Origin of the sequence: Candidatus Formimonas warabiya (assembly GCF_002777255.1) — a bacterium.
Lineage (GTDB): Bacteria > Bacillota > Dehalobacteriia > Dehalobacteriales > Dehalobacteriaceae > Formimonas > Formimonas warabiya.
Genome location: NZ_CP017634.1, coordinates 4,209,598 through 4,267,268 on the forward strand (window position 1 = coordinate 4,209,598; position 57,671 = coordinate 4,267,268).

A 57,671-nucleotide genomic window follows, 5' to 3' on the forward strand; every position below is an offset into this window, starting at 1 on the left:
TTGACGGCCCGTTGGCGGGAAAATCTGAGAAAGGCCGGCAGCGGCAAAGAAGACGGTGGGAGCAGGGAAGCGGCACTTACAGAAGCCGCTATAGGAGAAGTTGCCGCTTCAGGGGACCCCTGGCAGCGGGAGAATTATCACAGCCAGGCTCTCCGCTCCATCACGGAACTTTGGCAGGAAAAGAAACAGGCGGAAATAAACCGCCTGCAAAGAAAGAAAGACAACGACCGGCGGCTGATGGATCAGGCACTTTGCCGACTGACCGCCCTGAATCAGAAAGAGAAAGAGATTGGCCTGCAGGAAGAGAGCGGCGATCCCCTGCTGGATGCCTGCCGCTTGGTAGGGCAAAGTATGCAGATGGAAATTGTGCCGCCTGCTTCAAACAGCGAGGGAAGCAACGGCGATAACAGAAGCGCAGGCAGCGCTCCGGATCTTACCCTAGACGCGATTGCCCGTGCTTCCCGCATCCGGACCAGGGAAGTGGCTTTAACCGGAGAATGGTATAAAGAGGACAGCGGGCCGATCCTGGGGTTTATGGAAGAAGGCGGCAGACCGGTTGCCCTGATTCCGGTTTCACCTGCCGCCTATATTCTTCACGACCCTGTTTTACACAGCCGAAAAAAGGTGGACCGGGAAACGGCTGCTCAAATCAGTGGTTGGGGGTTTGTTTTCTTCCGTCCGTTCAGCCATAAAGAGATCAAGCTAGGCGATCTTCTGTCTTTTGGCCTCCAAAGCTGCTGGAAACAGGACTTGCTGGTGATTGTCCTCATGGGTGTTCTGGGGGGCCTTCTGGGTACGGCCGTTCCCCTGGCCACCGGCATCGTCTTCGACAGCATTATTCCGGAAGGGGAAAAGGGTGCGCTTCTGCAAATCGCTTTGATCCTGGGGGCCAGCGCCCTGGCCGCCATGCTTTTTCAATTGACCCGTTCTTTGGCGACCATGCGCCTGGAAGGAAAAATGGACGGTTCTCTGCAGGCGGCGGTCTGGGACCGCCTGCTCAGCCTGCCGGTGCCCTTTTTCAAACAGTTTTCGGCTGGGGAATTGGCTTTGCGGGCGATGGGGATCAGCCAGATCCGGACCATCCTTTCAGGAACGACGCTCAATACCATTCTCTCCGGTATTTTTTCGGTATTCACCTTTGTGCTGCTTTTTTATTATGATGTTCGGCTGGCCGGGGTGGCCGCCGTGCTGGTCATCCTGGCGGTCCTGGTGATGGGGTATCTGGGTTACCGCAAGGTAAGCTGGGAGCGCAAAGTCCTGGAGGTTTCCAACCATATCTTAGGCTTGATGCTGCAGTTGATTGGCGGGGTGGCCAAATTCCAGGTGGCCGGGGCGGAGAACAGGGCCTTTTACCGCTGGGCCCGGGAATTCGGCTGGCAGCGGGAACTGACTTTCCGCCGAGAAACGGTGGCCAACGCCTTGACGGCTTTTAATACTGTTTTCCCCGTTCTGTCCAGTGTGATTATTTTCTATGTCCTGACTTCCTCGGCGGCGCCGCTGCCGGCCGGTCAGTTTATCGGCTTTTATTCGGCTTTTACAACCTTTATGCTGTCCATGGTTTCCCTGTCGGACGCTTTGATCGGCGTCAACCTGGTGATTCCCCTGTACCAAAGGGCCAAACCCATCCTGGAGACCTTGCCCGAAGACGATGAGACCAAGATCAATCCCCGGGTTCTGACCGGTTCCATTGAAGTCAGCCACGTTTCTTTCCGCTACCAGGCGGACGGTCCCCTGGTCCTGCAGGATGTTTCTTTCCGGATCGAGGAGGGGGATTATGTCGCTTTGGTCGGCACTTCCGGCTGCGGCAAATCCACACTGTTTCGCATCCTGCTGGGTTTCGAAAAACCGGAGACCGGGAACATCTATTATGACGGCCAGGACCTTTCTAAAGTGGATATCCGGGCCGTGCGCAGGCAACTGGGCGTGGTGCTGCAAAACGGGCAGCTCATGACCGGCAACATCTTAAGCAATATTATCGGCGCCAATCCCCGCCTGACCATCGACGACGCCTGGGAAGCGGCCAGGATGGCCGGTATGGAAGAGGACATCCGGGAAATGCCCATGGGCATGCACACCATAATCAGCGAGGGAGCCGGCACCATCTCCGGCGGGCAAAAACAGCGCCTGATGATCGCCCGGGCCATCGTCAATAAACCGAGAATCATTTTCTTTGACGAGGCCACCAGCGCTCTGGACAACCGGACCCAGGCTATCGTCAGCCAAAGCCTGGATACGCTCCAGGCGACCCGGGTGGTGATTGCCCACCGGCTGAGCACCATTATGAACTGCAACAAGATTTTCGTGATGGATCAGGGGAGAATTGTGGAGCGGGGGACTTACCGGGAGCTGATGGAGAAGGAAGGAATTTTTGCCGACCTGGCCAGGAGACAGCTGGCTTAAACTGCACAAATAATTACCCGCATCATCGCGCCCCAAGGCATTGTGCGGTCCTTGTAAAGTATTATGAACTAAGGGAATCAGTTATATGGTTCCTTTTTGTTTTTGGCCTGTATATTTTCTCTCGATGGCAAAGATATTTTGAGGCAGATCGAGTGTATGCCTGCCAAGGACAGGTACACGACATAAGGAATTAATTTGATATAAAGACAGTTTTGTCAACGGACCTGTCTTTGCAGCGCCCGTGACAATGTTCCCGTGACAACGTGACAAACGAGTGATAAGAAGGCTAGCAAAGAAATAGCCGAAATGTAGGGTGGAGAGAAGTTATCAGGTTATAGCAATGTGTATGGTCCCTTAAACAAGGGGAGTAAACCGGGCTTACGGTATAATAAAGCAATAAAAAGGTAGATGAAAATATCTGCCTTTTTTTGGTTATCTGAGAGGAATTTATTGGTATTCTGTGGAATTAGGTGTTAAAAATAGGGTTATGTCTATTAGGCGAAATTATCAACCTTATGAATGTCTTTTAAAGAGGTGATTTGTTTGGATAAATTGATTGATAAGCTAAGCTTGTACGATTTTTTCGGTTACATAATTCCGGGGTTTTTAGGAACATGGGCATTGAATGTTTTTTTTGTGGAGACTCTACAAGTCAATTTTATTTTTAAACTTGATGTTGGCTTCATTAATTCTGTTCTTTTTGTGGCAATAAGTTATTATATTGGAGTTTTATTGCATGAATTAAGCGAATTGCTTCAAGAACATTTTTTTAAAAGGATCTGGAAAGGTCTTCCGTCAGAAAGATTTTTAGTTGATTCGGATAATAAATATTCGACCGAATTTAAAGCTTCTTTGAAAAAGATGATAGAAAGCAAATTTGGCCTAATTGTAGGGAATGACAATAAGAAGTCCCAGGAAGCTTTTAATCTTATTTATTCTGGACTTCAGGGAGCGGGTAAAGATGAAAAAGCTCAGCTGTTTAATTCTTTGTATGGAATGTACCGTAATTTCTTTGCTGGCACAGTTATGTGTCTATTAGTTTTTTTGATAAAAGGTTTTGTTTTAGTATGCAGAGAAAATTGGCAAAGTTTATTTGAAAGCTTTTTATATGCTTTTTTATTTTTGCTAGCTACATTAACATTGATGAGACGACTGAGAAGATTTGGTGAAAGGCTTGCTGATTATGTCATTCGTGATTACTACAATTATTATTTGGAACACAAAAGTGAGTGAGAAAAAAATGCTAAATATTTTTTTCTTTGATATTGGACAAGGTGACTGTACACTAATTAGATTTCCTTTGTATTAATATGGTAGTAAGAGTGTCAGCGGACGGGGTCGCTGACATGTTAATAAAGGGACATGGGGACAGGTAAATTAGGCAAAAGGGACCTGTCCCCATGTCCCTTTTGCCTCATAATCACTTATAAACTGGAATTTAGCAAAAGCCCATCGCTTCTTTTACTACCTGCATTTGCTCAGTAGATGTTAGCCGCTCTAGTAATTTGAAAGCAACTTCCGAGGCGGTTTCAGGGCAATATGACGTAATTACATTGTCATCGACTACAATGGGGCTGTTCACCACATTTACGCCGAATTGAGCCAATTGCTTTTGGCGATAACCTCCCCTTAAATGATACGTTGTTGCATTCCTGTCTTTTAAAATACCGCTTTTTCCCAGTGCCAATGCCGCAACGCAGATCGTGGCAATTGTTTTTCGCATTTTATCGAATTTACGAATTAAATCTAATAATTTTTCGTTGTAAGCCTCTTCATAAAATCCGAATTCTTCAAATCCTCCGGGAATTGCTAATGCATCGTAATCATCAACATTAATCCCATCAATTAGTCGATCCACTATGACTGGAACATTAAAAGTGCTGGAAACTGTTTTTGAAAATCCACACGTTATGACATCAATGTCATAGTGATAATCATTTCTTGCCCATCCAAGTATATCTACGAAAACACTAAATTCCATTGTTTCAAAACCCTTAGCCAGAAATAGCAACACTTTCATTTGAGCACCTCATTAAATTCCTATTTTCTGCGTTTGTATAAATAATCAAAATATCTACATGAAAATTATACCAGAAATATATAATAGATCTACTCAATTGTTTACCATGATTCAAAGATTCAAAAAGACCTTCGGGCCAAGTTAGCCCGAAGGGCATCCGTTAATCTTTTACCACAAGACGTGGGACGGTCTAGTGTCTAAATAATTACACTTAACTAAACTTCAGACAAACCGTCCCTATATCTCTGATCTCTATGTCTCTGGGAAAATTGTTTCCGTTTACCGGTTGGGATAAAGGGAATCATATTGACAATGGAACAAAAGAGCCGCTTTGGCGTCTATAGGTTAAGAAATAATTTTTGGAGGGAATAATGTGAAAAAATCATTTTTAGTTATATGTATTTTATTATTTAGTATTTCTTTGTTTGGTTGTATGAACACAGGAAAAGAGGATGGACAGGAAGGAGCGCCTCAGGAGAATGCCCAAGAAACCCATGATAGTGATGCAGCTGCAGTTGCAAATTTAGTGGAAGATTTCGGCAGAAAGCTTCAGGCAGTTTCACTTCAGGCACCAAAGGATACCTTGGAAAAGAGTATGCAGGAGAATTACGGTGCGTATGTCTCCCCGGCACTTCTGGAAAAATGGCTTAATGATCCGCTGAATGCTCCCGGAAGGCTGACGTCAAGTCCTTGGCCGGAGCGGATAGAGACGAAAAGTATAGAAAAGTTGTCGGAATCTGCATATGAAGTTCAAGGGGAAATCATTGAAGTGACAAGTGCAGAAGAGGAAATTGCGGAAAAGCGGCAAATTAAGCTTGGCGTAGAGAAAATAGATGGACGCTGGCTGATCAACAGCGCTCAAATTGGCGGGTATGAGGATAGCAGTGCAACCGTGTATCGGAATACCCAATATGGTTTTAGTTTTCCTTTGCCGGAAAGTTGGAAAGGTTATACCATCGTAACGGATGAATGGGAGGGCTTAGCTCTGGGAGGCGAAAAAGAGGGTGAAGTGATTGAAACCGGTCCGATCATCTCCATCAGACACCCTCAATGGACTTCGGAAGACCCGCGGCAGGATATCCCCATCATGGTATTTACCGTGGACCAATGGAAACTGCTTCAACAGGAAAAGTTTCATATCGGCGCGGCTCCAATGGGACCAAAGGAACTAGGCAAGAACAGCAAGTATGTTTTTGCGCTTCCCGCACGTTATAACTATGCATTTCCCACAGGATTTGAAGAAGTGGAAAAGATCTTAGAAGGCAATCCCCTTCAAGCAAATGAAAGTATCAATTAGCATAAGAATGAAATAAGAAATAAAATATGGATTTATGATGTTATTCTAAAAAAAGCAATAACCCCTTTTTAAGTTTTCAAGCAGCCTTGGTCCGAAATTCTTTCGAACTGAGGCTGCTTAATTATTTTGCTCAATTATTTATTGTATTCTAAAGCCTCCTTTAAAATGGCAATGAATTCACGGGCGACTTTGGTGATATACCGCCCGTCCCGGTAGGCTACGGCTAAACATCTGGTAATGTGCGGTTCTTTGAGTGAGAAATAAACAGGCGGCCTTTCCATCCGGTCAAACCGGGCTACCGACTCCCCGATAAAAGTCAGGCCCATGCCGGCTGCGACCAGGCGATGAAGCGTCACCACATTTTCCGCCTCACAAATAATTTTGGGCACGATGCCCGCCGTTTTGAATAAGTCGGTTACGGTTTGACGCAAACGGCTTCCCGGTTTTAACAAAACAAAAGACTCGCTGGCAATATCCTTAAACTCTATTTGGGGCGGATTCTCCAGGTTAATATTTTTGTCCGAAATTTTGGCGCACAAGGGGTGATCGGGCGGAATCGCCACCAGAATTTCTTCGGTTAACAGCGTCTCATAGGAGATGCCTTCTTTTTTTATGGGCAGGGTTAAAATGATCAAATCAGTGACCCCTTTTTCGGTGTATTCCTCCAATTCCCGGGATGACCCCTCCATGAGAATCAACTCTATCCCGGGAAATCTTTCATGAAACAGGGGCAGAACTGCCGGCAGCAGGAGAGAACCTCTGATCAGGCTAATGCCCACAGTTAAGCGGCCCTTCTTGCAATCCGCGATATCACCGATTTGCCGGTGCAGGGTGTCGTTTAAATCTAAAATGTTACGCGCGGTTTGCACAAATTTTTCTCCGGCATAGGTAAGCTCCAAACGGCTCGTGGTGCGGTCGAACAGTTGGGTGCCTAACTGTGCTTCAATACTCATGATATTTTGACTTAAGGAGGGCTGGGCAATAAATAGCTTTTTCGCGGCTTTGGAAAAGCTTCTTTCCTCGGCCACAGTCAAAACATATTCAAGTTGGCGGAAGTACATTTTTACACATCTCCTCTATAGGTGCAGCCTATAAATTTAATAGAAATGATATATTGGACCTATCACTATTTATAATAGTACAATATGCTTGTAATTTCTACCAGACTTTAAAAGATTAGATCCACTAATTTTAGCGAAACGGAGATGATAAAAATGACCAGAGAAGAAATCAGGGTTTTAACACCTTTGGGCATGCTGGGGTATGGGTTCCCGGTCAATTGGTTTAAAAAGGGATTGGATATGAACCCTGATATTATTACTGCCGACGCAGGCTCCACCGACAGCGGTCCCCAGAAGCTGGGACTCGGCTCCATGACCTGTTCTGAGGACGCCTATTATACCGATATGGCCGTTCTGCTGGAGGCCTGTCATGAAAAGAAGGTGCCTCTTTACATCAGTTCAGCCGGCGGAAACGGCACCAATCAACATGTGGATGATTTCATTTCCATTATAAAAGATATCGCGGGTGCCAAAGGATATCATTTCAATATGGCGGCGATCTATGCCGACATTGATAAGAACTATATTAAAAATAAAATCAGGGCCGGAAAAGTAACTCCCTGCGGTGCCGTGGAGCCGATCACCGAGCAGGAAGTGGATGAAGCCACGGTAGTGGTGGCCCAGATGGGTGTGGAGCCTTACCTGGACGCGCTCCGGGAGCGGGATAACCTGGACATCATCGTATCCGGCCGGGCTTATGATCCCGTACCCATCGCGGCGCTGGGCATTATGGAGGGGTTCGATCCGGGACTGTGCTGGCATATGGGAAAAATTATGGAATGCGGCGGCAAGTGCGCCGAGCCGGCTGTGCGCAGTATCTTCGGCATTCTCAGACGAGACTGCTTTATCCTGGAACCGTTAGATCCCGCATCCGCCTGTAAAACACATTCCGTAGCGTCCCATACTTTATACGAAAAATCACATCCTTATCTTCTGCCCGGACCAGGAGGCATGCTGGATTTATCCCAGACCAAGTTTGAGCAGCTTACTCCCCGCAGTGTCAAAGTGTCGGGCAGCAAATTCATGCCGTCGCCCGTCTATACGGTGAAACTGGAAGGGGCCAAAAAGGTGGGCTACCGGTCCATCTGTGTGGCCGGAATCAGGGATCCTTTTTTAATAAAACAAATAGAGATGATGCTGAAGGAAATCGAGACGAGCATCAAAGAGTCTTATGCTCAGGTCGGCCAGGATTATCAGCTGATCTTTCATGTGTACGGCAAAAATGGTGTGATGGGCGAATTGGAACCGGTGAAGGATGTTACCCCCCTGGAGCTGTGCGTCATTATTGAAACTGCCGCCCGGACCCAGGAGATAGCCACTTCCATCTGCAGCAGGGCTCGTGTGCTGATGCTGCACAACCACTATGAAGGGAAGATTGCCACCTCCGGCAATATCGCCCTGCCCTTTACCCCTTTGGAAATCCCTTTGGGGGAAGTCTGCAAGTTCAATATTTATCACCTGATGGAAGTCGATAGCCCCACGGAACTCTTCCCGATTAAGTTTCTGGAGGTATAATGAGATGGTACAGATGAAACCTTTGAAAGAAATTGCGGCTGTGATACGCAGTAAAAACGCCGGCCCCTTTGAAATTACCCTGGACATTATTTTTCGGAATGCCCAGGATTTCCAGAAAGTAAAAGAGACCGGTATCATTAATAAAGAAATTATCTCCCGTATTTACAACCTGCCGGTGGAAAAAATAATTACCTTTGTGGAGTTCGAAGCGGCCAACGCGATCAAGGTTACCATACCGCGGACCAGGGCACAGGGCAGCATCGGTGAAACAGACATGCATGCGACCCAGCAGCATGTGCCCTTAATGGATATTATGATTCCCTGGGATGTTTAACAGTTCTTTGGCCCGATCGCTTTTACCGGATGGTAAAGAGCAATCAGAGAAGGAAAGAAGGTGGCATGAAGAACATTACAGGTGTTTCTTTGGTAAAAGCCCTTTAATAGAGAGAGGAGGAGATTAGTATGAATTACAGGAAAATGGTCGTGCTTACAACGATTCTGAGTTTAGTGCTGGTATCGTCTTTATCTTTAGTTGGGTGTTCGGCTAAAAAGGACGCCTATCCCAATAAACCTATCGAGCTTGTGGTGCAGGCAGGTGCAGGCGGTGCCAGCGATGCCTTTTGCCGGATGGTCGCCGACATTCTGACCAAAGAAAAAATCATCAACGTGCCCATTTCCGTGGTGAACAAAACGGGCGGAGGCGGCGCCGTGGCCTTCAAATATTCTGCGGCGAAAAAAGGTGATCCCTATGTTCTGCAGAATGCGCCCTCCACATTTATCACCCTGCCCTTGCAAACAAAAGACTGCCCCAACTATACGGAATTTACGCCCATTGCCATGGTAGCCACCGAACCTCTGGCGATCATTGTGAAGGCCGATTCTCCTTACCAGAGTATTGAGGATCTGGTTGAAGCCGCTAAAACGAAACCGGAAGGTATTACCTGGACTTTTTCTTCCGTGGGCGGATTTGACCACTTATTGGGATTGCAGTTTGGCAAGATAGCCGGAGGGAAATTTGTCTATGTGCCCCAAACCTCCGACAACGAATCCATCGTGGCCATCCTGGGTGGTCACGTGGATGTAGCCAGTATGACCATGCGTCTGGCGGTGGGACAGGTTCAGGCCGGAAAAATGAAGATTCTGGGCATGGCCAGTCAGGAACGCGCGGAAAAACTGCCGGATGTTCCCACCTTAAAAGAACTGGGCTACGATATCGTCTTGGGTATTCCCAGAGCCATAGCGGCTCCCAAGGATATTCCGGAAGATGCCGAAACTTTCCTGGTGGATGCGTTCAAGAAGATGGGCGAAACAGAACGCTGGAAGAAATATGTGGAGGATGAGTGGCTGCTGCCCGAAGTGTATTACGGGGATGATTTCGGTGCCTACCTAAAGACGGAAACAGAAAAAGTTGAACCGCTGCTGAAAGATGCGGGATTGATCAAGTAGGATATTTTACCGGGGGAGGGCTCTCTCCCTCCCCTGCAATAATAATTTCAGTAAACTGGGAAAGGAGTCCTTATGGCAAAGAGAGATGCAATAGCAGGGCTCATCCTGTTGCTTGTTGGTTTAATCTTCGGAGGGATGTCCCTGCGCTATGATTACATGCAGGAATATGCGCCTGGCCCTGGTTTTTTTCCCTTATGGCTTTCCGTCATCCTGATCTGCCTTTCTCTTGCTCTCTATATCACTGCCCGCAGACGCAAGGGGGACGAAAAGGCAAAATTAATGTTTAAAAACCCCCAAGCGATTTTTAGTTCTTTGGGCGTTTTGCTGCTGGTGGCGATTTTCATTGAGCTGGTAGGCTTTGTCATTGCTGTCGGTTTGGCCGTGACCCTTTTTGTCAAACTGGTGAAGCCTGGGCATCCCTGGACCAGGTCCTTTATGATCGGGTTCGGTTCTACGGTCATCATCTATTTCTTCTTCAGTTATGCTCTGGGCATTGTGCTCCCAAGGGGGGTGTTACCGTTATGACCTTATTCAGCAACTTACTAATGGGATTCGGACAGGCTTTGAGTCCCTTCGTCCTGCTTTATACCTTTATCGGCACGGTGGTCGGCACCGCTATCGGCGTCTTGCCGGGACTGGGTCCTGCGGCCACGCTGGGGATCCTGCTGCCCATTACTTTTGGCATGGACCCTTTATGCGCTATGGCCATGCTTTGCGGCATCTATTACGGAGCCCAGTACGGGGGGTCCACCACCTCCATTCTCTTGAATATGCCGGGAGAATCGGCTTCTGTGGTCACCTGCCTGGATGGCCACGAAATGGCCAAACGGGGCCGGGGGGGAGCAGCCCTTGGCATATCGGCCATCGGCTCCTTTGTAGCGGGTACCATCGGCACTCTGCTGCTCTACCTGATTGGCGCGCCTATTTCCGAAGCCGCGCTGGCCTTTGGCCCGGCCGAGTACACCATATTGATGGCCCTGGGATTGAGCATGGCCACCAGCCTGGGCGGCAATCAGCTGAAATCGATGATTATGTGCATCCTGGGGCTCCTGGTCGGCACCATGGGCACCGACAGTTTAACCGGCCTCAATCGTTTTGCTTTTGGCATTACATCTCTGGAGCAGGGGTTTGAACTGGTGCCCATCCTCATGGGCCTCTTTGCCCTGGGTGAAATCCTTTCCGACATTGAAGACGGCATGGGCAGCAATCCTGAGATGCTCTCTGTGAGCACCCGCTTACGGGACCTTCTCCCCACCGGAAAGGATATGAAGAATTCTCTGGGCGCCATGCTGCGCGGAAGTATCGGCGGCTTTTTTATCAGTGTGCTGCCGGGCATAGGAGCGGCGACCTCCTCTTTTATTTCCTATGCGGTGGAGCGCAAGCTTTCCAAACATCCGGAAGAATTTGGCCAGGGCGCCATCGAGGGGGTAGCCGGACCGGAAAGCGCCAATAACGCCGGGTCAAGCGGGGCGATGGTGCCCCTGTTAACCCTGGGCATCCCGGGTACCACCACGGCTGCCATCCTGGCCGGAGGTTTGATGATGTACGGGCTGGTGCCCGGTCCCTTGCTTTTCCGGGATTATCCCCAGTTTGTCTACGGCCTGATTGCCACCATGTTTATCGGCAACATGCTGCTGGTGATTCTGAATCTGCCTTTAATCAGCCTGTGGATCAGAATGCTGAAAGTGCCCCTGCACATTCTCTATCCCGTGGTGATTGCCTTTATCATTATCGGCGGCTATTCCACCAGTCTGAATACCTTTGACTTGTTTGTGCTGGTCTTGTTCGGATTCTTTGGTTATCTGATCAATAAGAACAAATTTCCCGCCGCCCCTTTTATTTTGGGCTATTTTTTAGGGCCCCTGTTTGAGGCCAATTTGCGTAAAGCCCTGATCATTGGCCGGGGTAATCCCGGGATCTTTGTGGAACGTCCCATTTCCGGCGTCTTAATTGCCTTGATGGTGATGGTGCTCATCGGACCAGGGGTAATGAGCTTCGTAAAAAATCGGTTGAAACCGGCTGGATCCGGAAGTATAAAAGACTAAACAGGAGGGATCTCAATGAGGGAGGATAAAAAAGTACCCTGCGTGCTGATGCGGGGAGGTACCAGCAAAGGAGTTTTCTTTCATGACCGGGATTTGCCCGCAGATCCCCGGGAACGGGATGCCGTGATCCTGAGAGCCTTCGGCAGCCCGGACATCCGGCAGATCGACGGCCTGGGCGGCGGTAATCCCTGGACCAGTAAAGTTGCTGTGATCGGGCCAAGCAAGCGGCCGGACGCCGATATCGACTATACCTTTGGTCAGGTGAGCCAGGACCAGCCCTACATAGGGAAATCGGTAAACTGCGGCAATATCTCTGCCGCCATAGGCCCCTTCGCCATCGATGAAGGGCTGGTGAAGGCAGTGGAGCCCGTTACAGTAGTACGCATTTACAACACCAATACGGATAAGATGATCATTGCCCATGTTCCGGTGAACAATGGGAAGACAGTTTATCAGGGCGATTTTGAAATTCACGGTGTGCCGGGAACATCCGCCCAAATCGACCTGGAGTTCGTAGATCCGGGGGGAGCGGTGACGGGGAAGGTCCTGCCCACCGGGCAGCCCCAGCAAAAAATTACCGTGGATGAAAAAGAATATACGGTATCCATTGTGGACTCTGCCATGCCCCTGGTTTTTCTGAAACCGGAAGAGTTTGGCCTCACGGGAAGGGAAATGCCCTGGGAATATGAGCAAAGGCCGGATTATCAGGAACTTTCTGTTTTAGTGGAAAAAATCAGGGGCCAGGCGGCTTTTCTCATGGGGATCGTGGATGATCCGGCCAAAGCCGCCAAAGAAAGCCCGGAAAAACCCAAGATCGGTTTTTATTCTGGGCCGGCCCCCTATATCGATGCCGATAAACATCCAGTCCGGCCCGGCGAGATTGACCTGGTGGCCCGGCAAATTGCCATGGGCAAGATGATTTATGTCCTGATGGGGACCGGTTCCATCTGCATCGCCGCCGCGGCCAATATTAAAGGAACCATCATTCATGAAATCGTCAGTCCGGCCCTGGGCGATGAGGTGACAAAACTGCGCATCGGTCATCCCTTTGGCGTGATGACGGTCACGGCCAAGCCCGACGGCAACGGGGTAAAAAGCGGCACCATCGGCCGCACGGCCAGGAGAATCATGGACGGTTGGGTTTATGTCTAAGATGAAGGAGTGACATCAGTGGGTAAAACGATAGCGGAAAAAATATTAAGCAATAAAAGCGGGAAAGACGGATTCGCCAACGATTTTGTGGTAGCCGATATCGACTTCATGCTGTCCCAGGATGGGAACAGGCCCCAGGCGCTGGATGTTTTTTATGAAATGGGCGGCACCAAGGTTTTTGATCCGGCCAAAATCATTCCGGTTAATGATCATGCCCCGTCCAGCCCCACGGAAAGCACGGCGGAGATCCACAGAAAAATACGGAAGTTCGCCGAGGAGCAAAACTTAAAGTACTATGACATCGGTGCAGGCATCTGCCACCAGTTAATTCCCCAGGAAGGCCATGTGGCGCCGGGGGACCTGGTGATCGGCACCGATTCCCATACCGTCACGTATGGCGCCATTAATGTCTTTTCCACGGGAGTGGGGTCCAGCGACCTGGCCGCCGCGATGATTTGCGGCAAGTTATGGTTCTGTATCCCGGAAACAATCAAGTTTGTCTTAAAGGGCAAGCTTTCCCCCGGCGTTTATTCCAAGGATCTGATCCTGTACCTGATCGGCATGGTAGGGGCAGGAGGCGCCATCTACAAAGCGGTAGAGTTCACCGGTGAGGCCATTCACGACCTGAGTGTGGATGCCAGGTTCACCATCTCCAATATGGCGGTGGAAATGGGCGCGAAAGCCGGCTTGATGGAAGTGGATGAGAAAACGGAAGAATGGCTGAAGGGGCGGACCCGGAAGGAATGGCACCCGGTAAAAGCGGATGCCGACGCCGTCTATGCGAAGATTATTGAGGTGGACGTCACCAAGATCGCACCCCAGATCGCCAAACCCCATACCGTTGACAATACCTGTTCCATAGAAGAGATCGGCGACATTCCCATTCATGAAGCCATTTTGGGCACCTGCACCAATGCCCGTCTGGAAGACCTGCGCATCGCGGCCGGATTGTTAAAAGGCAAAAAGGTGCATCCTAAGGTCAGACTCTTTGTCTCAGCCGCTTCCAAAAGGATTTTTCAGGAGGCGCTGAAAGAAGGGTTGCTGGAGATATTCTCCGATGCCGGCGCGATTATCGGCATACCCGGGTGCAGCGGCTGTACGGGGGGATCCTATTTTGCCTGCGCCAGCAACGGCGAGAATATCATCACCACGGCCAACCGCAACTTTAAAGGCCGGATATCAAATCCCCAGGCCAATATCTATCTGGCGTCACCGGCAACCGTAATCGCCTCTGCTCTAAAGGGCAGGATCGCCGATTGCCGCAATTATCTGAAATAAGGCAGGTGAGATTGATGCAATTTAAAGGAAAAGCCCACAAATTCGGCAACGACATCAACACGGATTATATTATCGCCGCCAAACATAAATCGCGCATCCTGGATTTTGATGAACTGTGCAAACATGTGATGGAAGACGCCTCCCCTGGTTTTTACAACAAGATCACGCCCGGTGATTTTATCGTCGCCGGCGAGAATTTTGGCTGCGGTTCATCCCGGGAAACCGCGCCGGTGGTGATCAAGAGAGCAAAAATTGCGGCTGTAATCGCGAAATCCTTCGCGCGGATTTTTTACCGTAACGGCATTAACATTGGACTGCCCCTGATCGAATGCGACACAGACCAGATCAAAGACGAAGAAATTCTGGAGGTTAATGTCACAGCGGGTTTTATCAAAACCCCCACCAAGACCATCCCCATTAAGCCTCTTCCCGACGTAATGCTGAAGCTCTTATTGGAAGGTGGACTGATGGAACATTTCAAGAAACATCGCACCTTCGTCTTAGATTAAATGGCCCAAGGGATCGGTATCCTTTTTATCACCCTGGTTTTCCAGATCTCCGCCCAGATAAACAGGCCATTGGTGCCCCTTCTGGGGGAGCATCTGGGCCTTTCAGGGGTCACGATCGGGCTGGTCATTGCCATTCAGGCTTTTTTGCCCTTTTTTCTCTCCATCCCGGTTGGGCAGATGGTGGACACATGCGGTTGCCGCCGGGTGCTGCGCCTGGGAAGTTACCTCACCATTGGCACGGGGGTCCTTTATTTCTGTTCCCACGGAGTGTTCATGTTAATCCTGGCCCAGATCCTATCCGGCGTGGGACAGCTCCTGATCTGGCTTTCGGTGCAGACAGCGGCGACCCAGCTAAAAACAAGCGTCAGCGCCAGAGATAGTTATATTGGTTTTTTTGGTTCCTTCTCCGCCGTGGGACAATTTTTGGCCCCAATTATGGGTGGGGTTGCCGCCGATATCTGGGGTTACCGGATTGCCCTCTTCATGCTCAGCGGGCTGGGCATCTTCCTGCTGCTCGGAGCTGCTGCGGTACCTGAAACCAGGATTGACCGCCTATCTTCGCCCCGCCGGTCTACGATCCGGTCTTACCGGGAAGGCGGCTCCATCCTGATCAATAACAAGGGCGTCCAACTAACCGTGCTTGCCGGGTGCATTCCTGTGTTCGTGACCCAGATCCGTTCCTCTTTTTTGCCCCTGTACCTGCATAATTTAAGCTTCAGCAATACCTCCATCGGCATGATCGTCGGCTTGGGTTCTCTGGCAGCGATCTTTTGCCGGGCAATGATGGGGCCGATGATTATCTGGCTGGGCAGGCGTACGGTACTCTATATGAGCTTGTTTACAAGCTTTCTGCCCATGGCGGCAGTCCCTTTATTTCATGGCTTCTGGCCCCTGGCCTGTCTTTCCGCTATTTCCGGCTGGGGCGGAGGAATCAACGAGCCCATGACCATGAGCCTGCTGGCGGCCTATACCACCAAGTGTCAGCGCGGCGTGGCCATGGGACTGCGGCTGACAGGGAACCGGGCTTCTCAGTTTTTAGCCCCGCTGCTCTATACGGTATTTTACCGGTATCATGGATTGGCTGGGTCTTTTATTGATTTTGGGATCCTGCTTACATTCTGGGGTGTAGGATGCATTTCGTTTATTGCTTACTATGGCCTGGGCTCCGGCCTAGGCATTAGGGAGAATGTCAGGGGCGTCAAGGGACTGTCAGAGGACCGACTGTCAGGGGGACAGGTCCCTTGACATAAGAGAATGAATTGGCATAAGAAAATGGTCTATGTCAACGGACCTGTCCCCTTGACAGTCTGACATTTCCACAGTCTATGACATTTCAATTCTGCAGCTAAAAGAAAAATCCGGGTGAATTCTCCACCCGGATTTTTTGTTGGTCATGTTGTAAAGCGATGCTTGGCAGGCTATTTTTTTAAAGTTATTGTGCCGGAGTCAGAATCCCAGGTTATCGTGTAGCCTAATTTTTCAAATTCTTTTATGTAAACGTAAATAGATCCATCACGAATGGTACCGCTGAGATAAATTCTTTCTCCATTTTGCTCTACAAAGGCCTGCTGTTTTTTACTGTCCCATCCGATCTTTTCCTGAAAGGCTTCCGCAACCTGTCTTAAGGGAACAATGGTGCGATTGTTAATGATGGTTGTGTCAATTTCACCGGAATCTGTAGACAATCCCTGGGTCAATGTGTAATAACCGTACTCAGGCTCTATATCCATCTCCTTAGGTAACTTTGACATCCAATCCGTAAATGTCATGATATCTTCAGCAGCGGGTACCGGTACATCAAAGGTAGAAGATTTTGCCGTCCGGTCATTCATCTTAAAAGAGAAGGTAAAGGCACTATCCGGTTGTTCGGGAACCTGAAAATCCCAAAATGCGTCTATTTGGGTATCATATTTATTCGAACCGGATTTTTCCAAAATTACGGTTATTTTTGAATCTCCAAACATTTCGTGTATGGATTGGGCTGTCTCGTTTTGTGTCGCTTCAAATTGCGTGATTAGTTCGGGACCGGTCATTTTAATTTGCGTTGCGGTATCGTCAATAGTTTGGATATATACATCTCTTTCTTGAGGATCTAACCCTAACATCATCAGTTCTTCGTCATCTAAATCCTGGATGGTGGTTTTAATAGTGGTTGCTAATTTATCCACATTTTCTACGGAGTAAACCAGCAAGGGTTTGACTACGTCGACGATGTTATCGGCAGTTAGTGAGATGACGAATTTATTCCCCTGTTTTTTGACGATCCCTGTTTCATATTGGTCAAAAGCATTCATAAAGGCCGCCATTATTTTTTGATATAGTTCCTGTTGTTTTTTCATTTTTTCCACGTCCCAAATATTCTCCAGGGACTTGGTTTGGGCCAGGGAAGCATCATTTCCCAGCAAATTCAATAGTTCCTGCTCTGAAATGCTTAAATACTTTTTGTCTTCAAAAACGGTGAAATCCTGAGAGTCTTCTTCGATGCCTAGTGCTTTAAAGAACTGTAACAGGTGATCAATTTTTATGTATATCATGTGGTCCTTGCTGAAAATCGATAAAATTTCCTGAGGGGCCAAGTCATCGCCAAGCTTGAAATACACCGTGGCAGTCATCAGTTGTTTTTCTGTGTCCACTTTCACGGAATAAGGAAAGGTAAGGTGCTTTAACAACTGGGGAAGAATGGATGAGGCAGGATCCTCATTATCGATCAATTCCTGAGGAAGTTGATCCATTTGAAATTGAATTTCTCCGGTGCTTTCATAAATTTTTAGCTGGGACGATTCCTTTTGTATCTGATAAAATTCTTTTTCCGCGGGACTGCACCCGGTAAAAAGCGCGACAGCTACGAGTAGCATCAACAGCAGTACTAAAAGTTTTCCTTGTTTCATTCGACTTCTCCTTTTAAATCTATAAGTATTTTTGGCTACATCTTAGCCAGTATAGATGTTATTAAATTACTATTCTGTGGATTTCGGTTAATTCCTTTTAAATTTGTCATTTTGTGCTGAAAGTCATAAATTTACAGTCCCCCAGTAAATTCCGTATTTTCAAAAAACTATTTCAGAAATTGACGGGCTGTTTCCTCTATATTATAATAGTTCATAGGTGAACAGTTCTAAAATAAACTATTTATTTAAGGTGGAATGGTATATGGATTACCGTGATGACCGTGTCAAACAGGCAGAAGATGTCGTACAATCTTTTATAAACATTAGTAGGACTATCACAAAACTTACTCAGCAAAACGCGGCAAGCTTAGGTCTAACTTTAGCCCAAATGGGAATCTTAAATACGATTTCTTCTTTCCCGGGAATAACCCTTAAAGAGATAACTGCAAGGTTATGCCTTTCAAAAAGCACAGTAAGTGTCAGCATTGATGATCTTGTCAATAAAGGGTTAATTGAACGAACAACATCTGAAGAAGATCGGAGGGAAATTAATTTAAAAGTAACCTCAAGCGGTAAAGAATTATCAAGAAAATCCTGTGATAATGCCATATCTTATAAAGCTATGGTGTCGGTATTGGAAAAAATACCACAAACCGACATCCAATTTTTACTCGGAATACATAAGCAAATACTCACTCATCTGGACACTTTTTGTTAGTTTTCAATAGGCATGTCATAGGGACAGGTACACTGACATAAGAGAATAAATTGGTATGCAAGATGGACTTTGTCAAGGGACCTGTCCCCGTGACATGATGACATGCAAGGGGAGAATATGATGATGTTTGTAAAGACATGTTTTGAGTTTTTATGGAAGGGTATCGCAATAGGCGCTTTAAATTTAATATCTCTGATGATCGGGGGAGCAGCTCTTAAAAGCCTTGGATTGACATTTCCGGAAGTTAAAAACGATCCCGCTTTTATTCTATTGATTATGTTTTTATCCGGATTTATGATTTCTGTTATTGGCGGCATAATCGTCAAACATCTGAAATTGTCCAAATTAGGAACCTTCATGGCATTATTCTTAATGCTTTTTTTGAACTCCCTTACTCAAATGATGGAAGCATTGGTATTTGCACCAGGGATAGTGAGTTGGGATGTGGTTCCGGCGATATATGGTCAGCAGTGTATCATGTATCTATTTATCAGCGCTGGTATTGCATTTTTATTCAGATTTGACAGCAGAATCAGGGAAGATTTTCGAACATACCGGAGAAGTTGGGCTGGATGGCTTTGGAGAATCCTGGCCGGGTCCGGCAGTTATGTGCTGTTCTATTATGTTTTTGGCAGCATTAATGCGATGTTATTTACCGGGGAATATTACCGGGCTCAAATTAATGGACTGCGGCTACCGAGCAGCTTTGAAATATTGACATTAGAACCGGTTCGAGGGATTCTATTAGTTCTGTCCGTCTTACCGGTTATCTTAAATTTGCATGTTTCAATAAAAAAACGGATGATTATCGTTGGGACGGCACTTTTTATTATTGGGGGACTTCTGCCCATGATTCAGCAAATAAATACCTTACCGGCGGTGCTTCTAGTAGCTAGCACAGTTGAGATGTTTTTTCAGTTTTTTTTAACAGGTGTAGTTGCAACCTATATTCTGCTGTTTAAGCAAGCTGAAAAAGTATAAAATCCCCGGGAACTGCATGTCTAAGCATGTCAGAGGCATGTCATGGGGACAGGTCCACTGACATATGTCAAGGGACCTGTCCCCATGACATGTTTCCCCGTAACATTTATGAGGAGTGATATAAAGATGAAGATAGCTGATGGAATAGAGATGCTTGAAATACCGGCGCACCTGATGGCCGGGCCGGGTATTATTAATCCGGTACTCTTTTGGGACAAAGACGAGGTTGTGTTGGTAGATGCAGGATTCCCTCACCAGGTGCAGCAATTTCGCGACGCTTTCGCCAAAGCCGGTGTGCCCTTTGATCGGTTGAGCAGAGTCATTGTCACGCATGCCGATGCTGATCATGTGGGCGGCTTGGCCGGTATCTTGCATGATTCACCTCAAAAAATCACCATATTTGCCCATGAAAAAGAAAGACCATATATTGAAGCGGAACTTCCCCCCATCCGGCTGGCCCAAATGGAAGCCCAGTTGAAAATACTGCCGGAGGAACGGCGCCAACAGGTGGCAGTATTGTATGAAAGCCTGAAGGCTAATTATAAAAAATTAGGAGCAAACGTTGATGAAACGGTGGAAGACGGAGAACAACTTCCTTATTGCGGCGGGATTAAAGTCGTCTATACGCCTGGCCACACCCCCGGCCATATCTGCCTTTACCATCAGCGGAGTAAAACCTTGGTAGCGGGAGATGCCTTCAATGTGGAGGGAGGAGTGCTGGTACATGCTCCCGAGTTCACATGTCTGGACAAAGAACAATATGACAAATCCCTGAAAAAGCTTGCCATGTATGATATTGAAACAGTCCTTTGCTATCATGGCGGCCTTTACAGGGATCATCCCAACCGGTCCATTGCCGAATTAGCCGGAATAAATTAGATTCTATTCAAAAATTATACTTCTTATGATGACAGAAGGCAAGGGGAGTTCCGATATTTGGCCCCATGGCTTTCTGTTCATATTTGTGCAGACAGACGTGGGGCTATTTCCTATGCATATCATGGGGACAGGTAGAGATTACTGAAAAAATCACTTTTTCTAAAATTAGTGCCCGCAAACCGGCATAACTTCGTTGCTATTATTATAAAAATGGCACTTTTTCAGTAGTCTCGGACCTGTCCCTTCAGTTAACACTTGACATCCAGGAAGGTGCTTTTCGGTTCGCCCATGTAAAATGTTCTTTACATTTGTTCAAAAATAGGTTACTATAAATGTAAAGATGTTTTTACATTGGATAAGGAGGATTTTTGATGTCTTTATTTAAAAAACTGGGTTTTGAAAAAGGCGATGAACGAATGGTTTATATTGGATTCTATTCCACTCGAATTGCCTGGGTATTTACCTCTGTGGTGCTGATGATTTGGTCATTGCAGGGCCTGCTAACTACGGATAATATACCTGTTCAGTTTATCGTTTTTTCCAGCACCCAGGTTGTTTACTGGCTTTCTTACCTACATTACAGAAAGAAGCTGGGTAGCTAATGGAAAACAAGTTAAAAGAATTGCGCTTAGGCCAAAATCTTACCCAGGAGGAACTTGCCCGGGCTCTAGATGTGACACGGCAAACAATCATTGCCATTGAAAATAATAAATATGACCCTACTTTAAGACTGGCGCTAAAGATTGCTAAATTTTTTGGAACCTATGTTGAGAAAATCTTTAAGATCTAGCATATGCATATGTCAAGGGACCTGTCCCCATGACATGTGGTCCCCATGACATGTGTCGGCCCCTTGGCTTTCTGCATATTTGCGCAGACGGATGTGCGCTGTTCCTGTGAAATCAGTTATACCTGGATCTGTGCCGGTTCTTCAGGCGGCTTGCCTTTGTTGCGCTTCTTGGCCCACCAGATATGGAGGCTTTCGAATAAGGAATAGAGGACAGGCAGTAAGACCAGGGTAATCAGGGTATGAAAAATCAAACCGAAAATCACTATTGTAGCCATGGGTGCTTCCAGATCAGACCCTTCGCTGAAAGCCAGGGCCAAGGGTGTGAGGGCTAGAATGGCCGTCAGTTTTGTCATCAGAATGGGGCGTACCCGGTTGCGTGCTCCTTCCATGATGGCCGTGTGTAAATCATAGCCTCTGCTGCGCAGCAGATTAATGCGGTCAATGAGCAGAATCGCATTGGACACCACAATCCCAATCAGCATGATAAAACCCACCATGCCAATGGGGTTAACCACCCGCTGGGTAATGACCAGGCCCACCACTACTCCCACAATGGCCATGGGCAGGCTCAACATAATAATCAAGGGATGGCTTAAACGGCCGAACTGGGCCACCATAATGATATAAATCAGGGCGATCGTCCCCAGGAAGGTCCGCACCACATCGGCCATGTTTTGTTTTTGCTGTTCCAGGGCACCGGCCAGTTTAACCGTATAGCCTTCCGGAAGGGAGAGGGCAGCCATCTTCTCCTCAATCGCCCGTCCTGCTGCGCCCATGTCCCCGCCCGCCAATTCGGCCTTGACGCTGATGATGCGTTCCCCATCTTTATGATTAATTTGGTTCGGTGTTTTGGAAAATTTCCACTGGACCAGGTCGGCCAGGGGTACCATGGCTCCGGAATCCGCTTTAACCAATACCCGGCGCAATTGTTCCGGGTGCTGCATCCATTGTTCCGGCAGTTGGGCCACCACATCGATATCCACGTCATTGAGGGTCATGGTGGTAATATTCTGTTCGCCTATCATTGCCGCCAACTGCTGCATCAAGGAATGATCACTGACACCAAGCCGTTCCATCTCCGCAGTCTGGGGCACCAGTGTGATCTTGTCAACCCCTTCTTCAAAGTCACTGCGCGGGTTGCGCACGTTGGGTACCGTCTTTAACATCTGCTGCACCTGGTCATCTAATTGCCGGATGACTTCCATATCTTTACCCACTATTTCCAATTCTACGGGCGTATTATTGGCGCCACCCCCAAAACCGACCTCAAATCGTTCCACATCATGCAAGGCGGCAAGATTGGCATTGATATTTTCCAGGATTTCCTCCCGGGACCGTTTCTTCTCCTTCTTGTCTTTGGTAATGATGTGAATGGTGGCATTGCCTTTTTGGGCGTCGGTATAGATATCTTTAATTTCCGGAATGTCCTTTAATTTCATCCTGGCTTCATTCGCTGCCTGGTCAGTTTCCCCTAAATTGGATCCTTTCGGCAGAATCAGCCTGGCCTGAATATAAGACTCATCCACCTCCAGATCCGTACTGGTTTTAACCAGGGGGGCCAGCATAATGGCCATGACAAATAAGCCGACAGTCAGCAGCACCACTTTGATCCGGTGCCGCAGGGCCAAGGCCAGCAGGCGGGAAAAAAAGGAGGTAATGCGGGCATCCAGGCTGCTTTCCGTTGCCTGCACATGGCGATCCTTCATTAAAAAGCTATTGGCGTAGACGGGCACAAAAATGAGGGCGGCAATCGTTGAAGAAACGATGGCCACAGTGACCGTAAAAGCAATGGTCTCCATAATCGGTTTATATTCCACACCCCCCAGGCCTACAATCATCAAGGGGAGAAAAACCGTGACAATGGTCAGCTGGGAGGTCAGCACCGGAGTAACGACTTCCCGGGTGCCCAGGATAATTGATTTCCTGAGAGATTCCCCTTTTTCCCGGAAAAAGTAAATACTCTCCAGGACAACGATGGCAGCGTCCACCATCAATCCCACGGACAAACTGAGGGAAAGGAGGGTAACCAGATCCAGATTATAACCGGCAAAATTCATGCCGATAAAGGTCATGAAAACAGAGAGGGGAATGGTGGTGGAAATAACCATGGTCACGCGCCAGTTCCGCAAGAAAACAAATAAAATTAAGATGGCCAGAACAGCCCCGATCAATACATTGTGACTGAGATTGCTTACTGAGGTTTTGATGAATGTGGAACCGTCCATAATCACATCCAGGGTGTACTGTCCCTGGGATTCACGGTTCAACTGATCGATCACCTGGTATACGGCGGCGGCGGTTTTAATCATGTCACAATCGGCGGCTTTGCTAATATTCAAGAAAATATAGGGCACGCCGTTTTTCAGGTAAACGGCATCGGCACTTTTTCCGCGCAGGTCCTGAATATCGGCCAACTGGCGCAGGGCCACCTGTCCCGTTTTGGTCTGAATGGCCACATCGCCGATTTGCTGTATGGTTTTAAATGAATTATCGATTTCAATTACGGTGTCGAAGCCCTCGTTTTTTAAAGTGCCGATGGCCTGTTTGACATTGGCCGCCTGCAATTGGGCAATCACGTCGGCGGGAGTCAGCTGGTACAGGGCGATTTCTTCCGGATGCAAAGTAAGGCAAATTTTATTACCCACATTATCTGCCGAAATATCCACCCTCTTCACATTCTCCACCGCTTCAATGCGGTCTTTCATTACGGTATTGGCCAGATTGAATAAAACGGGCAGATCATTACCGCAAAGGGCCAGTTCCATTAAGAAATCATCACCGTAATTTGCCTGTACCACATTGACATTTTTGATTACGGAGGGGAAGCTGTTGCGCAGCCGGTTGACGGCAGTTTGTACTTCCTGAGTTGCCTCCTCCCCCTTGCCTTCCTGGGCTTGCACGGAAATGGACACACCCCCGGTCCAGGAGGAGGAGTTATACTCTTCTATGGTGGCAATGGACCGGAGCTCTTTTTCGATGGGTTTGGTGACTTTTTCCTCCATCTCTTCCGGAGGAAGGGAGCCGCCGGAGATGTTGATTTCGATCCAGGGGAAATTGGTTTCCGGAACCATCTCCCGTTTAAAGGAAAAAAGGGAACTAACTCCGGCAATGATGATTAAAACCGTCAACAGGTAAACAATTAGTTTGCGATTGAGAAAAAAGCCGATGAACTTTTCCATGGTTATTCTCCTTTGACCGTAACTGCTTCACCATCACCAATATAGGCAATGCCGGAAGAAATGACCCGGTCGTTTGGTTTAATGCCGCTCAAGATTTCAATGCTGTCCCCGATAATCTGTCCCACCTCTACCACATGGCGTTTGGCCACCCCGTTTTCAATGGCCAGCACATACTGCTGATCCTGATTTACGCCTACGCAGCTTAAAGGCAGGATAATGCCCGTGGATAAAGTGCGCGGCACCTCCACCTGCGCTACCATTCCTCCCCGCCATAATCCGGTCCCGTTGCTCAAGGTAATCTCCACCCGGTATTTACCGGTTTGCGGGTCCGTTACCGGTGAGATCGCAGTTACTTTACCCTGCTCCTGCTTTCCGCCGTCGCTGGTAACAGCTGCAGTCTGCCCTACGTGATATTGACTGATGAGATCATTGGGGACATCAAGAACTATTTTTACCTTGGATAAATCGACTATTTTCATCACAGGCGTTCCGGGAGAAACGGTCTGCCCCGCCTGCTGCATCACCTCTGCGATGATTCCGGAAAAGGGCGCCTTTAAGTTTGTCGCTACTACGCTCCGCTCAGCCTGGGCTACCTGATTGGTCTGGCGATCCACTTCCCGCTGGGCATCTTCCAGGTCCCTTTCGGTAGCCACGCCTTCTTGATACAGCTTCTGGACCCGTTCTAAATCTGTTTGCTTTTTGGCCAATTCGGCCTGGGCATCGGCTAAGACCAGACTGCTGACACTGTTTTCTGCCGTATCTGTATCAAGAGTGGCGAGCAGTTGGCCCTTGCCTACCTTCATGCCGTTTGTGACGTGGAGGCCGGTCAAAATTCCGGAGGCGTTAAAAAATAAATCCGCCTCCTGCTCCGGCTCGGCAATCCCAACCGCGGAGAGCAGCAGCGGCTGTTCCTGCTTTTTAACGGTGAGTGCGGAAACCAGCTTGCCTTTTGTTTCCTTCCCGGCGTCTTTATTGTCCGCGGGTTTTGCCCCGCAGCCCAGGGAAAAAATAAGAATTGACAGTATGATCAGTGCAAATCCTTTCCTCACAATCTTCTCTCCTCTTCCGTTTTACTTATTTGTAAGATGGCAAAAAAATCCTGATAATAACAAAGACGATTATATCTTAAAAACCACGGCAATAAATTAAAAATAAATTAGAAATCGATAAAAAATAGATAAAATATCCAGTTTTTTATTTTCGGCTTGTCCCGACGGGCAAATATGGGCAATTTCTGTATGCCGGAGTGACCTACCCGATTTATTCTCGGACCGCCTATCCTTGATACTCTATCTTCTTTTATTGACGTAGTGATGGGTTCTATGCTCCTTATTCCCAGGCGGTGATGAACTAAGAGAAAGGAAAAGCGTAAACAGAGAGAAAAGACGGCAGCGCCATCTTTTCTCTCTGTTTATCAGGATATGATAATTTTTTAAATAAAGGCAAGGGAATATTATTTATAATTGATCAGGATAAAACCACCGATACACAGTAAGATGCCAACCATATTGATGACGGTCAGCCTTTCGTGAAAGAAGGGGAAGCCAACATGTCATAGCATGTCATAGGGACAGGTACACTGACATAAGGGGATAAATTGGCATGAAGATGGTCATGTCAAGGGACCTGTCCCCATGACATGTTAGTATCATTTATAATCGTATAGTTGGGCAAAATATTCTTCCAACGTAATACCCTTGGTATAAATATACTCCGCCGCTTCTTTACCAACATATCTGAGATGCCAAGGCTCATATTGATAGCCTGTAATATCTTCTTTCCCTTTGGGGTATCTGATGATAAAACCAAACTTGTGGGCATTTTCCTTGAGCCATTTACCTTCTTTCAAATCTCCGAACTCTTCTACCAATTGAAACTGGACCTGTGAGCTGGTCAAATCCATGGCTAAACCTGTTTGGTGTTCACTTTGCCCGGGATAAGCCGAGGTCCGGTTTGCTGCCTCTTCCCCGATGGCCCTGGCTTTATTTTCAAAGATATTTTTTTGTGTTTCGTACGACCGGTATCCTGAAGCGGCTAATAAATCCAGGTTCTCCTTCCGGGCTGTTTGAAAAAGTTCTTCTAATGCCTGAGCCGCGTCTTGCCTGAGATACTTTTTCGGGCTGTCCCCTTCAAAGGGAAAAGGAACATCGGGAATGACCAGATTTTTGGGAGCAAAATCGGCAGGCAAATTTCTTTTTTTATTTACCAGCACGAGCAAGCTATTCACATTGGTTACTATCTCCCGGCCATTCTGATCAATTTTGGTCGTGTTTTCAAAGGACAATGGGGAGTCGGTCTGATTGTTTGTTTGTGGGCCGACATTTTCCGGCGGGTCCGCTTTTTTTGGTTGCTCCGGCTTTTCTGAACGATCCTTTTCATTTTCTGTTTTTTTATCTGCCAGGTTTTGCTCCGGTTTTTCTGTGTTTTTGTTGTTTTCTTTTGCTTCCAAATCAGAACCTCCCTTAATATAATTCTCGGCATATTGCTGCGCCATCGTAATCATTATATTAAAAGGTTTCCTGGTTGTGCCGATAAATATTAAAAAGAGTACGGTCAGTATCGAAATAATGAGCAATATTCGTTTGAGCATCCCAATTCCCCCTTGTGATTGCAAATCGCTAAGATTATAACATTTTTGTCGAATTTTGTCGAATATATTTAAAAAGAGGGATGCAGCTGTCATTAACCTCTTGCTTGCAGCAAATAGTAAGGAGTTAGTGATTAGCGGGCCATTTTGTGTTCTTTTTACAAATGGTACATTTCTTTACCCCCAAAAAAATGGAAGGATGAACGAAGATATATGGTATGCAAGGAAAGATTATCCAGAAAAAGAGAGGCTAAAAAATAATGAAAAATTTAAGTAAGCTTTGGGCAGTCATGTTAGTCTTATTACTTGTCTTTGTTTTACCTACGATTGTATTTGGAGATAATGACAAAGGAAACAAGGGACAAAAAGAGGCCACTCAGGTGCACAGCAGTGATGAAGAAAATGTAAGTACAGATGAGGATCAAGCGGAAAATTCGGATGAAGATGTTGATGAAGATGCAGATACAGATGAAGATGCAGAAGTTGATGAGGACCAAAGTGATGAAGGAACCGGAGAAGAGAATGGAAAAGGAAAGGGGCTGGATAAAGACTGGAAAATCTCCAAAGATGCTCTTCAGCAGGAAAAGGCTGATATTGCAGCTTTGAAGGATCAGGTTGAGGTTCAACTGGAAGACTTAGAACAACAGTATCAATTGGCGGAGGCAAATGGGGATACGGCTTTAATGGAGACCTTAATGAGCCAGATGCAGCAATTACATCAGGAAAAAGATACATATCAAGAACAGATGAAGCAGAAGATCCAGGAAATGCAGGACCTGATGAAGGAAAGATATTCTCAGGAAGAATTGGACGCCCTGACCAAGGTCGCCGAAGAGTTGGGTCAGGATGAAAAAGTGAAAGTGCTTCCGGTGACAAATGTCTTTATGAAAAATGGCGAGGTAAAATTTGATACTCCTCCGGTTGTTAAGGAAGGCAGGATACTGCTTCCCTTAAGAGCAATCTCCGAAGCTACCGGAGCAACGGTCGCCTGGGATCCGGGGGCAAAGAAGGTGACGATTACCCAAGGCGAGAAAGAAATCATTTTTGATTTAACTTTACAGAAAGTCTATGTTGATGGCACTGAGACAACAATTGATGTTTCAGCAGATGTGATGAATAATCGGACTGTGGTACCCCTAAGATTTATTATGGAAAATTTGGGTTTAAAGGTACAATGGGAGCCCGAGACGAAGGTCATAGAAATCGAGTAATGATTAACCGGAACAAATAGTTCCCCCGAAGACCAAAAGCACTCCTTAGAGTGTTTTTGGTCTTTTTATCTTTGTTGATATTTGGTGGTAAAAAAAGTATAGTATTCTAGGAGAAAATAATGGAGGCTGGTACTATGACCGTAGATATTCCCCAGATTATTTCCGGGGAAACGAAGATTCCTCTCAGAAAGGTATTAAACACGATAGAGCTTCTGGACCAGGGAAACACGGTTCCTTTTATTGCCCGTTACCGGAAGGAAGCAACCGGAGAATTAGACGAAAACCAGATTCGGGAGATCGAAGAAAGGTTGAAATTTCACCGTAACCTGGAGCAGCGTAAAACCGAAATCATTCGACTCATTGATGAGCAGGGAAAATTGACCGACGAACTGCGGGAGAAAATTTTAAGCGCCCTCAAGCCTACGGAATTGGAAGACCTTTACCTTCCCTACCGGCAAAAGAAAAAGACCAGGGCAAGTATGGCCCGGGAGAAAGGATTAGAACCGCTGGCCCTCTATCTGCTTACTTTCCCCAAGGAAGGGTCGCCGGAAAGGGAAGGGGAAAAATATGCGTCCGAACAGGTAGCCGATGCAGCGGCTGCTCTTCAGGGAGCCATGGATATTGTGGCGGAAATGATCAGTGAAGATGCCCAAGTGCGCAAATGGGTACGGGAATATACCCAGGCTCATGGGTTTCTCGTGGTCCAGGCCAAGGATGCGAAGAAGGATTCCGTTTACCGCATGTATTACGAAAATTACCGGGAAGCGGCAGCCAAGATTGTCCCCCACCGGGTTCTCGCCGTAAACAGGGGAGAGCGGGAAGGCTTCTTAACCGTGTCTCTGGACGTAAACGAGGAAGTGATCTTTGACTGGTTGTACCGCCGCTTCGTTAAAGAAGGGGTGACCGGTGAACTGGTAAGAAAAGCGGCAGTTGATGCCTACAAAAGACTGGTGGCTCCTTCCATCGAAAGGGAGGTGCGCAACCAGCTCACGGAACAGGCGGAAAACCACGCCGTGACTATTTTTGCCAAAAACCTGAGGAGCCTGCTCCTCCAGCCCCCGGTGAAGGGGAAGATCGTCCTGGGGTTGGACCCGGCCTACCGTACCGGGTGCAAGTGGGCGGTGATGGATGCCACGGGGAAAGTATTGGAGGTGGGCGTGATCTATCCTACCCCGCCCCACAATAAGATTCCGGAAGCGGAACAGGAACTAGCCAGGCTGGTAAGGAAGTACCGGGTGCAGGCTGTGGTGATCGGGAACGGCACAGCTTCCCGGGAAACAGAGCAATTTGTGGCAGAATTCATCAAGAAATCAAACAACCCGGCCCTTTCCTATACCATTGTCAGCGAAGCCGGGGCCAGCGTATATTCCGCGTCCAAATTGGCCGCCAAAGAATTTCCCAAGCTGGATGTGGCAGAGAGAAGCGCCATTTCCATCGGCCGCAGGATCCAGGACCCCCTGGCGGAACTGGTGAAGATTCCTCCTCAGGCGGCAGGTGTAGGGCAGTATCAGCACGATATCCCGGAAAAGCGCCTGGAAGAAAATTTGTCCAAGGTTGTGGAGTCGGTGGTGAATTTTGTCGGCGTGGATTTAAACACGGCCTCGGCCCCTCTCCTCAGTTATGTGGCGGGGATTAATGCCACCGTAGCATCCAATATTGTCACCTACCGGGATGAGACCGGAGGCTTTAAAAGCCGGGCGGAATTGAAGCAGGTGCCCAAATTGGGGCCGAAAACCTTTGAACAGTGCGCCGGCTTCCTGCGCATCTCCCAGGGAGATTTCCCCTTGGATGGCACCGCCATTCACCCGGAGTCCTATAGGATCACGGATAAGCTGTTAAAAAATCTGGACTTAAATTTATCGGATATCGGCACCAAGCCCTTCATAGAACAATTGACCCTGTTGAAGAAGAATGCTGCCGGCATTCACGCTGCAGCGGAAAAGATCGGTGCGGGTGTCCCTACTTTAACCGACATCATCGACAGTCTGGCCCGTCCGGGCCGGGACCCCAGAGAGGAACTGGCTCCTCCCATCTTCCGCACGGATGTGCTTAAGATTGAGGATTTAAAGCCGGGCATGATCTTAAAAGGCCAGGTTCATAACGTGACGGATTTCGGCGCCTTCATTGATATCGGCGTGAAGCAGGACGGCCTGGTCCATGTTTCGGAAATCGCCGACCGGTTTATCCGGCATCCTCTGGAGGCCTTGTCCATCGGAGATGTGGTTACGGTGGGCGTCCTTGCCGTGGATCCCCAGCGCAGCCGTATTTCCCTGACCATGAAAGGGGTCAAACTGCAATAGCTATAAAAAGTAATAGCTGGTAAATAATTTAAAATATCCACCTTAAGCAGGATTTTAGAGGCCATAAGAAGAATTAGAGTAAAATCTCCCCCACATCAGCCAGGGGGAGATTTTGTTTTTTTTATTTTTTCTAAGATTTGGCTGGGTTGGAAGATGGGAAATGGAGGTGCGCATCCATGGAAAGTAAAACAATTCTCGTGGTTGATGATGATAAAAATATTTGTGAGCTGCTGGATTTGTATTTAACTCATGCCGGGTTTACCCTCCTTTTTTGTCATGACGGCAGCAGCGCCTTAAAGATGATACAAGAAAAGAAAGTGGATTTAGTTTTGCTGGATATCATGCTGCCCGTGATTAACGGGTGGGAAGTATGTAGACTGATTAAACTGAAGCGGGCCATCCCGGTAATTATGTTAACCGCCCGGGATATGCTGGAAGATAAGATTGAGGGGTTTGCATCCGGCGCGGATGATTATATTGTAAAACCCTTTCAGCCGAAAGAAGTGATTGCCCGCATTCAGGCACGACTGAGGGAAAAGGTCCCGGTACAACAGGGGTCAAGACAGGAAGGGGTGCTGGAAGCGGATCACCTGGTGGTGGATATCAACAGCTATGAAGTCCGCCGGAACGGTGCTCTGATTGAATTAAAGCCCAAGGAAGTGCAGTTGCTTTATTTTCTCTTAAATCATAAAAATATGGTTTTTTCCCGGGAGCAGCTGCTGGAGAAAGTATGGAATTATCAATATTCAGGAGATACCAGAACCGTAGATGTCCATATCAAAAGCCTGCGCAAGAAGCTGGATGATCCGAAAGCCTCCTGGCGCATTAAGACCGTATGGGGCGTAGGCTATAAGCTTGAGGTAAAATAATGTTTAAAACAATATTTCAAAAACTATTAGTAACCTACCTGGTCATTATTATCATCGTCATTGGGGCATTATCTTTTATTCTCACGGTCTTATACAGCAGGCACGTCTTTGAGGAAAAGCATCAAAGCCTGATCAGCGCTGCCTTTAAAGTGAATCAATTAGCGAATGATTTCCAGAGACAAAATATCTCCCAAGCAGAATTGGAAATAGCCTTGGATTCCCTGGGGCATGTCACAGACGCCAAGATTTATCTGGTAAAATTGGACAAACAGGCGTTAACTGCGCCGGATACCCTCAAGATGGGGGAGGAATTGGAGGACAGCTTTTTAATCGGTGATCTCCTTAAAATACTGGATGGTGAGACGGTTTATCGTCAGAAGCAATACTCCGATAAGTTTGACATGTATATGGTTTTTACGGGCGTACCCTGGAAAAGGGACGGCCATGTGCTGGGGGCAATTTTGCTTTTTTCGCCCGTCAACCACATCGCCAACGATATGGCCAGAATCAATCTGGTGATCTGGCTGACCGGTTTATTTTTTATGGTAGTCAGTGCCCTCGTTATTTACTTCAACTCTCGGAACATCTCAAAGCCGATCAAAAAAATGGAAGAAGCGGCGGGAAAATTGGCTGGGGGAGAAAACACGGCGGATTTAGTTGTACAAAGCCAGGATGAAATCGGCAAACTGGCAGAGACATTTAATGCGATGAAACAACAGCTCCTTGATACCGAGAAAATGCGCCGGGATTTCATTGCCAACGTGTCTCACGATCTCAGGACTCCCTTGACCTCTATCAACGGTTTTGTGGAGGGAATGCTGGATGGCATTGTAAAACCTGAGGATTATCCGAAATACCTGCATATTATCCACGACGAAACCAATCGTTTGATCCGGCTCACCAATGATATTCTGCAGCTTGCCCAAATACAATCAGGCAGTCTGAAATTGAACAAAGAAGTCTTCCCTGTCCGGGACATCGTGAATCCGGTAAGGGCCAGTATCGATCCTCTGATCGGGGAAAAAGCCCTGGATCTTTCCGTGCCTTGCGATGCGGAGCTTTGCGTATATGCGGACAAAGATAGGCTCACGCAGATCTTGATCAATATGATTAGTAATTCAGCCAAGTATGGTGAAGCCGGGGGAACCATTTCCCTCCAGGTGGCACAGGTGCCGGACGGCATCCGGTTTTCCATAAAAGATAGGGGACCGGGAATTCCCCCTGATGAGCTGCCTTTTATCTTTGAAAAGTTCTATCGGGTGGATAAATCCCGCCGGTCTGACCAAAGCGGTACCGGTTTAGGCCTGAATATTGTCAAAAACCTGGTAGAACTGCACGGCGGGAAAATATGGGCGGCAAGTGAAATCGGGGTGGGAACGGAAATGGTTTTTGAACTGCCCAACCCATAGAGAAGAAATGTTTACAAATTGTTTACAATTTGCCCCATTTTGGTTTTACAAATTTCATGTACTCTGTAACCAGGATCAGAAATCGCCTTGTCTGAGAAAAATTGATGAAAGGAGAGTTGCATGAAAAGAGGTGTCGTATTTTTTTCACTCTTGGTTTTTATACTGATCATGGCGGGATGCGGTGCTGTCAACAGGTCTTCAGATCCGGAAGTATCCAACCAGCAGAATGAACAGTATGGCGGCGCCGACACCGGCGTGCCCCCTGCATCTGAAGACCAAACACCTGAAGTCGGTACCGGTACCTCTCAATCAAAAAGTGATTCGGGTGTGGTGGCAAAGTCCCATAATACTGTTTCCAGCCAGGAAAAAGAAGAGGTGCTCAAAGAGCTTGACCAGGAGTTGGATTCATTGTTTTCCAGTATGGAGGAGTTGGAAGACGTAGAAGATACGGATTTAGAGTTTGATTAAGTAAGGAGTGTAAATCATGTGGAAAAAAATAACGGGGATATTGTTAATCATGGGTGTGCTTCTCACAGGAACGATGGTATTTGCGGCGGAAACAACAACCGGGGAAACAACGAAAGGTAAAATTTCCGCAAAATTGCAGGATCTCAAAGAAAAGAGGGCTGAAGTACAACCCTTAATTAAGGAAATTCGTACCAACCGGACCCGTCTGCTTCAATTAAGGGCGGACGCCAGAGCTGCTTACCAGGCAGCAAAAGACAAAGTCAAAGAACTGCTTAAAAACAAGGATGATCTGACGCCGGATCAAACGGAGGCACTGAAAGAGGCCATAGCCACATTAAAAGAGGATAAAAGCGAGATGGAAAGTACGTTGGGAGACATCCATAAAGAGGCCCTCAACCTCAGGGCAGCAAGAAGAGACCGGGATATGGCTGCGTACGAGGAAGCGCTGCATAATATTATTGCCGTGCAAAATACCAGAATGGATCATTTGGAACGAGCGATTAGTGACATGAATATGATTGCAGGTATGTAGAAATGAACTCAAAAAACTGCCCTATGACTAACGTTATAGGGCAGTTTTTTGACGTAAAATAGAATCCCTCAAGAACAGTTATATTCCTTCATTATAAAAGTTCATCTTCGTCAACAGTGATCTGGTATTTCTTTATTTTTCTTGATAGTGTTGCCGGATCAATTCCAAGAGCTTTTGCGGTTTTTCTAACGGATCCGTTGTCTTCTATTGTAGAAGCAATAATACGCTTTTCGAACTGTTCAAGTGATTGTTTCAAATACCCGCTAGGTTTGGTAGCCAGTGCTGAATCGATCAGGAGTTGGTGAGGAATATTTTCTAATATGATTTCATCAGAACTTATGACGAATAAATATTCCATGAGGTTCTCAAGTTCTCTGACATTGCCTGGCCAGTGATAGTTACAAAAAACATTGATTACTTTTGATGAAATAGCCTTCTTCTTTTTATAACGGATGTTCAACTGTTCTAAAAAATGGTAGGTTAAGGAAAGAATATCCTCTTTCCGATCTTTAAGGGGAGGGATCGTGATAGGGATGACACTTAATCGATAGTAAAGATCCTCTCTGAATCTTTTTTGTTGAACCAGTTCGGCAAGGTTCCTATTTGTTGCCGCGACAACTCTCACATCAACCTTAATGGGTTTTTTATCACCCAGCTTAAATATTTCCTTGTCTTGAAGCACACGCAACAGTTTTGCCTGAATGCCAAGGGGACATTCTGATATTTCATCCAGAAATAATGTTCCCGTATTCGCTAATTCAAATATACCTGGTTTACCTTGTAAATTTGCACCTGTAAAGGAACCTCTGACGTAACCGAAAAATTCCGATTCAGCAAGTTCATGGGGTATTGCCGCACAGTTGATTTTAATAAAAGGTCCGTTTTTTCTTGGACTGTGGGTATGAATAAATTTTGCCAGGACTTCTTTTCCCACGCCGGTTTCCCCTAAAATTAATACGGTACTGTCAAATAAAGCTGCCTTTTCGGCTAGGTTGAGCACAGTCCTGATGGATTCACTTTTAAAATTAAATTCTTTTTGAAGCTGTTGACGATACTCCATTAGTTCGGAGCAATACTTGGCGGAATATTGTCGTGCAATAGCAAGTTCTTTTTTTAATTTCAGTAATTTGGATAAATCTCTCACGTTACAAATTACGGATAAAATGTTGCCGTTTTCATCAAGTACAGGGTTTGCTGTCGCGAGAGCTGAGATTCCGGTTATGTATTTATGTGTAATGGTGATGGTTTTTTTTTGCTCAATGGCTAAAAGAACCGCTGATTGTTCACACACATTTTTTTCTACAAATTCCTTCATATTCTTATTTAGAACAATTTCACGGCTAAAACCGGACATACGCTCATAGGCAGAATTTACATAGAGTGTGTTGCCCACACTGTCTGAAATCCATACGCCATCGTAGGATGACTCTAATATTAACAGAAAAAATGAACCTATCGGACCGGAAAGCCATTTTTTAAAATCCAGTTCAATTTCATGAAAAGTGTAGACATTATAATCATGTTTAATTCTACTAAAAGATAGTTTGCCCACTAAAATATCGTCATCATTGATGACCCAGGGACATTTGGGAGAATTGTTATATATGGTTGAGTTTTCGTAAGTAATATCACTTGGTTGTAATTCTTCGATCAGATCATTTAGCCCATTGTCAAGACTGTCTAAGTAATGTATTTTTTTGAAAAGGTTTGTTTTAGAAATCACACCAAGAAGCCGGTTTTTGTCATCCACTACCGGTATTTCTTCATCAGCAATTTGAGAAAACTTGAGGCAGATATCTCTGATTCTTTCATGATTTAATGCAACGATGGAAACAGGGTCCATGAAATCTTTCACATACATATACACCTTCTCCTTCCCATGTTGTTTTAGAAGAAAAAGCGATATTCAGAATTTTCCCTTGCGTCACAGGTTTTTTTCTTTGCCGAGAAACTGGTTGACTTTTATATCCTTCCTTAGTGGCAACCGGATGCTGTTGACTTCATCTATTTTCTTCACCATTCATATGGAGGATGTGAAAGAAGAAAGGAAATATATGTATTCTATATATTATACAGTAAGGACATTTGTCTTGTCGATATGTTTATTGTAGGGTATCTGTTGTTTCCTATTATTTATCAATATCACAAATTATAGGGCATAATTACTTCATAATAGAAATTCGGATAGAGTATGGGCTTATGAAGTGGAGTTTGATTAGAGAGAGGGAAATAATAAAAAATTGGGTAGGCAACATTGCAACAATCTTAACGTGAATTGCAGAAACGCTGCATCCTTATTTTGAAATTTGGGCCGGACTTCTTAGGAATTTCCGGCTTAATTTTTTGGCATAAATCTTGCACTAAAGATATAAGCCGAAAAGAAACTGGATTTGCTGTGAAAGATTAGGGTAATTTGATTGAATTCGCTGGAGGTGCAGAGAATTGCGTGAAGTTGTGATCGTTGGAGCAAAAAGAACCCCAATCGGAGACTATCTGGGATCTCTGAAGGATGTTAGCGCCGTTAGACTGGGAATTGTTGCCGCAAAGGGAGCCATGGAGCAGGCCGGGATTGGGCCTGGGCAAATTGAAGATGTTACCTGTGGGATGGTTTATAAGGAAGGGGTAGGAGGTAACCCGGCCCGGCAAATCCAGCTGCAGCTTGGTATTCCGGCTGAAACATGCGCTTGCACAGTTGACCAGCAATGTGGTTCTGCCATGAGGGCCTTTGAGATTGCCACCCAACAAATATTTTTAGGGAAAGCTGATGTGGCGTTATGTCTAGGAATTGAGAGTATGAGCCGTGTTCCTCACCTGGTGCTGAATATCCGGGAAGGGGTAAGAATGGGCGATACCTTTCTCTATGATGCGTTAACCTATGATGCTTTGGTTGATATCAACCTGGGTTATCATATGGGGGTAACGGCTGAAAACGTGGCGGAGCTTTATGATATCACGCGCCAGGAGCAGGATGAACTGGCTGTAATGAGCCAGCAGCGTGCCTCGAAAGCCATTGCCGAAGAAAAATTCAAAGATGAAATCGTCCCTGTAGAGATTGAAACAAGAAAGGGTGCTACAGTTGTGGACACGGATGAGCATCCCCGGGCAGATGCTTCCATAGAAAAAATGGCTAAATTAAAACCTGCTTTTAAGAAAGACGGCACAGTGACCGCTGCCAATGCGTCCGGGATCAACGACGGGGCTGCGGCGTTAGTTATTATGTCCGCGGAAAAGGCTCAAAAGCTGGGTATTAAACCCCTGGCAAAGGTATTGTCAACGGCGGGTATGGGGGTGAAGCCGGAAGTAATGGGATTGGGGCCTGCCTATGCGATACCTAAGGCTTTGGCATACGCAGGTTTAACACAAGATCAAATTGATTACTTCGAAATTAATGAGGCATTTGCGGCTCAGTGGTTGGGGGTCAATCGGATTTTGGATATTCCCTTCGATAAAATTAATGCCAATGGTTCCGGAATAGCCTTAGGACATCCGGTAGGCTGCACGGGAATCAGGATCATTGTTTCACTCCTCTATGAAATGCAAAAAAGAAATGCCAAATATGGTTGTGCCTCCTTATGCGTGGGGGGAGGACCGGCCATGGCTACAATAGTGGAGAGGTAAAAGCTGATATAAGTACACGTGGGTGTCCAGGAAAAAATAAAAAAGGGGGGTATTGTTCAAATGATGAATTTTCCTGAGTACAAAGACTCACTGCGCAAGCTAAAAACGGTAGTCTATTCGTTTGGGGAAAAAATTAACAATGTGGTGGACCATCCTTTATTTGAACCGCATATCAACAGTGCAGGTCTGACCTATGAATTGGCCCATGACCCCCGGTACGAAGATCTCATGACCGCTACTTCTCATCTTACCGGGGAAAAAATTAACCGCTTTACCCACATTCATCAGAGTACCGGAGACTTGGTAAAGAAAGTAAAGATGCTTCGGATGATCGCCCAGAAAACCGGCACCTGTTTCCAAAGATGCGTGGGTTTTGATGCAATGAATGCTATTTATTCAGTTACTTATGAAATGGATCAAAAGAATGGCACTGACTATCACACTCGCTTCAAAGAATATGTAAAGGCAGTGCAAAGAACAGATATGATGGTAGCAGGCTCTATGACCGACCCTAAAGGGGATAGGAGCAAGAGCCCCAGTGAGCAGCCGGACCCCGATGCTTTTGTCCACGTGGTAGAAAAAAGGGAAGATGGGATTGTGATCAGAGGAGCCAAGTCACACCAAACCGGAATCTTAAATTCCCATGAAATGCTGATTATGCCTACAGAGGCTCTCATGGAAGCGGATCAGGATTATGCGGTTTGCTGTGCCGTTCCGGTAGACGCAGAAGGCATATTGCATATCTTTGGCCGTCAAACCAATGATACCAGACGGTTAGAAGAAGGCGCGGGCATAGATTTGGGAAACATCAAATACGGTACCGTAGGAGGCGAGTGCCTCACCGTATTAAACGATGTATTTGTGCCCTGGGAAAAAGTATTTATGTGTGGGGAGTATGAATTTGCCGGGATGCTGGTAGAAAGGTTTTCCTCCTATCACAGGCAAAACTATGGCGCCTGTAAAACAGGAATTGCAGATGTCATCATTGGGGCAGCCGCCGGGATTTCCCAATACAACGGTGCTGCCAAGGCATCTCACATCAAGGATAAGGTTGCCGATATGATCCATATGCAGGAGACTCTTTATTGCTGCTCTATCGCTTGCTCTGCCGAAGGGAGTCCCACTGCTGCGGGAAACTACTATGTAGACACTATGCTGGCAAATTGCGGCAAATTAAATATTACCAGGTTTATCTATGAGATCTGCCGTTTGGCTCATGACATTGCCGGTGGATATGTGGCCACTCTTCCTTCTGAAAAGGATCTAAAACACCCGGAGATTGGAAAGTATGTGGGAAAATACCATAAAGGGGTGCCGGATGTTCCGGCGGAACATCGAATTCGCATGGGCAGACTGCTGGAATGTCTCACTGGGGGAACTGCTTTACTGGAATCCATGCACGGGGCCGGCTCGCCTCAAGCGATGAAGATTATGCTTTTACGCCAGGCAAATCTCAACCATAAGTTCAAATTGGCCTGCACATTGGCCGGAATCGCTCCTGCGGAGAAAAAATAGGGAGGAGTCTATCATGAAAAATGTTTTAATCATCGGCGCCGGCACCATGGGAGCTGGAATTGCCCAGGTTGTGGCCGAGGCAGGCTACCACGTTTGGCTTTGTGACATGGAAGAAAGGTTTGTCCAAAAAGGGATGTCCCGGATTAAGAGAAATCTCGACAAAAAGGTAGAGAAAGGCAAACTGGAAGCTTCCGCCCCGGTTATGGAGAGAATTACACCTATTACCAATTATGAAGATGCCGGAAAACAAGTGGACCTGGTTGTGGAAGCGATTGCGGAGAATTTAGAGGCGAAAGAAGCACTGTTCATAAAACTGGACACTTTCCTATCTCCTGACACCATCCTGGCTTCCAACACCTCGGCTTTCAGCATTACCGGAATGTCGTCGAAAACCAAACGGATGGACAAGTTCATTGGGATGCACTTTTTTAATCCGGTTCCCCTGATGGAACTTGTCGAACTGATTAAGGGAGTAGGAACTTCCGCTGCCACTTATGAAATGGTACAAGGATTCGTCCTCAGTTTAGGCAAAACTCCCGTGCAGGTTAATGAGGCTCCGGGATTCATCGTGAATCGTATGCTGGTGCCTCTGATCAACGAGGCTGTTTGTATTCTGGCGGACGGCGTGGCAAATGCGGAAGACATTGATCAGGCGATGAAACTAGGTGCAGGGCATCCCATGGGCCCGCTGGCCTTGGCCGACCTCATCGGTTTGGATATCTGTCTCCCGGTAATGGAAACTCTCTATCAGGATTTTGGTGATCCCAAATACAGACCATGCCCCTTACTGAAGAAGATGGTAAAGGCGGGCTTTCTAGGCCAAAAAACAGGGAAAGGATTCTATACGTATTAATATTTTTTTGACAACTCGTTCAAGAGGCTGATTCAAGTACACATTTTTGCAGGGAGGGAAAAGTCTGAAATGAGAACACCATCTTTTGATTTGACCGGCAAGGCAGCGATCATTACCGGCGCCACAAAAGGGCTAGGCTACGGGATGACCCATGCGTTAGCAAAAGCAGGGGCTGATGTGGTAGTGGTGAGCCGGACCAAATCGGATTGTGATGCTGTTGCCGAGGAAATAAAAAGCGCGGGGGGAAAAGCTATTGCTGTGCCTGCCGATGTAAGCAAGCCGGAAGAGATCCAAGCTCTTGTGGATGTCACGGTTCGTGAATTTGGCAAAATAGATATTCTGGTCAATAATGCAGGTACCGCCATCACCAAGAAGGCGATCGAGCTTACAGAAGAAGATTGGGACAAAATTATGAACGTCAATTTAAAAGGACCGTTTCTTTTAGCCCAGGCGGTAGGAAAACAAATGATGGCGCAAAACAGCGGCAAAGTAATTAACATTGCGTCCATGTTTGGCCTGGTGGGAGATGTAAACGTGCTGCCTTATCTATGCAGTAAGGGTGGTATGATCCAAATGACCAGGGGACTGGCTTTAGAGTGGGCGCGCTATCATATCCAGGTTAACGCGGTGTGCCCTGGTTATGTAAAAACCGCTTTGAATACCAGTGAGCTGGACACCGAAAAGATATTTAAATATATTACCGGAAAAACGCCCATGCGCAGGTATGGTGAGATTTGGGAAATTGCGGGTATGGTACAGTTTTTAGCCTCTAGTGCTGCTGATTTTATGACAGGGGCAATTATCCCTGTTGATGGAGGATGGACAGCTCAATAGTAAACCCATGAACGAATTAATAGAATCTTCTGCCCGGAAGATCAATTGACGGAGAAAGCTGTGCGCATGATCAGAGAATTAGAAGGGGGGCAGTGAGCTTGGATAATTACAAAAAGCAGACAGACAAAAGAATGTCCTTAAAAGAGGCAATAGAAAAATTTGTCCCGGACGGATCCGGGATTGCTTTTAGTGGGATGGGCGGGGCCCAGTGTGTGGCCCAAACCTATGAAATCATTCGCCAGGAGAAAAAGGATTTAACTTTGTTTGGCGATAGCCCCTGTGAAGCCGGTGATTTGCTGGTGGGAGCAGGCTGCATTAAAAGGATGGAGATTGCTTGGTGTGCTTATGCTGTAGCGGGACTTGCGTACAACTTTCGCAGAGCTGTGGAGGAGAAGCTTCCCCATCCCATCGAATTACTTGATTTTTCCAATGCCACCATCGGTTTGCGCTTTTTGGCCGGAGCGATGGAGGTACCGTTTTTACCGACAAAATCACTTTTGGGGTCAGATTTAGTTAAATATAATCCCCATGTGATCATTTCCGAAGATCCCTATACGAGGGAGAAGGTAGCCTTGGTACCCGCGGCAAAACCCGATGTGGCGATTGTTCACGTATCCAGAGCAGACAGAAGAGGGAACGCCCAAATGTACGGGTTTCACTCCAATGCGGAGAACCTGGCCAGGGCGGCCAAAACCACGATTATCACCTGTGAAGAAATAGTCGGCACGGATGAAATCAGGAGAACCTCCAACCTCACCATTATTCCGGAATATTGTGTCGATGTAGTTGTAGAGTTGCCCTTTGCCTGCCATCCCTGGAATATGCCCTATGCCTATGCTTATGATATGCCTTTTCATATGCCTCAATTAGCGCAATTTAAAACCCGGGAAGGGTTCTTAGTATGGATGGATGAATGGTGCTTTAATCTGGAAGACCATGAGAAGTATTGTGAAAAAGTCGGCTGGAAGCGGCTTCACAAATTAGCTGCCCTGGAGAGCAAATTCTGCCGGGTACCATACTGAAGCAGTCGAAAAGGAGGGATAGTCATGGTTGAAAATAAGTATCCGGAAAACTATACCCCATCAGAATTTTTGGCGGTAATGGCTGCCCGGGAAATAAAGGATGGGGAAACCATTTTTGCCGGCGTGGGCGTTCCCCTCTTGGGCGCTTTAGTGGCCAAGTTAACCCATGCCCCTAATGCTATCTTAGCAATGGAATCAGGCAGTATCGGCCCTCAGCCCCACCGGCTTTTTTTAGGGATTGGGGACAATCCCTGTGTAGAAAATGCCCTGTTTACCACCTCTCTGTGGCGCTTATTCTGTGATCAGCAGAAAGGATATTTTGATGTAGGCATGGTGGGAGGGGCCCAGGTCGATAAATACGGGAATTTAAACAGTACCGCCATATTTGGCGCAGGGGACTATTTTAAGCCTGCCTCCCGGCTTCCGGGCAGCGGGGGTGCCAATGATATCGCCAGCAGCGCAGGGAGAACGATCATTACCATGCCCCTGCAAAAAAGACGTTTTTTAGAGAGGGTTGACTATATCACATCTCCGGGGTACATCGATGGTGATGGCTCCCGGGAAAAGCACGGCCTGCTTCGGGGCGGCCCGGAAGCTATTATTACCAATAAAGCTATTTTCAGATTTGACCGTGTCACAAAAGAGGCCTATTTAGACAGTGTTTCTCCGGGAGTGACGATTGAGGATGTGAAGAAAGAGGTGTCATGGGACCTAAAAGTAGCCGAGAACGTGAAGGATACGGAACCCCCGACAGAAGAACAGGTTCGTTTAATTAGATTATTGGATCCTAATCAAATCTACACGGGAAGCGGGTTGAATCATCTTACTTTTGATTGTTATATCAAGATGTTGGAGGATTCGCTGGTTTCTCTGCAGGGGCTTTATGAAAAGCAGGAGGAAGAAATAATGAATGAATAGATGGGGGGGAAGAAAATGAACTACTTGATCTGCGAAAAGAGTGAGGGGATTGGCATCATTACCATTAACCGCCCTCAAGTTCTGAATGCCTTAAACTCAAAAGTTTATCAAGAGCTTTTGAAAACGGTACTAGATTTAGAGGCTGATCCGGAAGTCAGGGTAATTATTATTACGGGAGCAGGCGGAAAAGCTTTTGTCGCCGGAGCGGATATAGCTGAAATGAAAGATATGCATGTGATGGAAGCGCTTGATTTTGTAAAATTAGGAAATCAAGTGTTTTCTACGATTGAGGATTTGACGAAGCCGGTAATAGCAGCAGTGGAAGGATTTGCCCTTGGGGGAGGTTGTGAGCTGGCCTTGGCTTGTGATATTCGGGTGGCCGGCAAAAAGGCGAAGTTTGGCGTGCCTGAGATTAATTTAGGCATTATGCCGGGAAACGGGGGAACCCAAAGATTACCACGGATCATTGGTAAAGCGAAAGCGCTGGAAATGATCTGGTCGGGTGCACCTATGGGAGCAGAAGAGGCGCTAAGGATGGGGCTTGTCAACTATGTGACTGAAGCTGGTGCAGCATTGAATAAAGCAAAAGAGTTGGGCAGGACCTTTGCAGAAAAAGGTCAGATTGCTCTTAAGGCTGCCCGAAAAGCAGTAAACTACGGATTAAGTACCGATATAAAAACAGGAATTCAATATGAAATGGCCCTGTTCGGGGGATTGTTCTCTACAAAAGACCAAAAAGAAGGAATGGAAGCGTTTTTGGAGCAGCGTAAACCTAATTTTCAAAACGAATAGGGTAGGAATTTGGTTTATTGACCTGGGTCCGGAGGAGCATGCAATTGATCCGACAAGAATGTTCCCCTGATAAATCCGGAGCAAAAGACAACAGGAGGAGAAACGAATGACTCGCCAATTTACGAAGTTGTTTGAACCAGGCTGGATCGGAAAATTGAAACTTCGCAACAGGGTTGTGCTGGCCCCGATGGCAACCAATTTTGCCGGACCGGATGGCAGCTATACACAAAGACAGATCGATTATTACATGGAGCGTGCCCACGGTGGTGCAGGTTTGCTCATTACCGGAAACCACAAAATCGAGAATCAAATAGAGTATTTTGCCGGGCCCCGCCCCCGAGCCGATGGGGATCACCTCATCGCTTCCATGACGGACTTGGCAGATGCGGTACATGATAAGGGAGCGAAAATTGCCCTTCAGCTGAGTGCGGGCGGAGGGCGAATTGTGCGTCCCGCCAACCCCAAAGTGTCTCCGGTATCAGCCTCAGCCCTACCGTCCTGTGCCGATCCGGCCATCATTTGCCGTCCCTTAACCAGCGCGGAAATCGAATATTATGTTAACGCCTTCGGGGCAGCAGCCCGGCGGGCAGAAGCAGCGGGTTTTGACGCCATCGAGATCCACGGTCACGCCGGTTATCTCATTGATCAGTTCCTTAGTCCGGTTTGGAACCAGCGCACAGATGCGTACGGCGGTAACCTGGATAGACGTTTACGCTTTGCCACGGAGATTGTCAAGGCCATGCGCAAGGCAGTGGGACCTGATTTCCCCATCAGCTTCCGGTTCTCAGTGGAACAGAAGATACCCGGGGGCCGGGGGATTGAGGAAGCCCAAGCTATTGCCCGCCGCCTGGAGGCCGTGGGGGTGGATGCGATTCATGCCGATGCGGGATGCTACGAGGCCATAGAATGGATTTTTCCGCCGAATTATCTGGGCGATGCCTGCATGCTGGACATGGCCGACGCCATCAAGCAGGCGGTCAAGATTCCCGTGATTGCCGTAGGCAACATGACCCCTGAGGAGGGAGAAGCGGCATTGGAGGCAGGAAAAGCAGACTTTATCGCCTTCGGACGGGCTCTGATAGCCGACCCCCACTTGCCCAACAAAGTGCGGCGCGGGCAGCGGGAAGAGGTAAGACCGTGTGTGCGCTGCAACGACCGCTGCTTCGGCCGTACAAGCGCGTCCAAGCCACTCTCCTGCACTGTTAATGCCGGTGTGGGCCGGGAACAGGCTTACCGGATGAGAAAAACAGCGCACCCCAGGCGGGTACTGGTAATCGGCGGCGGCCCGGCCGGCTTGGAGGCGGCCAGAATTGCCGCCGGGCGGGGACATCAGGTTAGGCTGATGGAGAAAGGTCCTGCGCTTGGCGGCACCTTGAAGGCGATCGCAACTCCATCCTTTAAAAAAGAGCTGCGCCAGATGGTGGAATGGTGGAAGCTTCAGTTGTGCAAGCTGGGGGTAGATGTGCGCCTAAACACCCCGGTGACCCCTGAGGCTTCAGTGCTTGCATGGGCCGACGCCATCGTTGTTGCAACGGGGGGGCGGCCGCTGCGTCCCGCTATTCCCGGCATAGAAGGTGACATCGTAGTTGACGTACTGGACTGGCATCTGGAGCGAAAACCGGTCAGAGGCCGGCGGGTAGTGATTGCAGGGGGCGGCCTGTCAGGCTGCGACACTGCCCTGGAACTGGCGATGGAAGGAAAGGATGTCACCATCGTGGAGATGCTGGACGGCGTAGCGCGCAACCTCAATGGGGCGCACCGGGCATCCCTTCTTCGCCTGCTGAGCGAGGATGGTGTTAGGATTTTGGCGGAGCACCGGATTAAAGAATTTCGTAATAACAGCCTGGTCGCTGAGGGTCCAGATGGTCAGGAGCTAGTCGTTGAGGCAGATACGGTCATTTACGCCTTCGGTATGCTGCCGGACGACACGCTGGCCCGGGCTATCCAATCCAAGTGGCCGGAGGTCTTTGTGATCGGGGACTGCCTGAGGCCGGGAAAGGTTGGCGAGGCCGTACGCGCCGGTTTCGCCGTTGGCTGGCAGATCGACTGACGGACCTACCCCTTCTGCAAACAGGTGCTTGAACCATTTCATGCGGTCTGCTATTGATTCGTAAAGATTTTAATTATAGGGACTATTCCAGTTGATCCCGCTGTTTATCTCCAGCGGGATCATATTTTTTTATTAGCCCTAATAATCGATCACTAGCACAAATTATATCCCTGTTAGCACTTTCCATGAGAAATATGGTATGGAGGAATAAATAACCAGTGAAGGCCGGGTAGGGAAGGGAATCATGAAAATCGGGCGGGCAACATTGCAACAGTTTTGATATGAATTGCAGAAACGCGGCAGCATTGGTTTCAGATTTGGGCCGGATTTGTTGGGGATTTCGGGTTAATTCTTTTTGGCATCAATCTTGCACTAGAATAAAGCACTCAGAAAAGGGACGGGATTGCTGTGCGTAATATCTTATTTGGCGCCCCTATGAGGAACCGGGTAGGGAGGTGGCAACATGACGTAATATTTGGGGTAAATGCAACGGGTTGTGATTCTTAGCGTTACCTATAGACAGAAATAATAAACGGAAGATAGCGAAAATAATAACATTTACATGGAGGGTTTTCTAATGTTAGCGATTAATGGTGGGCATTTGTTTGATGGAATTGGTGATGACTTTCAGAAGAATGTTTCGGTGACCATAGAAAAAGATAAGATTATGAACCTGGGGTATGGGGCAAAGGCGGAAAAGACATTGGACGCTACCGGATGTTATATCCTTCCCGGACTAATTGATTGCCATGTTCATATAAACTGGATTCCCGGACCGGACCCTCAAGGCTTTATCACGGGTAAATCGGATAGTTTTATCGCGTTGACTTCATGCAATATGGCATACAGAAATCTTTCCTTAGGTATTACCACGGTCCGTGACTGCTGCGCCCAAACTACCACCGGGATGGCTTTAAGGGATGTGATTAAATCGGGGATTATTGTAGGCCCCAATATCGTTACCTGCGGCCCTGCTTTAGCGATCACCGGCGGGCATGGTTTTTTTCTTTCCGCGGAAGTGAACGGGGCGGACAATGTAAGAGCGATGACACGGAAATTATTTAAGGACAAAGTAGACTTTATAAAACTGATGGCTTCAGGAGGCGTCTATACCGAAGGAGAAGAACCAGGTTTCCCCCAGATGACCGTCGAAGAAATGACTGCTGCCTGTGAGGAGGCCCATAAAAGAAGCAAAAAAGTCACCGCCCATGCGGAAGGGTTAGCAGGTATTATGAATGCATTGCAGGCGGGAGTAGACGGGATCGAACATGGAAATATGGCTGATGATGAAGCGATAGAGATGATGGTTAAGAAAGGCGTATATCTGGTTCCGACGTTAGTATGCTTTGAAAGCATGGCTAAACCGGGGGCCGCTGATTTTGTAGTGCGCAAATCAGAAATCATGAAGTTGGCAAGCAGGAACATGATTAAGAAGGCCATCCAAGCAGGGGTAAAAATTGCCGCAGGTACCGATTCCTCGGCGCCCAACAATCCCCCGGAGAATTATTTTTGGGAATTAGAGCTGTTCCATGAACACGGCATGTCCAAGCTGGATGCTTTGAAAGCGGCTACGTCCCGGGCAGCGGAGGCCATTGGCGTGGATTATACCGGTTCTCTGGAAGCAGGTAAAATGGCAGACATCCTGGTCGTAGAAGGCAACCCCTTAGAGGATCTCGGCAATCTAAGAAAAATAAGGTACATTATTAAGAGTGGACAGGTGGTAGTGGATGGTGACAGGACCTATTTCCACAGAACTGTAAACATGTAAATACGTAAGAGATAGTGAGAATAATGAATGGAGGAAAAATAAATGAGCACTCCTGAACTTGCCATAAACAGACCTCAAAAATCGTCAAAAATGAAAACCATCGTTGGTGGGACGATCGGTAATGTGCTTGAATGGTTTGACTATGGTTTGTATGGTTATTTTGCGGCTGTCATCTCGGCTAATTTCTTTCAATCCAAGGATCCCTTGACAGCTTTGATGCTTACGTTTGCTGTTTTCGGCGTAGGCTTTGTCATGCGGCCTTTCGGAGGAATCGTATTTGGACATCTTGCCGATAAGGCCGGGCGCCGTACTACTTTGTCGGCGACGGTAGTGATGATGGGACTGGGAACCTTTATAGTGGGATGTTTGCCTACCGCAGACCAGGTTGGTGTGCTGGCTCCTATTTTGCTGGTTACGTGCCGGTTGTTGCAGGGGATGGCTACAGGAGGAGAGTGGGGCACGTGCACATCCTTTTTGGCCGAGTATGCCACACCGTTCAACCGGGGATATATCGTAAGCTGGGCTAGTGTCACCATGGCCGGTGGTCTGCTCCTAGGTTCCTTATGCGGCGTTTTATTATCGAACTTAATGTCTCAAGAGGCATTGTATTCATGGGGCTGGCGTATTCCTTTCATGTCCGGCCTCATCATCGCTATTTACGGTTATTATATCAGGAGAGGCCTGGAAGAAACGCCGGTTTTCGAAAAAGCTGTGCAAAACTGCGAAGTATCAAAAAGCCCATTAATAGAAGTCTTACAACATCATCGTAAAGAACTGCTCGCTTTAATCTTCTTAATTGCCGGCGCCACCACATCCTATTGGTTAATTTTGACCTATATGACGACCTTTATCATTAAAATTCTTGAACTACCTGCGACAACGGCTTTCGGATTGAATTCTTTACTATTAATTACCTATATGATTTGTTTGCCTTTCTTTGGCATGTTAACAGACCGCATCGGGCGAAAAAAGCAAATGCTCATAGCCTATGGCGCATTTGCCCTATTAGATTATCCTTTGTTTAGCATTTTAAGTTCAACCTCAAATTTAGCCGTGATGATATTTGTCATTGAAGCCCTGGGCATTATTCTGGCGATGGCGATTGCCGCAGGTATGCCTATGGTTGCGGAAATGTTTCCCACCAGGGTGCGGGCCAGCGGGTTTGGTATCGGTTACAACATCGGACAAGCGCTTTTTGGGGGAACCTGTACCTTTATCGTTACCTGGCTTATTAAAGCTACGGGTAATCCTAATTCAGTTGCTATTTACCTGGTCATTTTAGTGCTCATCACATTTTTTGATGTTTTGTTGTTTATCCCGGAATCATACAGAAAAGAGTTTTAACCGGTAATAATCTAGAAAAGGGGGGAGTAAAATTGGGGGCAAACCCAGTGGTTAATCCTCATAAAAATACCCGTTTTGCCGTAGTAGTTACATCTGGGCTTGTGGGCAATATTATGGAATGGTTCGATTATTCCTTATATGCATATTTTGCGGCGACAATATCGGCTAACTTTTTCCCGACCGAAGACCCTTTAGTGGGGCTGATTCTATCATTTCTGGTTTTCGGGCTGGGTTTCTTAGCCCGTCCTTTCGGTGGCCTTGTTTTCGGGCATTTTGCAGATAAGATAGGGAGAAAGAACACTTTGTCGGCAACCGTTATTTTAATGGGCGTCAGTACATTCGCCATGGGAATCTTACCGACATATGCGCAAGTCGGCATTGCGGCACCTATCCTGCTGTCTTTGGTGCGGATGCTGCAAGGGATTTCATGCGGCGGCGAGTGGGGAAGCGCCGTCTCATTCCTGGGCGAATACGCAAAACCAACGAACAGGGCTTTTATTGTAAGCTTTGCCCAGGTGGGCATCGCTTTAGGGCTTCTGCTGGGAGCGCTATTTGGATTTTTCTTAAGTTCCGTAATGCCGAAGGAGGCTTTAGATTCATGGGGATGGCGCATCGCTTTTCTTTGTGGGATCATTGTAGCACTGTTCGGATACTTTTTGCGCAGAAATGTTGATGAAACACCGGCGTTCAAGGAAAACCTCCAGAAAGAAACGATTACCAGCAGTCCGCTTAAGGAAGTCTTCCGGAATCATAAAAAGCCGATGATTACCATTTTTTTGCTTTGCATGGGAGGGATGGTTACATACTGGCTGCTCTTCACCTATATGGCGACCTTTATTTCCAAGTTCCTGAAATTGCCCGTAACCACCGGTTTTTCATTGACGGTGGTAACCCTGATCGCTTATTCCATCGGTTTGCTTATTTTCGGATACCTGTCAGATAGAATCGGCCGGAAACCATTTATGGTTGCCGGCACCGCCGGCATTGTTTTTCTGGGTTATCCGCTGTTTAAAATATTGGCCAATACAACGACCTATTGGCAAATGGCGTTAATCGTATCTTTACTTGCTTTTATGTTCTCTTCTTTTCAGGCCGCCAATACTGTGGCGATGTCTGAGCTTTTCCCCACCAAAGTCCGGGTGAGCGGTTTTTCCGTGCCGTATCAATTAGGAGCAGCAATATCCGGAGGGACGGCTATGGCCGTCGCTACCTGGCTTGTCAAAGTGACCGGAAATGTAATGTCGGTTCCGGTTTATATGTGCTCCATGCTGGCAATTACCTTTTTAACGGTTGTATTCCTTTACGAGGAGACCAGGGATAAGCCATATGAAGAGTAGTCCGCTTTTGACAAATAAAAGGAATAGGTAGAAACGATGAATTATCAATTACGAAGAGAGAAACTGATGACTTCCCTGGAGAAAACGGGAATTAACAAAATATTAATCCAGGACAGGGAAAATATATACTATTTGTCCGGATTTAGCTATACGGTAAGCGGCCGGCCCACCGGGCTGTTGATGATCGGGGATAAAAGTACTCTAATCATTCCCAGGATTGCAGAGGGCATGGCGCAAGCGACCGTGAGGGATGCAGACCTTTCCGTTTATTATGAGCAGCCGGAAGGTGCTTCGGAGGGAGTAAGTTTCTATGCCAAACTGGCTAAGGCTTTGTTACCCGGATCACCGGGCGGTAATATCGGCGTAGAAGCCGGCCGGCTGTCTTTGTCTGATCTTAAGTTTTTGAACTCACTTGGATTTCAGGTACAAGATATTAACGGGCATCTGCTGCACATGCGCGCGGTGAAAGAAGCGGAGGAACTGGACACGATCCGGGTTGCCGGCCGGTATGTTGATTATAATGTCCAAAAATCGTTGGCATCGATACATCCGGGAATTTCAGAGATAGAAATTGATCAACGGGGCGTCATGGCGCTTCATCAAGAGGTGGAAGCGCATCATCCGGGCACCGATTTAGGTTATTTTTCTTTAACCGTATTGGGTGCCACCAGAACCGTTATGCCTCATACCTATTCCAGCATGCGCAAAATGCGGCCGGACGATCCGGCCGTTCTTTGCCGGCAAGTGACCATAAACGGGTATAATGCCCAATGCGACCGTGTCGTCTTTTTGGGTGGACCCAATCAGGAACAGAAAAAGTATTATTCTCTCGTGTTGCATGCCCATGAAGCCGGGATGGAAGTGATCCGGCCGGGAATTCTTGCCTGCCAGGTCGATAAAGCAATACGTGAAGTATATGAAAAAGCGGGGGTTTCCCAATATTGTGTCCATAGGTCAGGGTCAGGAATAGGGATCGGCAGGCAAGAGGCGCCTTATCTTAGTTTTAACAGCCAAGAACTGATCCGGGCAAACATGGCCCTTATCGTCCAACCGGCCCTTTACATTCCTGGGGTGGGAGGTTTTAGGTGCACGGACACCGTTATTGTTCAGGAGGGCGGGAAAGAAATAATTACAAGTTGCCCAAGAGGCATCAATGCGCTGACACTGTAACCAGTTTTGCCCAAAAGCAGCACTGATTCTAGAAACCGTATCATAAGCGTTACCGAAAATTTCACCTGACTAACTTGGCTTACTCTGTATTCGCAGTTCTAGGGTTTGGTAAAAAGCAACCAAACCAAGAGCTTGCTTCATTCTTTTTAAAGGGGAGATAGGGGTGGCTGGAAAAAAGCAAATAATCGAAAAGGTTTATGAAAATTTAATACGCAGCATTATTAGTATGGATTATAGCCCCGGACAGGTGCTCAATGAGTCGAACATTTCCCATGATTTTGGCTTAAATAGAGTACAGGTACGGGAAGTATTTCAGCAACTGAAAGATAAAAAATTTTTAACGATTATTCCCAGATATGGCGCTCAGGTCTCCCTGATTGATTTTCGGTATATGAAGTATGTTTTTGAAGGGGTTAGGATCCTTGAAGGATATGCCACCAGGCTTGCTGCTGAAAGAATTTCCGATCATAAAATCAGGGAGCTGGAAGACATCGTGAAAAGGATGAAAGGGTATAATATTGAAACCGAGTTTAAAACAATTATCCTTGAGGACGAAAGGTTTCATAAAATTATGAGTGAAAGTTCCCAGAACGGCTGTTTGAGGGAGATCCTTTTTGACTTAAAAATGCATACGGAGCGTCTGTGGTTTTATTTCCAGCAGGATCTGAATGATAGTGCTTTATTCTATGAAACACTATCTAATATTGTTGAGGCAGTAAAAATCAGGGATGTGGAGAGAGCAGAGCTTTTAGCGAAACAACATATTGATGATTTTGTGGGTTTGATAAAAAGAAAATTATTATAAGAAAGACACAGTCTGCCGTCCCTATGTCTGACATTCCGAGCAGCATGTCTTGCGATCCGGGAAATCACTAAAGATGCCGTCCACACCTGCCTTTGCCACCCAAAGGTATTGCTCATATACATTAATGGTGTAGCAATTCACTTGAATACCCCGGATTCTTGCCTGGCGCACCCATGGGGCGTCGACAGATTCCCAATGCGGGTGTAAGAAATCGGCACCGGTTTCCCGGCAAAAAATAAGCGGATTGACCGGGCGGCATGCAAATAGGGCCCCCGTGCGCATATAGGGATTCATTTCTTTAATCAATTTTAGGGACGGGTGATAAAAAGAAGAGATGAATACTCTTTCTCCTACCTGAAATTTTTCAATTAATTTCAGGACTTCTTTTTCAATTCCCGGGTAAATGATCAGGCCGTTCTTAATTTCAATATTGGCTTCCAGATCGGTAGTTCTAAACCAATCCAGAAATTCGGCCAGTGTAGGGATTTTTTCTCCGGAAAACTGTGGGCCGTACCATGAGCCAAAATCCAGTTTTTTTAACGCGCTCAGGGTTAATGCACTGATTTTACCTGTCCCGTTACTGGTCCGGTCTATTTTCCAGTCATGGCAAATCACCACTTGCCGGTCCTGCGTTAATTGCACATCCAGTTCTACCCCGTCTGCTCCCAGTTCTTGGGCCTTGAGGAACGAACTCATGGTATTTTCCGGAGCATACCCTTTTGCACCCCTATGGCCATAAATTTTCATTGTGGCACATCCCTTCCCCAAAAATGACTGTCCGATATCACAGCTTTTTACAGGCATACCGCAAAGCCACCTCAGCTCATTATATGGATGAGTAGGAAACCTTGTGTTTGTATGGAGGATATGAAAAAGCATTTGACAGGACTGCTTTTCTAGTGTACCATGTAATTAGTACAGTATGACAGGGGGTGGCTAGATGGATTTTGACGCGCGAGCACCTATTTATCTGCAAATCATGGAGAAAATTGAAAAAGAAATTAGTACAGGCAAGCTGAGGAAAGGAGAAAAAATGCCTTCAGTGCGGAATATGGCGGTGGAATTAAAAGTGAACGTGAATACCATGCAGCGTGTGTATCAGGAGCTGGAGAGGGAAGAGGTCCTGTATACCCAGAGAGGAATCGGCTCTTTTGTTACGGAAGATGATCAAGTGATTGTAAAAATAAAGGGTCAACTGGCCGACCGGCTGTTGCAAAATTTTGTGCAGGGCATGAAAGAATTGGGCTGGGACCAAAACGACATCTTGCGATGTCTGAAGGAATATATGAAGGAGGACAGACATGGAACTGTTGAAAGCTGAGCAGATCACAAAAAAATATTTTACCAAGCCGGTTTTGCAAGGCCTGGATCTCATCCTGGAAGAAGGAAAGATATACGGCTTGTTGGGTCCCAATGCCAGCGGGAAAACTACCCTGATGAAAATCATGGCCGGGGTGGTGCAGCCTTCCGCGGGGCAAATAACGATCCAGGGCAACCGGGTGGGCGCAGAGACCAAACAGGTGGTATCCTTTATGCCTACGGTAAATCATTTGCCCAAATGGATGAAGGTAAAACAATGCCTCTCCTTTTTCCGGGATATCTTTCCTGATTTTGACCCGGAGAAGGCCCGGGAACTGATCGGTGAGATGGACCTGAAAGAAGAGCAAAAGGTGGGTTCCTTATCGACGGGGATGATCGGCAGGCTGAAGCTGGTTTTGGCTCTGGCCCGAAAAGCAAAGCTCTATGTGCTGGATGAACCTTTGAACGGGCTGGATCCGGTTTCCCGGGACAAAGTGCTGAAAGTAATGCTTTCCGCCTGTCAGGAGGATAACACCATCCTGATCTCCAGCCACATCATCAACGAACTGGAGAACACCCTGGACGAAATTATTTTTCTCGATCAGGGCAGGGTTGTGCTCTCCGGAAATGCGGAAGAGTTTCGAAAGTCGAAAGGGATCTCCATCGATGCTTTGTACCGGGAGGTGTTCGGAAATGTTTAATATCATGAAATACGAATGGATCAAAAGGTGGAAGTTTTTTTTGGCAGGATTGGTGCTCTTCCTGCTGCTGGATATCGACTTGGTAAACAGAGTCCTGCATCAGGTCAGCCCTACCGGCCTGGCGGCGGCCCTTGGTGCCGTACTGATGGCTATGGTGATGGCCCTGTTTTTCGGCCATATCCTCAGGATGTACAGTACGCTTTTTAGTGACGAGGGCCTGCTGTTTTTAACCATCCCCGTGAACGGATACCAGTTTCTGGGCGCCAAACTCTTGGCCGTAGTCATAGAATGCCTTGCCGTTGCCGGGTTTGTAGGAATTGTCGGATATATTGATTACCTGGTCGTAGCTCCCTTGCTGGGAAATATCCCTTTCCACTTCACAATCCCCTCTGACTGCGTCTCGGCAGGTGGGAAAATAATATTTTTAGGTCTATTGTCTTATGTAACCCTGTTGTTAATGGTCTATCTGTCCATGGTATTGGCGAAAAGTATTTTTGCGCCGGTCAAGCATGGGAAGGTACTCTCTTTTATTATTTTTCTAGTGATGTCAAAAGCGCTCACCGAACTGGGGGTTTTTGTTGACGGCCAAGGACTTGATCAGATAGGCACCTGGGTATTTATGGTCGCGCTGGTAGCTTTATTATTCGGTTTAACCGGATACCTGCTGGACCGGAAAATAAATATCTGATTTTCTTTTGTCGTCAAAAGTTTTCTTTCATGTACCATGTATATAAATTCTTAGACAAGAAACCCGGGCATAACATCCCGGGTTTCTGTCTTACCTGTATCTTATAGGGCCTTTTTGATTTTCCCGGCGATACCGGGAATTTTATATGTGGGTATGCCGCAAATGGCAATGCGGATGCCTTTATTGAGGGCCAGGGCATAGATATGATCCTGGGTCAGTTTTTGGGTGGCCTCGGCGGAATTTGCCGCAGGGATGGTAATGAAAAATCCGCTGTGGTAGGGAAAGGTATTGAGCCCCACCTCTTGAGCTTCCTCCATGAAGATGCCTGCCCGTTTCGCCATCAACTGCCGGTAGGCGGCCCGTTCCTGATCAATGGCTTCTTTGAGCTGGGGATTCTTCCACACATCGGCCAGCAGTCTCTGGGCCCCTCTGGTTCCGTTGGACCAGACGCCCCGGTTGGAGGCAATATTCACCTGAGACAATTCATTGACCACTTCCTGAGAGGAACTCAGTCCGATTAAAGCTCCCGAGCGCATCCCATAAATGAGAAATGATTTGGACATACTGAAAGCAATGGTCACCAGGATATTCTGGGGAAGATCGTGAAAGAGGCGGAAGAATTTTCTCGTCTCCTCAGGTTCACCGGCAAACTCAATGTAAGCGATATCCAGCAAAAGGATGATCTTTTTCTGTTGATCCTGGGCGCATTCTTTCATAAAGTCGATGATTTGAACCCAATCCGCATCGGTGACGCTGTGGCCGGTGGGGTTATGGGCCGGGGTATTAAAGACCACGACGACACGATCTTGTACTTTGAGCAGGGCGCCGGTTTTTTCTTTCAGGCTGTTGATGTTGAAACGGTTGTTTTCATCGAAAAGCATGTATGTATCAATGTCCCGCTGGTGTTCATGGGCAATAGTGCGATAGTTTCCCCAGGACCAGTCGGGAATCAGGGCTTTCTGCCCTTGCTCCAGGTAGTTGAAAAATAAATGCCGGATGGCGCCGGTACCTCCCGGTGTGGCTACGGCCCTGGCAAAGGAATTCTCCGGGAAGTTACCCTGGAAAGTCACGTCTATCGCGGCCTGCAAAAAATCCGGCAAGCCCCCGATGGGTGCGTAATTCATCAGTTCTTCCGGTGATATTTGTTTGAAATAATTCTGCACGGCGGGAAATGAGGCGAATTGTTCCTCCTCGTCATAAATGGCGCCGATGGAAGCATTGACTACCTTTTCTTTGCCGATTGCCGCAATGGCATCAGTGGCCGCTTTTGAGACGGCGAACACGGGGTCCGGCTTAGCGCCTTTGTTTGCAGCGTGAGAGGCAACCATAAAAGTACTGGACATAATACCCTCCTTCATTCTTCTAAAGAATTTTTTATTGTATCGTTTAAAAAATGTAAAATTGGCGGCAACTCCCGGAAAACCGGAGGGCCTTGATGATCTTTATCTAATTATACGCATATTTCCTAAGGGGCTGCAACTTATTCCGCGATTTTTTTCAATTGTTTTCTGCACCGCCTTTTTTTCCAAAATCCGGCCGGGAAAGGGGACGGCTTTGTCTTTTTTTGGTACAATAAGGATGGTGCGAAAAAGAAGGGAAAAGAGATCTGTTCATAGGGCGGTATCAACAAAACGGGAGGGCGTTCATGGAAAAGATATTGATCCTGAAGGGAAATATTCTCTTCACGAAAATACCCGAGAGATTAGAGGTTTATCAGCACCATTATCTGGTCGTGATCAATGGAAAGGTAGCAGGGATCTATCCGGTGCTGCCCCCAAAATATGAAAATTGTCCTGTGGAAGACTATGGGGACCGGCTCATCATCCCCGGCTTTGTTGATCTCCATTTACATGCCGCCCAGTTTCCCCAGTGCGGCATGGGGATGACCAAGCAGTTGCTCCAGTGGTTAAATGATTATACCTTTGATTTGGAAAAACAGTTCCAGGATGAAAATTTTGCCCGGGAAGTTTATCAGCGATTTGCCGATCAACTGATTGCCCATGGTACGCTGAGAGCCTGTATTTTTGCCTCCACATCGACCAAAGGCACGGAAGTATTGTTTGACGTGCTGAAAGAAAAAGGCATCGGCGCTTATGTAGGCAAGGTGAATATGGACCGCAATGCGCCGGATTTTATTATTGAGACCACGGAAGACTCGATCGCAGGGACAGAATACCTGATCGAAAAGTACCGGCACGAGAGATTGGTCAAGCCCATCATCACGCCAAGATTTGCCCCTACCAGCAGCCGGGAACTGCTGGAGCAGTTGGGCGGCCTGGCCCTGAAATATCATTTGCCCGTCCAATCTCACTTGAGTGAAAATAGAGATGAAATCAATTGGGTACGCCAGCTTTTCCCTGAGGCCAGAAATTATGCCGATGTCTATCACCGCTATGCTTTGTTTGGTCAGACCCCCACCGTGATGGCCCATGGGATATATTTGGACCGGGAGGAAATCGATCTGGTCAAAAGGAATGGCGTGATCCTGGCCCACTGTCCGGATTCCAATCTCAATGTGCAGAGCGGCATCATGCCTTTAAGAAAATATTTAAATGAGGGGCTCACCTTGGGCCTGGGCAGCGATATCGCCGGGGGCCACAAAATTGCCTTAAATGAGGCCGTCGTCCGGGCCGTCCAATTGTCGAAGCTATTCAGCCTGGACCACCCCGAATATCAGCCCCTGAGCGTGCCGGAGGCCTTTTATTTGGCTACCAAAGGCGGGGGAGCACTCTTTGGCCGGACGGGAAGCTTTGAAGAGGGATACGCCTTTGATGCCTTAGTGATTGAAGACGACAGCCTCACCGCGGGCAGATATTGCCTGGCGGACAGGCTGGAAAGGTTTTTGTATATAGGAGATGACAGAAATATTTGCGCCCGCTTTGTGGAAGGAGAGAAAATTGGGGATTGACTTCGGTGGGTTTTTGTTTTATAACTATAGTAATATCGTTGAAAGTGATGACTGGAAATAGTAGAAATCTAACGGATTCTCAGAGAGCCGGTGTTTGGTGCGAACCGGTAATTTGGCAGGTTTTGAACTCGTCCAGGAACTGCAGCCCGACAATGTAGGGTGCGCCGGATTTCCCCCGTTACAGGGATAGATGGTGATGGCCGTCGAAAAGGGGATTCATTTTGAATCAATTAGAGTGGTACCGCGAGTAAAACCTCGTCTCTGTAAACAAGAGACGGGGTTTTTTTATAAAAAAAATGAAAAGGAGGTTTTTTTCCATGAGCAGGCGGATTTTGGTATTGGATACAACTTTAAGGGATGGGGAGCAGGTGCCGGGAGCCAAACTAAACCTTTATCAAAAGCTGGAAATTGCCCGCCAGTTGCAGGCATTGCAGGTGGATATCATTGAAGCAGGCTTTCCTTCTTCTTCCCGGGGGGATTTTCAGGCTGTGAAGGAAATTGCCCAGAGTATCAAA

Annotated in this window: 50 protein-coding genes and 1 other annotated feature (2 of these 51 only partly in view); of the genes, 41 read left to right on the top strand and 9 right to left on the bottom strand. The window is 47.1% G+C overall.

Annotation, left to right across the window (positions count from 1 at the left end; translation table 11 throughout):
- Window positions 1-2,400: the 3' portion of an NHLP bacteriocin export ABC transporter permease/ATPase subunit gene (locus tag DCMF_RS19125; protein WP_148135897.1), read on the top strand. 336 nt of this gene lie to the left of the window's left edge; 2,400 of the gene's 2,736 nt are visible here — the last part of the coding sequence; the start codon falls outside the window, past its left edge; its stop codon occupies window positions 2,398-2,400.
- Window positions 2,401-2,943: 543 nt separating this feature from the next.
- A complete protein-coding gene (locus DCMF_RS19130; protein WP_148135898.1) occupies window positions 2,944-3,633 on the top strand; it encodes a hypothetical protein in 690 nt (229 codons plus the stop codon).
- 205 nt (window positions 3,634-3,838) lie between these two features.
- Here the strand turns inward: DCMF_RS19130 and DCMF_RS19135 are convergent, their stop codons facing one another.
- Window positions 3,839-4,420, bottom strand: a complete 582-nt coding sequence (locus tag DCMF_RS19135; RefSeq protein ID WP_148135899.1) for a DJ-1/PfpI family protein — start codon at window positions 4,418-4,420, stop codon at window positions 3,839-3,841.
- 373 nt (window positions 4,421-4,793) lie between these two features.
- On the opposite strand from DCMF_RS19135, the gene DCMF_RS19140 reads away from it, so the two are divergent.
- Window positions 4,794-5,717, top strand: a complete 924-nt coding sequence (locus DCMF_RS19140; protein ID WP_148135900.1) for a hypothetical protein — start codon at window positions 4,794-4,796, stop codon at window positions 5,715-5,717.
- A gap of 134 nt (window positions 5,718-5,851) precedes the next feature.
- Here DCMF_RS19140 and DCMF_RS19145 read toward each other — a convergent pair whose 3' ends face one another.
- Entirely contained in the window at window positions 5,852-6,778 is a 927-nt protein-coding gene (locus DCMF_RS19145) for a LysR family transcriptional regulator (RefSeq protein WP_148135901.1), read from the bottom strand.
- A 153-nt stretch (window positions 6,779-6,931) separates the two neighbouring features.
- Between DCMF_RS19145 and DCMF_RS19150 the strand changes: the two genes are divergently transcribed.
- The 9 genes from DCMF_RS19150 to DCMF_RS19190 all read left to right on the top strand — a co-directional run bounded on the left by DCMF_RS19150 (window position 6,932) and on the right by DCMF_RS19190 (window position 15,968).
- Entirely contained in the window at window positions 6,932-8,293 is a 1,362-nt protein-coding gene (locus tag DCMF_RS19150) for an acyclic terpene utilization AtuA family protein (protein WP_148135902.1), read from the top strand.
- 4 nt (window positions 8,294-8,297) lie between these two features.
- Window positions 8,298-8,627: a DUF4387 domain-containing protein gene (locus DCMF_RS19155; RefSeq protein ID WP_236860067.1), complete on the top strand. Its 330-nt coding sequence runs from the start codon at window positions 8,298-8,300 to the stop codon at window positions 8,625-8,627.
- Between the two features lie 128 nt (window positions 8,628-8,755).
- Window positions 8,756-9,739, top strand: a complete 984-nt coding sequence (locus DCMF_RS19160; RefSeq protein ID WP_148135903.1) for a Bug family tripartite tricarboxylate transporter substrate binding protein — start codon at window positions 8,756-8,758, stop codon at window positions 9,737-9,739.
- Between the two features lie 72 nt (window positions 9,740-9,811).
- On the top strand, window positions 9,812-10,264 hold the full coding sequence (locus tag DCMF_RS19165) for a tripartite tricarboxylate transporter TctB family protein (RefSeq protein ID WP_148135904.1): 453 nt from the start codon (window positions 9,812-9,814) through the stop codon (window positions 10,262-10,264).
- Window positions 10,261-11,784 carry a tripartite tricarboxylate transporter permease gene (locus DCMF_RS19170; RefSeq protein ID WP_148135905.1) on the top strand — a complete coding sequence of 508 codons (1,524 nt, stop codon included), beginning with the start codon at window positions 10,261-10,263 and terminating at the stop codon, window positions 11,782-11,784. Before DCMF_RS19165 ends, DCMF_RS19170 begins: the two co-directional genes overlap by 4 nt.
- A 15-nt stretch (window positions 11,785-11,799) precedes the next feature.
- Window positions 11,800-12,936, top strand: coding sequence for a 2-methylaconitate cis-trans isomerase PrpF family protein (locus DCMF_RS19175; protein WP_148135906.1), 1,137 nt, complete (start codon window positions 11,800-11,802; stop codon window positions 12,934-12,936).
- An 18-nt stretch (window positions 12,937-12,954) separates the two neighbouring features.
- Window positions 12,955-14,214 (top strand): 3-isopropylmalate dehydratase large subunit, encoded by a 1,260-nt coding sequence (locus DCMF_RS19180; RefSeq protein ID WP_148135907.1) that lies wholly within the window; start codon window positions 12,955-12,957, stop codon window positions 14,212-14,214.
- 14 nt (window positions 14,215-14,228) lie between these two features.
- Window positions 14,229-14,723 carry a 3-isopropylmalate dehydratase small subunit gene (locus DCMF_RS19185; protein ID WP_148135908.1) on the top strand — a complete coding sequence of 165 codons (495 nt, stop codon included), beginning with the start codon at window positions 14,229-14,231 and terminating at the stop codon, window positions 14,721-14,723.
- Window positions 14,724-15,968: an MFS transporter gene (locus DCMF_RS19190; protein WP_148135909.1), complete on the top strand. Its 1,245-nt coding sequence runs from the start codon at window positions 14,724-14,726 to the stop codon at window positions 15,966-15,968. It begins immediately after the preceding gene.
- Window positions 15,969-16,141: 173 nt separating this feature from the next.
- Here the strand turns inward: DCMF_RS19190 and DCMF_RS19195 are convergent, their stop codons facing one another.
- Window positions 16,142-17,611 (bottom strand): copper amine oxidase N-terminal domain-containing protein, encoded by a 1,470-nt coding sequence (locus DCMF_RS19195; protein ID WP_148135910.1) that lies wholly within the window; start codon window positions 17,609-17,611, stop codon window positions 16,142-16,144.
- A gap of 262 nt (window positions 17,612-17,873) precedes the next feature.
- Here DCMF_RS19195 and DCMF_RS19200 point away from each other — a divergent pair, with 262 nt between their 5' ends.
- From DCMF_RS19200 to DCMF_RS19220, 5 genes are all read left to right on the top strand, one after another.
- Entirely contained in the window at window positions 17,874-18,329 is a 456-nt protein-coding gene (locus DCMF_RS19200; protein ID WP_148135911.1) for a MarR family winged helix-turn-helix transcriptional regulator, read from the top strand.
- Window positions 18,330-18,446: 117 nt separating this feature from the next.
- Window positions 18,447-19,310: a hypothetical protein gene (locus DCMF_RS19205; protein WP_148135912.1), complete on the top strand. Its 864-nt coding sequence runs from the start codon at window positions 18,447-18,449 to the stop codon at window positions 19,308-19,310.
- A gap of 126 nt (window positions 19,311-19,436) precedes the next feature.
- Window positions 19,437-20,189: an MBL fold metallo-hydrolase gene (locus DCMF_RS19210; RefSeq protein WP_148135913.1), complete on the top strand. Its 753-nt coding sequence runs from the start codon at window positions 19,437-19,439 to the stop codon at window positions 20,187-20,189.
- A gap of 371 nt (window positions 20,190-20,560) precedes the next feature.
- Window positions 20,561-20,791, top strand: a complete 231-nt coding sequence (locus DCMF_RS19215; RefSeq protein WP_148135914.1) for a hypothetical protein — start codon at window positions 20,561-20,563, stop codon at window positions 20,789-20,791.
- Entirely contained in the window at window positions 20,791-20,979 is a 189-nt protein-coding gene (locus DCMF_RS19220; protein WP_148135915.1) for a helix-turn-helix transcriptional regulator, read from the top strand. Before DCMF_RS19215 ends, DCMF_RS19220 begins: the two co-directional genes overlap by 1 nt.
- A 116-nt stretch (window positions 20,980-21,095) precedes the next feature.
- Here the strand turns inward: DCMF_RS19220 and DCMF_RS19225 are convergent, their stop codons facing one another.
- From DCMF_RS19225 to DCMF_RS19235, 3 genes are all read right to left on the bottom strand, one after another.
- The gene (locus tag DCMF_RS19225; protein ID WP_148135916.1) at window positions 21,096-24,158 is read right to left on the bottom strand and encodes an efflux RND transporter permease subunit; all 3,063 of its coding nucleotides are present in this window, start codon (window positions 24,156-24,158) and stop codon (window positions 21,096-21,098) included.
- A gap of 2 nt (window positions 24,159-24,160) precedes the next feature.
- A complete protein-coding gene (locus tag DCMF_RS19230) occupies window positions 24,161-25,207 on the bottom strand; it encodes an efflux RND transporter periplasmic adaptor subunit (protein ID WP_214658735.1) in 1,047 nt (348 codons plus the stop codon).
- 599 nt (window positions 25,208-25,806) lie between these two features.
- Entirely contained in the window at window positions 25,807-26,748 is a 942-nt protein-coding gene (locus DCMF_RS19235) for a M15 family metallopeptidase (protein WP_236860068.1), read from the bottom strand.
- 257 nt (window positions 26,749-27,005) lie between these two features.
- Here DCMF_RS19235 and DCMF_RS19240 point away from each other — a divergent pair, with 257 nt between their 5' ends.
- The 6 genes from DCMF_RS19240 to DCMF_RS19265 all read left to right on the top strand — a co-directional run bounded on the left by DCMF_RS19240 (window position 27,006) and on the right by DCMF_RS19265 (window position 33,534).
- Window positions 27,006-27,956 (top strand): copper amine oxidase N-terminal domain-containing protein, encoded by a 951-nt coding sequence (locus DCMF_RS19240; RefSeq protein ID WP_148135918.1) that lies wholly within the window; start codon window positions 27,006-27,008, stop codon window positions 27,954-27,956.
- A gap of 134 nt (window positions 27,957-28,090) precedes the next feature.
- Window positions 28,091-30,256: a Tex family protein gene (locus tag DCMF_RS19245; protein WP_214658736.1), complete on the top strand. Its 2,166-nt coding sequence runs from the start codon at window positions 28,091-28,093 to the stop codon at window positions 30,254-30,256.
- Window positions 30,257-30,432: 176 nt separating this feature from the next.
- On the top strand, window positions 30,433-31,125 hold the full coding sequence (locus DCMF_RS19250; RefSeq protein WP_148135920.1) for a response regulator transcription factor: 693 nt from the start codon (window positions 30,433-30,435) through the stop codon (window positions 31,123-31,125).
- Complete coding sequence (locus DCMF_RS19255) at window positions 31,125-32,534, top strand: sensor histidine kinase (RefSeq protein ID WP_148135921.1); 1,410 nt, start codon at window positions 31,125-31,127, stop codon at window positions 32,532-32,534. Before DCMF_RS19250 ends, DCMF_RS19255 begins: the two co-directional genes overlap by 1 nt.
- Window positions 32,535-32,654: 120 nt before the next feature.
- The gene (locus DCMF_RS19260; protein WP_148135922.1) at window positions 32,655-33,002 is read left to right on the top strand and encodes a hypothetical protein; all 348 of its coding nucleotides are present in this window, start codon (window positions 32,655-32,657) and stop codon (window positions 33,000-33,002) included.
- Between the two features lie 16 nt (window positions 33,003-33,018).
- Window positions 33,019-33,534, top strand: coding sequence for a hypothetical protein (locus tag DCMF_RS19265; protein ID WP_148135923.1), 516 nt, complete (start codon window positions 33,019-33,021; stop codon window positions 33,532-33,534).
- Between the two features lie 91 nt (window positions 33,535-33,625).
- On the opposite strand, the gene DCMF_RS19270 is transcribed toward DCMF_RS19265, so the two are convergent.
- Entirely contained in the window at window positions 33,626-35,395 is a 1,770-nt protein-coding gene (locus tag DCMF_RS19270; RefSeq protein WP_148135924.1) for a sigma 54-interacting transcriptional regulator, read from the bottom strand.
- Between the two features lie 581 nt (window positions 35,396-35,976).
- On the opposite strand from DCMF_RS19270, the gene DCMF_RS19275 reads away from it, so the two are divergent.
- The 13 genes from DCMF_RS19275 (at window position 35,977) to DCMF_RS19335 (ending at window position 51,560) form a co-directional block, all read left to right on the top strand.
- A complete protein-coding gene (locus DCMF_RS19275; RefSeq protein WP_148135925.1) occupies window positions 35,977-37,152 on the top strand; it encodes a thiolase family protein in 1,176 nt (391 codons plus the stop codon).
- A 60-nt stretch (window positions 37,153-37,212) separates the two neighbouring features.
- Window positions 37,213-38,667: a 4-hydroxyphenylacetate 3-hydroxylase family protein gene (locus DCMF_RS19280; protein ID WP_148135926.1), complete on the top strand. Its 1,455-nt coding sequence runs from the start codon at window positions 37,213-37,215 to the stop codon at window positions 38,665-38,667.
- 13 nt (window positions 38,668-38,680) lie between these two features.
- The gene (locus DCMF_RS19285; RefSeq protein WP_148135927.1) at window positions 38,681-39,520 is read left to right on the top strand and encodes a 3-hydroxyacyl-CoA dehydrogenase family protein; all 840 of its coding nucleotides are present in this window, start codon (window positions 38,681-38,683) and stop codon (window positions 39,518-39,520) included.
- Between the two features lie 69 nt (window positions 39,521-39,589).
- Window positions 39,590-40,354: an SDR family NAD(P)-dependent oxidoreductase gene (locus tag DCMF_RS19290; protein ID WP_148135928.1), complete on the top strand. Its 765-nt coding sequence runs from the start codon at window positions 39,590-39,592 to the stop codon at window positions 40,352-40,354.
- Between the two features lie 98 nt (window positions 40,355-40,452).
- Window positions 40,453-41,376, top strand: coding sequence for a CoA transferase subunit A (locus DCMF_RS19295; RefSeq protein WP_236860069.1), 924 nt, complete (start codon window positions 40,453-40,455; stop codon window positions 41,374-41,376).
- Between the two features lie 24 nt (window positions 41,377-41,400).
- Window positions 41,401-42,294 (top strand): CoA-transferase subunit beta, encoded by an 894-nt coding sequence (locus DCMF_RS19300; RefSeq protein WP_148135930.1) that lies wholly within the window; start codon window positions 41,401-41,403, stop codon window positions 42,292-42,294.
- Between the two features lie 15 nt (window positions 42,295-42,309).
- Window positions 42,310-43,086, top strand: a complete 777-nt coding sequence (locus DCMF_RS19305) for an enoyl-CoA hydratase-related protein (protein ID WP_148135931.1) — start codon at window positions 42,310-42,312, stop codon at window positions 43,084-43,086.
- Between the two features lie 106 nt (window positions 43,087-43,192).
- On the top strand, window positions 43,193-45,136 hold the full coding sequence (locus DCMF_RS19310) for an oxidoreductase (protein WP_148135932.1): 1,944 nt from the start codon (window positions 43,193-43,195) through the stop codon (window positions 45,134-45,136).
- Between the two features lie 577 nt (window positions 45,137-45,713).
- Complete coding sequence (locus tag DCMF_RS19315; RefSeq protein ID WP_214658737.1) at window positions 45,714-46,904, top strand: amidohydrolase family protein; 1,191 nt, start codon at window positions 45,714-45,716, stop codon at window positions 46,902-46,904.
- Between the two features lie 42 nt (window positions 46,905-46,946).
- Window positions 46,947-48,248, top strand: a complete 1,302-nt coding sequence (locus tag DCMF_RS19320) for an MFS transporter (RefSeq protein ID WP_148135934.1) — start codon at window positions 46,947-46,949, stop codon at window positions 48,246-48,248.
- A gap of 32 nt (window positions 48,249-48,280) precedes the next feature.
- On the top strand, window positions 48,281-49,585 hold the full coding sequence (locus DCMF_RS19325) for an MFS transporter (RefSeq protein ID WP_148135935.1): 1,305 nt from the start codon (window positions 48,281-48,283) through the stop codon (window positions 49,583-49,585).
- Window positions 49,586-49,621: 36 nt separating this feature from the next.
- Window positions 49,622-50,755 (top strand): M24 family metallopeptidase, encoded by a 1,134-nt coding sequence (locus DCMF_RS19330; protein WP_148135936.1) that lies wholly within the window; start codon window positions 49,622-49,624, stop codon window positions 50,753-50,755.
- Between the two features lie 163 nt (window positions 50,756-50,918).
- Window positions 50,919-51,560 (top strand): GntR family transcriptional regulator, encoded by a 642-nt coding sequence (locus DCMF_RS19335; protein ID WP_148135937.1) that lies wholly within the window; start codon window positions 50,919-50,921, stop codon window positions 51,558-51,560.
- A gap of 21 nt (window positions 51,561-51,581) precedes the next feature.
- Here the strand turns inward: DCMF_RS19335 and DCMF_RS19340 are convergent, their stop codons facing one another.
- Window positions 51,582-52,364 (bottom strand): glycerophosphodiester phosphodiesterase, encoded by a 783-nt coding sequence (locus tag DCMF_RS19340; RefSeq protein ID WP_214658738.1) that lies wholly within the window; start codon window positions 52,362-52,364, stop codon window positions 51,582-51,584.
- Between the two features lie 136 nt (window positions 52,365-52,500).
- Between DCMF_RS19340 and DCMF_RS19345 the strand changes: the two genes are divergently transcribed.
- The 3 genes from DCMF_RS19345 to DCMF_RS19355 are packed head-to-tail and all read left to right on the top strand — an operon-like array spanning window position 52,501 to window position 54,248.
- Entirely contained in the window at window positions 52,501-52,881 is a 381-nt protein-coding gene (locus DCMF_RS19345) for a GntR family transcriptional regulator (RefSeq protein ID WP_148135939.1), read from the top strand.
- On the top strand, window positions 52,862-53,560 hold the full coding sequence (locus DCMF_RS19350) for an ABC transporter ATP-binding protein (protein ID WP_148135940.1): 699 nt from the start codon (window positions 52,862-52,864) through the stop codon (window positions 53,558-53,560). The genes DCMF_RS19345 and DCMF_RS19350 overlap by 20 nt, the downstream gene beginning before the upstream one ends.
- Window positions 53,553-54,248 (top strand): hypothetical protein, encoded by a 696-nt coding sequence (locus tag DCMF_RS19355; RefSeq protein WP_148135941.1) that lies wholly within the window; start codon window positions 53,553-53,555, stop codon window positions 54,246-54,248. Before DCMF_RS19350 ends, DCMF_RS19355 begins: the two co-directional genes overlap by 8 nt.
- 101 nt (window positions 54,249-54,349) lie before the next feature.
- On the opposite strand, the gene DCMF_RS19360 is transcribed toward DCMF_RS19355, so the two are convergent.
- Window positions 54,350-55,591, bottom strand: a complete 1,242-nt coding sequence (locus tag DCMF_RS19360; RefSeq protein WP_214658739.1) for an aminotransferase class I/II-fold pyridoxal phosphate-dependent enzyme — start codon at window positions 55,589-55,591, stop codon at window positions 54,350-54,352.
- Between the two features lie 302 nt (window positions 55,592-55,893).
- Between DCMF_RS19360 and guaD the strand changes: the two genes are divergently transcribed.
- Both guaD and DCMF_RS19370 read left to right on the top strand, forming a co-directional pair.
- Complete coding sequence (gene guaD, locus DCMF_RS19365; protein WP_148135943.1) at window positions 55,894-57,156, top strand: guanine deaminase; 1,263 nt, start codon at window positions 55,894-55,896, stop codon at window positions 57,154-57,156.
- Window positions 57,157-57,194: 38 nt separating this feature from the next.
- Window positions 57,195-57,422, top strand: a binding site (T-box leader).
- A 51-nt stretch (window positions 57,423-57,473) separates the two neighbouring features.
- Window positions 57,474-57,671, top strand: partial view of a 2-isopropylmalate synthase gene (locus tag DCMF_RS19370; protein WP_148135944.1) — the 5' portion only. It continues 1,383 nt past the right edge of the window; only the first 198 of its 1,581 coding nucleotides appear in the window; it begins with the start codon at window positions 57,474-57,476; the stop codon falls past the right edge of the window.

Excerpts from the sequence above, each read along its gene's own strand:
- DCMF_RS19155 (WP_236860067.1), top strand. The coding sequence starts at position 8,298 with ATGGTACAGATGAAACCTTTGAAAGAAATTGCGGCTGTGATACGCAGT.
- DCMF_RS19150 (WP_148135902.1), top strand. The coding sequence starts at position 6,932 with ATGACCAGAGAAGAAATCAGGGTTTTAACACCTTTGGGCATGCTGGGG.
- DCMF_RS19200 (WP_148135911.1), top strand. The coding sequence starts at position 17,874 with ATGGATTACCGTGATGACCGTGTCAAACAGGCAGAAGATGTCGTACAA.
- guaD (WP_148135943.1), top strand. The coding sequence starts at position 55,894 with ATGGAAAAGATATTGATCCTGAAGGGAAATATTCTCTTCACGAAAATA.
- DCMF_RS19310 (WP_148135932.1), top strand. The coding sequence starts at position 43,193 with ATGACTCGCCAATTTACGAAGTTGTTTGAACCAGGCTGGATCGGAAAA.
- DCMF_RS19280 (WP_148135926.1), top strand. The coding sequence starts at position 37,213 with ATGATGAATTTTCCTGAGTACAAAGACTCACTGCGCAAGCTAAAAACG.
- DCMF_RS19205 (WP_148135912.1), top strand. The coding sequence starts at position 18,447 with ATGATGATGTTTGTAAAGACATGTTTTGAGTTTTTATGGAAGGGTATC.
- DCMF_RS19165 (WP_148135904.1), top strand. The coding sequence starts at position 9,812 with ATGGCAAAGAGAGATGCAATAGCAGGGCTCATCCTGTTGCTTGTTGGT.
- DCMF_RS19190 (WP_148135909.1), top strand. The coding sequence starts at position 14,724 with ATGGCCCAAGGGATCGGTATCCTTTTTATCACCCTGGTTTTCCAGATC.
- DCMF_RS19355 (WP_148135941.1), top strand. The coding sequence starts at position 53,553 with ATGTTTAATATCATGAAATACGAATGGATCAAAAGGTGGAAGTTTTTT.
- DCMF_RS19160 (WP_148135903.1), top strand. The coding sequence starts at position 8,756 with ATGAATTACAGGAAAATGGTCGTGCTTACAACGATTCTGAGTTTAGTG.
- DCMF_RS19250 (WP_148135920.1), top strand. The coding sequence starts at position 30,433 with ATGGAAAGTAAAACAATTCTCGTGGTTGATGATGATAAAAATATTTGT.
- DCMF_RS19350 (WP_148135940.1), top strand. The coding sequence starts at position 52,862 with ATGGAACTGTTGAAAGCTGAGCAGATCACAAAAAAATATTTTACCAAG.
- DCMF_RS19195 (WP_148135910.1), bottom strand. The coding sequence starts at position 17,611 with ATGAAACAAGGAAAACTTTTAGTACTGCTGTTGATGCTACTCGTAGCT.
- DCMF_RS19225 (WP_148135916.1), bottom strand. The coding sequence starts at position 24,158 with ATGGAAAAGTTCATCGGCTTTTTTCTCAATCGCAAACTAATTGTTTAC.
- DCMF_RS19360 (WP_214658739.1), bottom strand. The coding sequence starts at position 55,591 with ATGTCCAGTACTTTTATGGTTGCCTCTCACGCTGCAAACAAAGGCGCT.
- DCMF_RS19320 (WP_148135934.1), top strand. The coding sequence starts at position 46,947 with ATGAGCACTCCTGAACTTGCCATAAACAGACCTCAAAAATCGTCAAAA.
- DCMF_RS19145 (WP_148135901.1), bottom strand. The coding sequence starts at position 6,778 with ATGTACTTCCGCCAACTTGAATATGTTTTGACTGTGGCCGAGGAAAGA.
- DCMF_RS19170 (WP_148135905.1), top strand. The coding sequence starts at position 10,261 with ATGACCTTATTCAGCAACTTACTAATGGGATTCGGACAGGCTTTGAGT.
- DCMF_RS19235 (WP_236860068.1), bottom strand. The coding sequence starts at position 26,748 with ATGCTCAAACGAATATTGCTCATTATTTCGATACTGACCGTACTCTTT.
- DCMF_RS19135 (WP_148135899.1), bottom strand. The coding sequence starts at position 4,420 with ATGAAAGTGTTGCTATTTCTGGCTAAGGGTTTTGAAACAATGGAATTT.
- DCMF_RS19315 (WP_214658737.1), top strand. The coding sequence starts at position 45,714 with ATGTTAGCGATTAATGGTGGGCATTTGTTTGATGGAATTGGTGATGAC.
- DCMF_RS19220 (WP_148135915.1), top strand. The coding sequence starts at position 20,791 with ATGGAAAACAAGTTAAAAGAATTGCGCTTAGGCCAAAATCTTACCCAG.
- DCMF_RS19270 (WP_148135924.1), bottom strand. The coding sequence starts at position 35,395 with ATGTATGTGAAAGATTTCATGGACCCTGTTTCCATCGTTGCATTAAAT.
- DCMF_RS19305 (WP_148135931.1), top strand. The coding sequence starts at position 42,310 with ATGAACTACTTGATCTGCGAAAAGAGTGAGGGGATTGGCATCATTACC.
- DCMF_RS19300 (WP_148135930.1), top strand. The coding sequence starts at position 41,401 with ATGGTTGAAAATAAGTATCCGGAAAACTATACCCCATCAGAATTTTTG.
- DCMF_RS19340 (WP_214658738.1), bottom strand. The coding sequence starts at position 52,364 with ATGCCTGTAAAAAGCTGTGATATCGGACAGTCATTTTTGGGGAAGGGA.
- DCMF_RS19285 (WP_148135927.1), top strand. The coding sequence starts at position 38,681 with ATGAAAAATGTTTTAATCATCGGCGCCGGCACCATGGGAGCTGGAATT.
- DCMF_RS19240 (WP_148135918.1), top strand. The coding sequence starts at position 27,006 with ATGAAAAATTTAAGTAAGCTTTGGGCAGTCATGTTAGTCTTATTACTT.
- DCMF_RS19175 (WP_148135906.1), top strand. The coding sequence starts at position 11,800 with ATGAGGGAGGATAAAAAAGTACCCTGCGTGCTGATGCGGGGAGGTACC.
- DCMF_RS19245 (WP_214658736.1), top strand. The coding sequence starts at position 28,091 with ATGACCGTAGATATTCCCCAGATTATTTCCGGGGAAACGAAGATTCCT.
- DCMF_RS19185 (WP_148135908.1), top strand. The coding sequence starts at position 14,229 with ATGCAATTTAAAGGAAAAGCCCACAAATTCGGCAACGACATCAACACG.
- DCMF_RS19345 (WP_148135939.1), top strand. The coding sequence starts at position 52,501 with ATGGATTTTGACGCGCGAGCACCTATTTATCTGCAAATCATGGAGAAA.
- DCMF_RS19330 (WP_148135936.1), top strand. The coding sequence starts at position 49,622 with ATGAATTATCAATTACGAAGAGAGAAACTGATGACTTCCCTGGAGAAA.
- DCMF_RS19215 (WP_148135914.1), top strand. The coding sequence starts at position 20,561 with ATGTCTTTATTTAAAAAACTGGGTTTTGAAAAAGGCGATGAACGAATG.
- DCMF_RS19260 (WP_148135922.1), top strand. The coding sequence starts at position 32,655 with ATGAAAAGAGGTGTCGTATTTTTTTCACTCTTGGTTTTTATACTGATC.
- DCMF_RS19265 (WP_148135923.1), top strand. The coding sequence starts at position 33,019 with ATGTGGAAAAAAATAACGGGGATATTGTTAATCATGGGTGTGCTTCTC.
- DCMF_RS19290 (WP_148135928.1), top strand. The coding sequence starts at position 39,590 with ATGAGAACACCATCTTTTGATTTGACCGGCAAGGCAGCGATCATTACC.
- DCMF_RS19210 (WP_148135913.1), top strand. The coding sequence starts at position 19,437 with ATGAAGATAGCTGATGGAATAGAGATGCTTGAAATACCGGCGCACCTG.
- DCMF_RS19255 (WP_148135921.1), top strand. The coding sequence starts at position 31,125 with ATGTTTAAAACAATATTTCAAAAACTATTAGTAACCTACCTGGTCATT.